The 57,671-nt window shown below is 59.7% G+C and carries 52 protein-coding genes (1 of these 52 running past the window's edge); 6 read left to right on the top strand and 46 right to left on the bottom strand.

Annotated elements, in window-relative coordinates:
* The 44 genes from fliM to KFS80_RS05650 form a co-directional block, all read right to left on the bottom strand.
* Positions 1-492, bottom strand: partial view of a flagellar motor switch protein FliM gene (fliM, locus tag KFS80_RS05865; protein WP_053118375.1) — the 5' portion only. Its footprint begins 477 nt before the window's first position; the window shows 492 of its 969 coding nt (coding positions 1-492); it begins with the start codon at positions 490-492; the stop codon falls past the left edge of the window.
* 9 nt (positions 493-501) lie between these two features.
* Complete coding sequence (gene fliL / locus KFS80_RS05860) at positions 502-1,005, bottom strand: flagellar basal body-associated protein FliL (RefSeq protein WP_053118371.1); 504 nt, start codon at positions 1,003-1,005, stop codon at positions 502-504.
* A 207-nt stretch (positions 1,006-1,212) separates the two neighbouring features.
* Positions 1,213-2,574: a flagellar hook-length control protein FliK gene (locus tag KFS80_RS05855; RefSeq protein WP_212544231.1), complete on the bottom strand. Its 1,362-nt coding sequence runs from the start codon at positions 2,572-2,574 to the stop codon at positions 1,213-1,215.
* A gap of 105 nt (positions 2,575-2,679) precedes the next feature.
* Positions 2,680-3,027, bottom strand: a complete 348-nt coding sequence (locus tag KFS80_RS05850) for an Hpt domain-containing protein (protein WP_053118368.1) — start codon at positions 3,025-3,027, stop codon at positions 2,680-2,682.
* Between the two features lie 31 nt (positions 3,028-3,058).
* Complete coding sequence (locus KFS80_RS05845) at positions 3,059-4,762, bottom strand: ATP-binding SpoIIE family protein phosphatase (protein WP_212544230.1); 1,704 nt, start codon at positions 4,760-4,762, stop codon at positions 3,059-3,061.
* 5 nt (positions 4,763-4,767) lie between these two features.
* The gene (locus KFS80_RS05840) at positions 4,768-5,073 is read right to left on the bottom strand and encodes an STAS domain-containing protein (protein WP_159812646.1); all 306 of its coding nucleotides are present in this window, start codon (positions 5,071-5,073) and stop codon (positions 4,768-4,770) included.
* Positions 5,074-5,262: 189 nt separating this feature from the next.
* Positions 5,263-5,715, bottom strand: coding sequence for a flagellar export protein FliJ (gene fliJ / locus KFS80_RS05835; RefSeq protein WP_053118362.1), 453 nt, complete (start codon positions 5,713-5,715; stop codon positions 5,263-5,265).
* Between the two features lie 6 nt (positions 5,716-5,721).
* On the bottom strand, positions 5,722-7,080 hold the full coding sequence (gene fliI, locus KFS80_RS05830; RefSeq protein ID WP_212544229.1) for a flagellar protein export ATPase FliI: 1,359 nt from the start codon (positions 7,078-7,080) through the stop codon (positions 5,722-5,724).
* Entirely contained in the window at positions 7,070-7,876 is an 807-nt protein-coding gene (fliH, locus tag KFS80_RS05825) for a flagellar assembly protein FliH (protein WP_212544228.1), read from the bottom strand. The genes fliI and fliH overlap by 11 nt, the downstream gene beginning before the upstream one ends.
* A gap of 4 nt (positions 7,877-7,880) precedes the next feature.
* Positions 7,881-8,900 carry a flagellar motor switch protein FliG gene (gene fliG / locus KFS80_RS05820; RefSeq protein WP_053118356.1) on the bottom strand — a complete coding sequence of 340 codons (1,020 nt, stop codon included), beginning with the start codon at positions 8,898-8,900 and terminating at the stop codon, positions 7,881-7,883.
* Positions 8,893-10,677, bottom strand: a complete 1,785-nt coding sequence (gene fliF, locus KFS80_RS05815; protein ID WP_053118354.1) for a flagellar basal-body MS-ring/collar protein FliF — start codon at positions 10,675-10,677, stop codon at positions 8,893-8,895. The genes fliG and fliF overlap by 8 nt, the downstream gene beginning before the upstream one ends.
* A 15-nt stretch (positions 10,678-10,692) precedes the next feature.
* Positions 10,693-11,022 (bottom strand): flagellar hook-basal body complex protein FliE, encoded by a 330-nt coding sequence (fliE, locus tag KFS80_RS05810; protein WP_053118352.1) that lies wholly within the window; start codon positions 11,020-11,022, stop codon positions 10,693-10,695.
* Between the two features lie 251 nt (positions 11,023-11,273).
* On the bottom strand, positions 11,274-12,665 hold the full coding sequence (locus tag KFS80_RS05805; RefSeq protein WP_212544433.1) for a sigma-54-dependent transcriptional regulator: 1,392 nt from the start codon (positions 12,663-12,665) through the stop codon (positions 11,274-11,276).
* A gap of 5 nt (positions 12,666-12,670) precedes the next feature.
* A complete protein-coding gene (locus tag KFS80_RS05800) occupies positions 12,671-13,882 on the bottom strand; it encodes a sensor histidine kinase (RefSeq protein ID WP_218959205.1) in 1,212 nt (403 codons plus the stop codon).
* Positions 13,883-13,992: 110 nt separating this feature from the next.
* Positions 13,993-15,468: a sigma-54 dependent transcriptional regulator gene (locus tag KFS80_RS05795; protein WP_053118349.1), complete on the bottom strand. Its 1,476-nt coding sequence runs from the start codon at positions 15,466-15,468 to the stop codon at positions 13,993-13,995.
* 172 nt (positions 15,469-15,640) lie between these two features.
* Complete coding sequence (gene fliT, locus KFS80_RS05790) at positions 15,641-15,937, bottom strand: flagellar protein FliT (protein ID WP_212544227.1); 297 nt, start codon at positions 15,935-15,937, stop codon at positions 15,641-15,643.
* An 11-nt stretch (positions 15,938-15,948) separates the two neighbouring features.
* The gene (fliS, locus tag KFS80_RS05785) at positions 15,949-16,347 is read right to left on the bottom strand and encodes a flagellar export chaperone FliS (RefSeq protein WP_159812638.1); all 399 of its coding nucleotides are present in this window, start codon (positions 16,345-16,347) and stop codon (positions 15,949-15,951) included.
* A 129-nt stretch (positions 16,348-16,476) separates the two neighbouring features.
* Positions 16,477-17,907, bottom strand: a complete 1,431-nt coding sequence (gene fliD, locus KFS80_RS05780; protein WP_159812636.1) for a flagellar filament capping protein FliD — start codon at positions 17,905-17,907, stop codon at positions 16,477-16,479.
* Between the two features lie 82 nt (positions 17,908-17,989).
* Entirely contained in the window at positions 17,990-18,346 is a 357-nt protein-coding gene (locus KFS80_RS05775; protein ID WP_159812634.1) for a flagellar protein FlaG, read from the bottom strand.
* A gap of 73 nt (positions 18,347-18,419) precedes the next feature.
* Entirely contained in the window at positions 18,420-19,280 is an 861-nt protein-coding gene (locus KFS80_RS05770) for a flagellin domain-containing protein (protein ID WP_212544226.1), read from the bottom strand.
* Positions 19,281-19,523: 243 nt separating this feature from the next.
* Positions 19,524-19,790, bottom strand: coding sequence for a hypothetical protein (locus KFS80_RS05765; protein ID WP_159812630.1), 267 nt, complete (start codon positions 19,788-19,790; stop codon positions 19,524-19,526).
* Positions 19,787-21,076 (bottom strand): motility associated factor glycosyltransferase family protein, encoded by a 1,290-nt coding sequence (locus KFS80_RS05760; protein ID WP_212544225.1) that lies wholly within the window; start codon positions 21,074-21,076, stop codon positions 19,787-19,789. Before KFS80_RS05760 ends, KFS80_RS05765 begins: the two co-directional genes overlap by 4 nt.
* A gap of 84 nt (positions 21,077-21,160) precedes the next feature.
* Positions 21,161-22,087, bottom strand: coding sequence for a ketoacyl-ACP synthase III (locus KFS80_RS05755; RefSeq protein WP_053118335.1), 927 nt, complete (start codon positions 22,085-22,087; stop codon positions 21,161-21,163).
* A 226-nt stretch (positions 22,088-22,313) separates the two neighbouring features.
* Positions 22,314-23,366, bottom strand: a complete 1,053-nt coding sequence (gene pseI, locus KFS80_RS05750) for a pseudaminic acid synthase (protein ID WP_212544224.1) — start codon at positions 23,364-23,366, stop codon at positions 22,314-22,316.
* A complete protein-coding gene (pseG, locus tag KFS80_RS05745; RefSeq protein ID WP_212544223.1) occupies positions 23,359-24,864 on the bottom strand; it encodes a UDP-2,4-diacetamido-2,4,6-trideoxy-beta-L-altropyranose hydrolase in 1,506 nt (501 codons plus the stop codon). Before pseG ends, pseI begins: the two co-directional genes overlap by 8 nt.
* Entirely contained in the window at positions 24,861-25,556 is a 696-nt protein-coding gene (gene pseF, locus KFS80_RS05740; RefSeq protein WP_159812622.1) for a pseudaminic acid cytidylyltransferase, read from the bottom strand. The genes pseG and pseF overlap by 4 nt, the downstream gene beginning before the upstream one ends.
* Positions 25,557-25,562: 6 nt before the next feature.
* Positions 25,563-26,726, bottom strand: a complete 1,164-nt coding sequence (pseC, locus tag KFS80_RS05735) for a UDP-4-amino-4,6-dideoxy-N-acetyl-beta-L-altrosamine transaminase (protein WP_212544222.1) — start codon at positions 26,724-26,726, stop codon at positions 25,563-25,565.
* Positions 26,723-27,724, bottom strand: coding sequence for a UDP-N-acetylglucosamine 4,6-dehydratase (inverting) (gene pseB, locus KFS80_RS05730; protein ID WP_053118323.1), 1,002 nt, complete (start codon positions 27,722-27,724; stop codon positions 26,723-26,725). The genes pseC and pseB overlap by 4 nt, the downstream gene beginning before the upstream one ends.
* 30 nt (positions 27,725-27,754) lie before the next feature.
* Positions 27,755-30,679 carry a glycosyltransferase family 2 protein gene (locus tag KFS80_RS05725; protein WP_212544221.1) on the bottom strand — a complete coding sequence of 975 codons (2,925 nt, stop codon included), beginning with the start codon at positions 30,677-30,679 and terminating at the stop codon, positions 27,755-27,757.
* 49 nt (positions 30,680-30,728) lie between these two features.
* Complete coding sequence (locus tag KFS80_RS05720) at positions 30,729-31,466, bottom strand: cephalosporin hydroxylase family protein (protein ID WP_212544220.1); 738 nt, start codon at positions 31,464-31,466, stop codon at positions 30,729-30,731.
* 17 nt (positions 31,467-31,483) lie between these two features.
* The gene (locus KFS80_RS05715) at positions 31,484-32,554 is read right to left on the bottom strand and encodes a class I SAM-dependent methyltransferase (RefSeq protein ID WP_212544219.1); all 1,071 of its coding nucleotides are present in this window, start codon (positions 32,552-32,554) and stop codon (positions 31,484-31,486) included.
* Positions 32,544-33,416 (bottom strand): NAD-dependent epimerase/dehydratase family protein, encoded by an 873-nt coding sequence (locus tag KFS80_RS05710; RefSeq protein WP_159812610.1) that lies wholly within the window; start codon positions 33,414-33,416, stop codon positions 32,544-32,546. The genes KFS80_RS05715 and KFS80_RS05710 overlap by 11 nt, the downstream gene beginning before the upstream one ends.
* Positions 33,413-33,973 carry a dTDP-4-dehydrorhamnose 3,5-epimerase gene (gene rfbC, locus KFS80_RS05705; RefSeq protein ID WP_212544218.1) on the bottom strand — a complete coding sequence of 187 codons (561 nt, stop codon included), beginning with the start codon at positions 33,971-33,973 and terminating at the stop codon, positions 33,413-33,415. Before rfbC ends, KFS80_RS05710 begins: the two co-directional genes overlap by 4 nt.
* The gene (gene rfbG / locus KFS80_RS05700; protein WP_212544217.1) at positions 33,970-35,052 is read right to left on the bottom strand and encodes a CDP-glucose 4,6-dehydratase; all 1,083 of its coding nucleotides are present in this window, start codon (positions 35,050-35,052) and stop codon (positions 33,970-33,972) included. The genes rfbC and rfbG overlap by 4 nt, the downstream gene beginning before the upstream one ends.
* Complete coding sequence (rfbF, locus tag KFS80_RS05695; protein ID WP_212544216.1) at positions 35,034-35,807, bottom strand: glucose-1-phosphate cytidylyltransferase; 774 nt, start codon at positions 35,805-35,807, stop codon at positions 35,034-35,036. The genes rfbG and rfbF overlap by 19 nt, the downstream gene beginning before the upstream one ends.
* Before the next feature lie 279 nt (positions 35,808-36,086).
* On the bottom strand, positions 36,087-39,677 hold the full coding sequence (locus tag KFS80_RS05690; protein ID WP_212544215.1) for a glycosyltransferase: 3,591 nt from the start codon (positions 39,675-39,677) through the stop codon (positions 36,087-36,089).
* Positions 39,678-39,782: 105 nt separating this feature from the next.
* Positions 39,783-41,351 carry a flagellar hook-associated protein 3 gene (locus KFS80_RS05685; protein WP_212544214.1) on the bottom strand — a complete coding sequence of 523 codons (1,569 nt, stop codon included), beginning with the start codon at positions 41,349-41,351 and terminating at the stop codon, positions 39,783-39,785.
* 13 nt (positions 41,352-41,364) lie between these two features.
* Positions 41,365-43,410: a flagellar hook-associated protein FlgK gene (flgK, locus tag KFS80_RS05680; RefSeq protein ID WP_212544213.1), complete on the bottom strand. Its 2,046-nt coding sequence runs from the start codon at positions 43,408-43,410 to the stop codon at positions 41,365-41,367.
* Positions 43,411-43,434: 24 nt separating this feature from the next.
* Positions 43,435-44,733: a flagellar assembly peptidoglycan hydrolase FlgJ gene (flgJ, locus tag KFS80_RS05675; RefSeq protein WP_212544212.1), complete on the bottom strand. Its 1,299-nt coding sequence runs from the start codon at positions 44,731-44,733 to the stop codon at positions 43,435-43,437.
* Positions 44,734-44,744: 11 nt separating this feature from the next.
* On the bottom strand, positions 44,745-45,833 hold the full coding sequence (locus tag KFS80_RS05670; RefSeq protein ID WP_053118300.1) for a flagellar basal body P-ring protein FlgI: 1,089 nt from the start codon (positions 45,831-45,833) through the stop codon (positions 44,745-44,747).
* A 27-nt stretch (positions 45,834-45,860) separates the two neighbouring features.
* Positions 45,861-46,556 (bottom strand): flagellar basal body L-ring protein FlgH, encoded by a 696-nt coding sequence (flgH, locus tag KFS80_RS05665; RefSeq protein WP_053118299.1) that lies wholly within the window; start codon positions 46,554-46,556, stop codon positions 45,861-45,863.
* A gap of 51 nt (positions 46,557-46,607) precedes the next feature.
* Entirely contained in the window at positions 46,608-47,393 is a 786-nt protein-coding gene (gene flgG, locus KFS80_RS05660; protein ID WP_053118298.1) for a flagellar basal-body rod protein FlgG, read from the bottom strand.
* Between the two features lie 45 nt (positions 47,394-47,438).
* On the bottom strand, positions 47,439-48,179 hold the full coding sequence (locus KFS80_RS05655; RefSeq protein WP_053118297.1) for a flagellar basal body rod protein FlgF: 741 nt from the start codon (positions 48,177-48,179) through the stop codon (positions 47,439-47,441).
* Positions 48,180-48,505: 326 nt separating this feature from the next.
* Entirely contained in the window at positions 48,506-50,071 is a 1,566-nt protein-coding gene (locus KFS80_RS05650; protein ID WP_212544211.1) for a sigma-54-dependent transcriptional regulator, read from the bottom strand.
* Between the two features lie 409 nt (positions 50,072-50,480).
* Between KFS80_RS05650 and phhA the strand changes: the two genes are divergently transcribed.
* The 6 genes from phhA (at position 50,481) to KFS80_RS05625 (ending at position 54,881) form a co-directional block, all read left to right on the top strand.
* Positions 50,481-51,272 carry a phenylalanine 4-monooxygenase gene (gene phhA / locus KFS80_RS05645; RefSeq protein WP_053118286.1) on the top strand — a complete coding sequence of 264 codons (792 nt, stop codon included), beginning with the start codon at positions 50,481-50,483 and terminating at the stop codon, positions 51,270-51,272.
* A 69-nt stretch (positions 51,273-51,341) separates the two neighbouring features.
* Positions 51,342-51,698, top strand: a complete 357-nt coding sequence (locus KFS80_RS05640) for a 4a-hydroxytetrahydrobiopterin dehydratase (RefSeq protein WP_016771115.1) — start codon at positions 51,342-51,344, stop codon at positions 51,696-51,698.
* Positions 51,698-52,891: an amino acid aminotransferase gene (locus KFS80_RS05635; RefSeq protein WP_212544210.1), complete on the top strand. Its 1,194-nt coding sequence runs from the start codon at positions 51,698-51,700 to the stop codon at positions 52,889-52,891. The genes KFS80_RS05640 and KFS80_RS05635 overlap by 1 nt, the downstream gene beginning before the upstream one ends.
* A gap of 302 nt (positions 52,892-53,193) precedes the next feature.
* A complete protein-coding gene (locus KFS80_RS27065) occupies positions 53,194-53,325 on the top strand; it encodes a hypothetical protein (protein WP_008088845.1) in 132 nt (43 codons plus the stop codon).
* A 70-nt stretch (positions 53,326-53,395) separates the two neighbouring features.
* Positions 53,396-53,578, top strand: coding sequence for a hypothetical protein (locus tag KFS80_RS05630; protein ID WP_053118279.1), 183 nt, complete (start codon positions 53,396-53,398; stop codon positions 53,576-53,578).
* 115 nt (positions 53,579-53,693) lie between these two features.
* A complete protein-coding gene (locus KFS80_RS05625; RefSeq protein ID WP_172680087.1) occupies positions 53,694-54,881 on the top strand; it encodes an MFS transporter in 1,188 nt (395 codons plus the stop codon).
* On the opposite strand, the gene arfB is transcribed toward KFS80_RS05625, so the two are convergent.
* Together arfB and KFS80_RS05615 are read right to left on the bottom strand one after the other, a co-directional pair.
* A complete protein-coding gene (arfB, locus tag KFS80_RS05620; protein WP_007920134.1) occupies positions 54,878-55,291 on the bottom strand; it encodes an alternative ribosome rescue aminoacyl-tRNA hydrolase ArfB in 414 nt (137 codons plus the stop codon). The genes KFS80_RS05625 and arfB overlap by 4 nt on opposite strands.
* A gap of 231 nt (positions 55,292-55,522) precedes the next feature.
* Positions 55,523-56,935, bottom strand: a complete 1,413-nt coding sequence (locus KFS80_RS05615) for an amino acid permease (RefSeq protein WP_159812591.1) — start codon at positions 56,933-56,935, stop codon at positions 55,523-55,525.
* Positions 56,936-57,671 lie beyond the last annotated feature (736 nt).

Here is a 57,671-nt window from a genome sequence, read left to right as displayed (position 1 = left end):
CAAATCGACGAAGGCCTGCTCCAGCACCATGCGCACCACGCGCAGTTCGGTCGGGGTGAATTCACGCCCTTCGATCTTGGCGTGACGGCCGTCGCCACCGAAGAAGTTGTCCACCAATTTGAACACCAGCTTGGCGTCAAGGATGAACAGCGCGGTGCCGCGCAACGGTTTGATCTTGACCAGGTTGAGGCTGGTCGGTACGTACAGCGAGTGCACGTATTCGCCGAACTTCATCACCTGCACGCCACCGACGGCAACGTCCGCCGAGCGGCGCAGCATGTTGAACATGCTGATGCGGGTGTAGCGGGCAAAACGCTCGTTGATCATTTCCAGAGTCGGCATACGTCCACGGACGATGCGATCCTGGCTGGTCAGGTCGTAGCTTTTGACACTGCCGGGTACGGCAGCGTCATCGGTCTGTACCAGACCATCGTCGACGCCGTGCAACAGCGCGTCGATTTCATCCTGGGACAGCAGATCCTGCACGGCCATGTCGTGTTCCTACTGCAGTACGAAATTAGTGAAAAGCAACTGTTCGATGACCACTTTGCCGAGTTCTTTCTGCGCCACTTCCTGGACGCTGGCGGTGGCCTTCTGGCGCAACATCTCTTGGCCGACCGGCGTCGCCAGTGTGGCGAAATCCTGACCGGAGAAGAGCATCACCAGGTTGTTGCGGATAACCGGCATGTGCACTTTCAGCGCTTCCAGATCGGCCTGATTGCGCCCGAGCATGGTGATGCTCACCTGCATGTAGCGCTGACGGCCGTTCTGGTTGTAGTTGGCAACGAAGGCCGGCGCCATCGGTTCGAAAATCGCCGGTTGTTTGCCGGTCGGGGCGGTTTCAGCCGCAGCCTCTGGTTTGCTCTGGGCACTGTGCATGAAGAACCAGGTCGCCCCCACGGATGCACCAATGGCCAACAGCAACGCGAGCACGATCATGATGATCAGCTTGAGTTTGCCTTTGGTTGCGGGGTCTTTTACTGCTGCAGCTTCGCTCTTCGCCATGCCAATAATCCGTCACTAATCAGGTTTTCACAGTCGCACGGCAAGGCAAGAGCAAGTGTTATGCCAGAAGTGTCGGCCGGGGATCGGCGCCTGGATCAACAGGACTGAAAAGCAAAAGATCGCAGCCTTCGGCAGCTCCTACAATTGGATGTGTACACCCTGTAGGAGCTGCCGAAGGCTGCGATCTTTTGGTGTCGCTACAACCCGTCAGGCGTAATAGTCGACGGCACTGCTGCCGATCACACTGGTGGTATTGGCAGCAATCTCGGCCGCGCTGACCGGGGCAATTTCATCATCCGCCGAATCCAGACGACCACCCGCCGCGCTGGTGCGCCCGCTCTGCCCCTGCTGCGCCTGTTCCTGACCTTGCTGGCCCTGCCAACCACGACTCTGGTCAGACACATTTACGTCAACCTGGCCCATGCCCTGCTGCGTGAACATCTCGCGCAGTCGGTGCATCTGGCTGTCGAGCGCCTCTCGCACGCTCGGATGCGCACTCATGAACGTCACTTGCGTCTGCTGATCCGGCACCAGATTCACGCGGATATCCAGCCGCCCCAGCTCGGCCGGTTGCAGCTGAATGTCCGCCGCCTTCAGATTGGCGCTGGACAGGTACATGACGCGGTTGACCACTTCTTCCGTCCAGCCGTTCTGATGCATGGCGATCGGTTGATTCACCGGCACGGCGTTCGCGGTTTTTGGTGTGGCAGCCTGCGTCAACGCAGCGAGACGGTTGGCGAAATCATCAACGCGGGTATCGCTGGTCGCAGTCTTGAGGTCTTTGAGGCCGTCATCGATCAGTCCGCTGAACGCTTTGTCACCGCCCTGACTGGTGCTGTCCTTGTCGGCTTGCACGTCGAGCATACTGGCCATGCCGGCGGCGAAGTTCTGCGCCGAGGTCAATTCGCCGTCAGCCTGAGCCTGTGCCGAGGTGGTTTTCGGTTGCGCCTGGCTGGCAGCGGAAATATGCCCGCCCTGCTCCATCGCCAAACGCACCGCCGGCATCGAATCGAGCGGATCGGCTGCCGGGTCGAAATCGCTATCGGTCGAGGCCGCCGGGTCTTTGACTGCTGGCAACACGGCGACTGCTGGTGTTTCGACTTCAGGTTGCGCCGGTGCAGCAGCAACCGGGGCTGGCACCACAGGCGCAGCCACCGGTTGCACGGCGACGGCCAATGCCGGATCAAGCGCAGGATCAGTCACGCTGGCGTCGGCGACCGGCGTTTGCGCAGGATCGGTAGTGTCATCGCTGGCAGCGGCGTCATCGGCCGCCGCGGATTTGTCGGCAGGCAAGGCATTGCCGCTATCGGCAACCGCCGGAGCCGGGGCGGCAGATTGATCCTTGGCGAGGTCTTTCTTGCCAGCGCTGTCAGCGGCTTTGTCGCGCGCGGTTTTCGCCGGGTTATCGGTGCTGACAACAGGCTTGTTCGCACCCTGATCGGCGAACACTTTGGCGAAGCTGGAGGCTTTATCTACAGGCTCTGCGGCCATCGCCGACGATTTGGCCGAGGCAGCTTGCGCCTTGGCCTGAGCGGCATTCTGAAGAAGGATATTGGGGGTCGCAGGCATGAAACGGTCTCCGCTGCACGGGGCTCGTAAGTACAGTTGAGAAAATTGATTGCAAGTGCCGGGCCAGTTTCGCCGAACGCTTGAGAAAAGCGTCCGGCGGCCGGTTCAATGAGTATGCGTGTGCTGCCGTTCGCTTTCGTAAACCGGGCGAACGCCATCAAATTCGAGGCTGATTTCAGCGACCAGTTTGACGATTTCAGCGGGACTTTTGTGTCTGGCGTCCGACTCCAGCGCCTGGCACAACTCGGCCAGGCGAACAGCGCCCATGTTGCTCGCGCTGCCCTTCAAGCTGTGAGCGACCTCCGACAGCTTTTCGGCATCGGCGGTCGCTTGCAGCTCCTGCAAGCGACTTTCGGAATCCGTCAGGAAGGTATCCAGCAAATCCGGATAGTTTTCCTCCATGACGTCACGCAAAGTATCGAGTACGTCGCGATCCACATGTGGGTCAGTCACTTGTTCACTCCTTGATCAAGAATTGCGCGGATTATGCCTGAACCTCCCAGAAAAACTCCACGCGGGCACTACGACCTTCGTCCGACCAACTGGCGTTACGCCCCAGTTGCCGCACCAGGCTGACCCCACGTCCCGACAAACGGACATTTTCCAGCGGCCGCTCCATCACCCGCGCCACATCAAAACCCTTGCCGCTGTCCTCAACGCGAATCACCAGACAACCGCCCTGCTCTTGCGGCGTGATCTGCAAATGCACGCGCACGTAGCCGTCCTGCAACGCTTCCAGCCGCGTATTGCGTTGTTCGTAATAGCGCGCGAACCCCGCCGCATCGCGCTTGAGACTGGAATCGAGACCGAGCACGCCATGTTCCAGCGCATTGGAATACAACTCGGCGAGCACGCTGTACAACGCGCCGCTCTGCCCGCGCAGGCCATGCACTTCCAGCAGCAACTGCAACAGGTACGGCAAAGGGTTGAAGCGCTTGAGCGTGGCACCGCGAAACTCGAAACTCACTGACCAATCGAGCGGGCATGACTGGCCGCTGTCGGAATACACCGGAGCCGTTGGTTTGAGCTGCGCCGGCGCAAGCAGGCTGACTTCAACCATGCTGACATCGTCGCGCGCCTCGCCACGAAAATCCCGCAGCGCCTGCTCGATGTCCTCGAACAACCGGTCAGGCTCACGATTGGCGGCAAACACTTGCTGCAAGCGCTCGACACCGAACAGCTGATCATTGGCATCGCTGGTATCGATGACGCCGTCGGACAGCAGAAACACCCGATCATCGACGGCCATCGCATGCACTTCGGTGCTGTCATCAAAGGCCTGCGCGCTCAACACGCCGAGCGGTAAATGCCGTGCTTTCAGCGGAACCCGCTCACCCGTCGCGAGCCTGTGCAGATAACCGTCAGGCATGCCGCCGTTCCACACTTCCACCGAGCGCCGCAGCGAACTCAGGCACAGCAACGTGGCGCAACAGAACATGTCGACCGGCAGGATACGTTTGAGCTTGGCGTTCATCTCGCGCAGGGTTTCCGCCAGGCCGTAGCCCTTGGCGGTCATCCCGTAAAACACTTCGGCAAGCGGCATAGCGCCCACCGCTGCCGGCAACCCATGGCCGGTGAAATCGCCGAGCAGCACATGCATGTCGCCCGCCGGCGTATACGCCGCCAGCAGCAGGTCGCCGTTGAACAGCGCGTAAGGCGATTGCAGGTAGCGAATGTTCGGCGCGCTGAGACAACCGGAGTGCGCGACCTTGTCGAACACCGCTTTGGCCACGCGCTGTTCGTTGAGCAGGTAATCGTGGTGTTTGGCGATCAGGTCGCGTTGCTGCAGCACGGTGTCTTGCAGGCGGCGCAAGCGATCCATCGCCTTGATTTTGGCGGCAAGGATGATCTGGTTGTAGGGCTTCGCCAGAAAGTCGTCGCCGCCCGCCTCCAGGCAACGCACCAGTGCTTCACTTTCGCTGAGCGAGGTCAGGAAGATGATCGGCACCAGCGTTTCGCCCGCCAGCAGTTTGATCTGCCGCGCCGCTTCGAAGCCGTCCATCACCGGCATCATCGCGTCCATCAGCACCAGTTGTGGCTGCTGCTGACGGAACAATTCGACGGCTTCGGCACCGTTTGCGGCCGCCAGCACTTCGTGGCCTTGACGGCGGACGATGGTCGACAACAACAGGCGATCGGCGGCGCTGTCTTCGGCGATCAGGATGGTCAGAGGCTCTTGCGCCTGCATGGCCGTCACGTGATGTCGAAGAGTTTGTCGAAATTGGAGATGGCGAGGATTTTGCGCACGTCGGAGTTGGGGTTGACCACCCGAATATCCGAATCATCACCTCCCGCGTGATCACGCAGGAGCAGCAGCATCCCGAGCGCGGAACTGTCCAGATAAGTGGTCTCTTTCAGATCCAGCTCGTAGGAGTTTGGCTCGGGGTCGACCCGTTCATAGGAATTGCGAAATTCCTGATGTTTGCCGAAATCGAATCGGCCTTTGACCGAGATTCTGAGCTTTTTCCCATCCGGTGAGACTTCTGCAACGACTGACATTGACTGGCTTCCTTGTCATTGACGAACGTGTACAAGGTTTAGCATCTGACTGACCTCGGGGCAAGGCGCGACGCAGGAACAAATGTGGGAGCGGGCTTGCTCGCGAAAGCGGAGTGTCAGTTAATGAAAATGTCACTGAAACACCGCTTTCGCGAGCAAGCCCGCTCCCACAGGGGATTGAGTACATCTTTAGAAGGGTTCATGCCGTGGCAGGCGCTGCGACAATTCGTCGAGCAATTTCTGCTCGCGCTTGTCTTCAAGCCGCTGGGCTTCTTCGCGGTAGCGCTGCACCAGTTTGCGCAAGCCTTCGACCTTGGCAAACGCCTGTTGCCAGGCCTCGCGCGCCTTATCCAGATTGTTCTGGTGCCAGTTCAGACTCTGCCGCTGCTGATCAACAGCCGTGTCGAGTTGCGCCAGAAACCCCTGAAAACCCAGCAACCACTGCCCGGTCACGCCAGTGCTGCCGCGCACGATCCACTGCTCGGAATAATCCAGACGAAAGGCATTAAGGTCGGCGAGTTTGCTTTCGGCCACCTTCACCTGGCCCTGAAAGTAACCGAGGCGCTGCACGGCGGTTTTCTCGGCTTTTTCAGCCATGTCCACCACCGGCGCCAGACGCGCGGCTCGACTGACGGCAGCCATGACCGGTTACCCGCCCGCCGCTGGGGCGAACAGGGTTTCCAGGTAGGCCTGGCTTTCACCCATGTTGATTTTGTCGTTGAGCCCCTGACGCTGGTAGCGCACCAACTGCGGGTGCAGGGAGATCGCCAGATCGGTTTCGCGATCGCCACCGGCAACGTAGGCACCCACGCTGATCAAGTCGCGGCTCTGCTGATAGCGCGACCACAACTGCTTGAAATACTGCGCACGCTGCATGTGCTCAACCGAGACCACGGCCGGCATCACCCGGCTGATCGACGCTTCGATATCGATGGCCGGGTAATGACCTTCCTCGGCCAGACGCCGCGACAACACGATGTGGCCGTCGAGCACGCCTCGCGCCGAGTCGGCAATCGGATCCTGCTGGTCATCGCCTTCCGACAACACAGTGTAGAACGCGGTAATCGAACCCCCGCCCTTCTCCGCATTACCGGCGCGCTCCACCAGTTTCGGCAGCTTGGCGAACACCGATGGCGGATAACCCTTGGTCGCTGGCGGCTCGCCGATGGCCAGAGCGATTTCCCGCTGGGCCTGAGCGAAACGGGTCAGCGAATCCATCAGCAGCAGGACGTTCTTGCCCTTGTCGCGAAAATACTCGGCGATGCGCGTGCAGTACATCGCCGCGCGCAGACGCATCAGCGGCGCATCGTCCGCCGGAGAGGCGACGACTACCGAGCGCTTGAGACCTTCTTCACCGAGGCTGTGCTCGATGAATTCCTTAACTTCTCGACCGCGCTCACCGATCAGCCCGACGACGATAATGTCGGCTTCGGTGAAGCGGGTCATCATGCCCAGCAGCACGGATTTACCAACACCAGTACCGGCGAACAGACCGAGACGCTGACCACGCCCCACCGTCAGCAAACCGTTGATGCAACGAATGCCGACGTCCAGCGGTTCGCTGATCGGGTCACGGTTGAGCGGGTTGATCGTCGGGCCGTCCATCGGCACCCAGTCTTCGGCTTTCATGCCGCCCTTGCCGTCCAGCGCACGACCGGCGCCATCCAGCACGCGACCGAGCATGCTCATGCCCATCGGCAAACGTCCGGTGTCGGCGAGCGGCACCACGCGGGCGCCCGGGGCGATGCCGGCGACACTGCCGACCGGCATCAGAAAAACTTTGCTACCGGAGAAACCCATGACTTCCGCTTCCACCTGCGAGGGGTGATAGCTGTCGTCGTTGATCACCAGGCAGCGCGTGCCCATGGCGGCGCGCAGGCCTTCGGCTTCGAGGGTGAGGCCGACCATGCGCAGCAGGCGACCTTCAAGAATCGGCGCCCCGGCAATTTCGACGGCCTCGGCATAGCTGCTCAGGCGCTTGGCGAAACTGGTGCGTTCAAGGCGCATCGGGGACGTCCGCGAGCGGCTCTTCAGCAGTGGCCGCCGGTTTTACGTCTTCGGGAATATCCAGGCTCAGATCCGCGTCTGCCGGGTGCAACGCCTGTTCGTGCAACTGATCGAACAGTTTGGCCATGACCTGACCGACGCGGGTTTCGATGCTCGCGTCGATGCGGCTGTGCGCGGTTTCGACCCGGCAACCGCCCGGCAGCAGCGCTTCGTCTTCAACGATGCGCCAGGTTTCTTCATGACGTTCGCGCAGGGCTTTGGCCTGCTCGAAGTCCTGCGGATTGACGTACAGACGCACGTTGTCGACGCCCAGCGGCAACAGCTTGAGGGCGTCGCGCATGACGTGTTCGATCTGAGTCGAATCGATGGCCAGTTCGCGCTGAATCACCTGTTTGGTGATGTGTTGCACGAGGTCGACCAGCGACTTTTCGATCTGCGTGTCCTGCTCGGCGATCGGCTCGAACAGGTTGGCCATCAACTGCTCAAGGCTGGCGAGTTTGGCGGCCAGAGCGACCTCGGCTTCCTGACGCACCTTGAGGGTGGCGCTGTGGAAACCTTCCTTTTCGCCAATGGCAAAGCCCTCGTTGTAAGCCTCCTGACGGATGCTTTCGAGTTCTTCCAGGGTCAGTGGCTGGACTTCGTCCAGCGGCACTTCTTCCATTTCCGGCGGTTCAGGCTCGGGCTCTGGCTCGGGTTCCGGTTTTGGCGGGTCGAAGCTCGGCAGCGCCCAGGATTCGAAACCACGAACATCGCGGGCGCGGATCAGATCCGTCACAGACTCGTCATGCTTGTCCATGGGCTTAGATCATTTCCTCGCCGCCCTTGCCACCGAGGACGATTTCTCCGGCTTCGGCCATACGGCGGGCGATGGTGAGGATTTCTTTCTGTGCGGTTTCGACGTCGCTGACGCGCACCGGGCCTTTGGCTTCGAGGTCGTCGCGCAGCAATTCGGCGGCACGCTTGGACATGTTCTTGAAGATCTTTTCTTTGACGCCTTCGTCCGAACCCTTGAGGGCCAGCACCAGCACGTCGGAAGACACTTCGCGTAGCAACGCCTGAATGCCACGGTCGTCGACATCGGCGAGGTTGTTGAACACGAACATGAGGTCTTCGATCTGACCGGACAAGTCTTCGTCGACTTCGCGGATCGAGTCCATGAGCTGGCCTTCGATCGAGCTGTCGAGGAAGTTCATGATGTCCGCCGCACGCTTGATGCCACCCAGGGTGGTGCGCGAGGCATTCGAGTTGCCGGAGAACTGCTTCTCGAGAATCTGGTTCAGCTCTTTCAATGCCGCTGGCTGCACGGTGTTCAACGACGACACGCGCAGGATGATGTCCAGACGCACTTTGTGGTCGAAGTTGCCAAGCACTTCACCGGCCTGATCGGGGTCGAGGTAGGCCACCACGATCGCTTGAATCTGCGGGTGTTCGTAGCGGATCACGTCAGCAACGGCGCGCGGCTCCATCCACTTCAGGCTGTCGAGGCCGCTGGTGTTGCCACCGAGCAGGATGCGGTCGATCAGGCCGTTGGCCTTGTCTTCGCCCAAGGCTTGCGTGAGCATTTTGCGCACGTAGTCGTCGGAGCCGACGCCGAGACTGGTCTGGTCGCCGACGATGTCGACGAACTCGCTCATCACTTGTTCGACCTGCTCGCGATGGACGTTGCCCATCTGCGCCATGGCCACGCCAACCCGCTGAACCTCTTTCGGACCCATGTGGCGCAACACTTGTGCGGCATCGGTCGAACCCAGGGACAGCAGCAGAATCGCGGCTTTGTCGACCTTGTTCAGTTTGACGCTGGCGGCTCGGTTATCACTCATCTGCGTTAATCCACTCTTTCACGACCTGGGCCACGCGACCCGGGTCTTCTGCCACCAGACTCTTGATTGCATTCAGCTGCGCGTCATAACCCTCGCTCGGGCTAGGCAGCAGAATGGATTGCGGACCACCGAGGCTGACGCGGTCGTTGGCCAGTTCGCCATCCAGACCGCCCATGCCACCGAGCTCGACATCGCTGCCCAGCGCCAGCTCTTTGCTGCGGCCGCCGTTGGTGATGTTGTTGAGCACTGGACGCAGCACGCCGAACACCAGCACGAGGATGAACAACACGCCCAGCACTTGTTTGACGATGTCCCAGAACCATGGCTGAGAGTAGAACGGAATGTCGGCAATCACTTCACCGCGTTCAGCGGAGAACGGCATGTTGATCACGCTGACGCTGTCGCCACGGCTGGCGTCGAAACCGACGGCGTCCTGCACCAGACGGGTGAAGCGCGCCAATTCGTCGGCGGTCCACGGCGCGCGGGTGGTTTCACCGTTGGCCGCGTTGACCTTGACCTGATCGTCGACCACCACTGACACCGACAGACGATTCAGGCGACCCTGCTGCTGTTTGGTGTGGCTGATCGAACGGTCGAGCTCGAAGTTCTTGGTGGATTGTTGACGCTTGTCTGCCGGGTATGGCGCGAGCATTGGCTGGCCGGTGGCCGGATCCATGATCTGCTGACCGTTGGCATCCACCAGTGGCTGACCCGGTTGCACCATGGCAGCCGGCGCGGCGGCATTGGCGGTGGTCTGCGGTGCCGAGGCTGGCGACGGCGGCTGGTTGCTCAAGGCACCCGGCACACCTTGCGGGCCATTGCTGGCGGTACGTTGTTCGTTGACCGACTGCTCGCTGCGCAACGCCGGTTGATCCGGGTTGAACTGCTCGGCGGTGGATTCGACGGCATTGAAATCGATATCGGCCGAGACTTCAGCCTTGTAGCGATCGTTGCCCAGCACCGGTTGCAGAATGTTGTGTACGCGCTGGGTGAGCATGCTTTCCATGCGGCGGCTGTAATCGAACTGCTTGCCGGCCATGGTCATTTCGGAGTTTTCCGCCTGATCCGAGAGCAAGGTGCCCTTCTGGTCAACGACGGTGATCTGCGATTTGCTCAACTCGGGAACGGAAGTCGCGACCAGGTTGATGATCGCAATCACCTGACCCGGCTCCAGCGAACGACCGGAGTACAGCTCGACCAGAACCGAAGCGCTTGGCTTGCGTTCATCACGGACGAACACCGAGCTTTTCGGAATCGCCAGGTGCACGCGGGCACCCTTGACGTTGTTCAGGCTGGAAATGGTGCGTGCCAGTTCGCCTTCGAGGCCGCGACGATAACGGGTCGCTTCCATGAACTGGCTGGTGCCCAGACCCTGTTCCTTGTCGAGGATTTCGAAACCGATATTGCCGTCGCTGGGAGTGACACCAGCGGCAGCGAGTTTCATCCGCGCACGGGACAGGTCTTCGGCCTTGACCAGCAAGGCGCCGGAGTTCGGTTCGACGTTGTAAGGAATGTCAGCGGCGGCCAGGGTGTCCATGACCTGCTTGGCGTCCATGCCGGCAAGGCTGCCGTACAACGGACGGTAATCCGGCTGCTGCGACCACAGCACCACGGCGAAGCCAATCGCCACGCTCGCTGCCAGGCCGACCAACAGGCCCACCTGACGCAGCATGGTCATCTCGGAGAGGTTTTCCAGGAAGGACAAGCCGAACAACGGCGGTTTGCCGTCTATCGGGGTGGCCTTGGCCGGAACGTTATCGGCGACTGCTTCTGCCATGACTCAATCTCGTCCTTAAACCGGCATCTGCATGATGTCTTGATACGCCTGAACCAGTTTGTTGCGCACCTGGGTCAGAGCCTGGAACGACACGCTGGCTTTTTGCGAAGCGATCATCACGTCAGTCAGGTCAACGCCGGTCTTGCCGACTTCGAAAGCATTGGCCAACTGAGTGGACGCCTGCTGGGTATCGCTGACTTTGTTGATGGCCTGACCGAGCATGTCGGAAAAGCTGCTGCCAGCCATTTCCGGCACGGCGGAAGTGGTCTTCGGCGAAGACATGGCGTCCATTTTCATGGCCTTCATGTCCATCATCAACCGATTAAATTCAATACCTTGGCTCATGGTCTACTCTCTTGGGCGGCCCGCAATTTTTTGACACTCACTCGGCGGGTACACAGGTATTAGCAACAAGGGTGCCAGCTCGGCGGACTTCTTCCACAAAAGCCAATCGGGGCACCGCGCGAACAGCGAAGCCACCGCAAATCACTGTGGGAGGGGGCTTGCTCCCGAAGACGGCGTGTCAGTCGATATTTATGCAACCGACACGCCGCCTTCGGGAGCAAGCCCCCTCCCACAATGGATCTGCGGTGGTTTCAGGTGGCGAATAAGTACGCTTCGACGTCCATCCCGGCATCACGCATTTGCGCCAGTTTGTAGCGCAGGGTGCGCGGGCTGATGCCGAGCTTTTCCGCCGCCTCTTTGCGCCGGCCACGTTCGCTGCGCAGGGTGTCGATGATCATCTGAAACTCCCGGCGGCGCAGGTCATCGCCCAAGGCACCGGCAGAATCCGCCTCGATCTCGACTTCACGAATCACCGGCGCAGCGGGCGCTGGCGTCGGCAATGTGGCAAACATCACCGGGCCGGACAGGCAGAAATCCTGCGGCTGAATCAACCCGCCCTGCTGCAGAATCAAGGCGCGCTGAATGGCGTTATCCAGCTCACGGACATTGCCCGGCCACGGGTAACCGGTCAGGCACGCCTGTGCCTCGGGCGAGAGTTTCGCCGCCGCGTGTTTCATTTTATTGACGTGTTTGGCCAGCAGACGCTCGGCCAGCGGCAGGATGTCGGCGGTGCGCTCGCGCAACGGCCGCCAGGCCAACGGAAAAACCGACAGCCGATAGAACAAGTCTTCACGGAAACGTCCCGCCGCCACTTCACCGGCCAGATCACGGTTAGTGGTGGCGACCACGCGAATATCCAGGGTGATCGGCTTGCGCGCGCCAACGCGCTCGACTTCGCGCTCTTGCAGGACGCGCAGCAGTTTGGCTTGCAGGCCCAGCGGCATTTCGGAGATTTCGTCGAGCAGAATCGTGCCGCCATCTGCCTGTTCAAACTTGCCGGCCTGAGCAGCAATGGCGCCGGTGAACGAGCCTTTCTCGTGCCCGAATAATGTCGCTTCGAGCATGTTGTCCGGAATCGCCGCGCAGTTGATCGCAATGAACGGTTGATTGGCGCGATGGGATTGCTGGTGAATGTAGCGCGCCAGCACTTCCTTGCCGGTGCCGGACTCGCCGGAGATCAGCACCGTGGAATCGCTGCGCGCGACGCGTGCCGCCAATTCAAGAAGCTGGGCGCTGGCCGGTTCGACCGCAATCGGTCCTTCGCTTTCGCACGCGCCGAGATTGCCCAGCGCATGACGCGCGACCAGATCGAGCAAGGCCTTGGGCTCAAACGGTTTGACCAGATAATCCGCCGCGCCCTGACGCATCGCATCGACTGCGCGCTCGACTGCGCCATGGGCAGTCATCAGCAACACCGGCAATTGCGGTTGGCGCGAGCGCAGCAGCGCGAGCAATTGATGACCATCCATGCCGGGCATATTGACGTCGCTGACCACCAGACTGAACGCTTCACGCGCCACCGCCGTCAACGCTTCTTCCGCGCTGCCGACCGCATGGTAATCATGCCCGGCCAGCAACAGCGTGTCGGCCAGCGCTTCGCGCAACGAACGATCGTCCTCGACCAGCAAAACCTTGATGCCCATGGCGATCACTCAGCTCCTTGTACAGCGGAAAACAGCGGCAGGATCACCTGCGCGCACGTGCCGCGCCCGACTCGCGAGCGCAGCTGCAATTCTCCCTGATGCGCACGGGCGACCGCCTTGACCACGGTCAGGCCGAGGCCAGTGCCGGTCACTTTGGTGGTGAAAAACGGTTCGCCGAGGCGCGCCAGAACGGCGGGTTCGATGCCGCTGCCGCTGTCACTGACGCTGATGCGCAACGTGTTGTCGCGGTTGTAGCAATGCACTTTCAGGCGCACGTCACCGGGACTGGCCTGAATGGCGTTTTCGATCAGATTCAGCAGCGCGCCGACCAGCGTGTCGCGGTTGCACAGCAACTCGCCAGCATGACTGTCGCACTGCCAACGGATCGGCAGATCCTGCACATGGGTCAGCGCGGCGGCTTGCAGCGATTGCATCAGGGCATTCGGCGTCAGGCGATCGGTCAGCGGCAGCTCGCCACGGGCGAACACCAGCATGTCGCGCACTTGGTGCTCCAGCTCGTGCAGGCGTTCTTTCAGGCGCCCGGCGAAACGTTGTTGAGTGGCGACCGGCAATTCCTGCTCAGTCAAATGACTGGCGTACAGCAAAGCCGCAGACAACGGCGTACGGATCTGATGGGCCAGCGAAGCGACCATGCGCCCCAACGACGACAAGCGCTCGTGGCGCGCCAGTTGATCTTGCAGATGACGGGTTTCGGTCAAATCGTTGAGCAGCACCAATTGCCCCGGCTCGGCATCCAGCGAGCGGGTGGCAATCGACAGGCGTCGACCGTTTTTCAGGGAAATTTCATGGCCATCGTCTTCACGCGGCGCGAAGCAGCGGGCGATGACGTGGCGCCACAATTCGCCTTCCAGCGGCAGGCCGAGCAACTCGATCGCGGCCGGATTGGCTTCGACGACAATGCCATGACCATCAATCACAATGACGCCACCGGGCAACAGATCGAGGAGGTTTTGCAGACGGTTGGCCAGGCGTTCTTTTTCCGCCAGTTCCTGCATGCGCTGGGCGCTGACCACGGCCAGTTCACCCTTGAGCTCGGTGACCCGCGCTTCAAGCATGCTGTAAGAGTCGGTCAGTTGGCTCGACATCTGATTGAACAGCGCGAACGACTGCTCAAGACCCTGCCGGCTGGCCTGCTCTACGGACGAGGATGATGCCTCGGATCGGGAGGCAGAAGAGATCGGGGCGGCGTGGGGCATTGTGGTCTCTCGCGTGGCTGACCGTCAGTTAAACGGAACGTTGCGAGGGATGTAGCAATACCCGTGCCTAAAAAAAACTGCTTATAAATGAAGCAGTTGAAAAACAGGCGTCAATCCTCCGCCTGTTCGTCTCCGTCGCGGCGGCTCATGCCGTACTTGCGCATCTTCTCCACCAGCGTGGTGCGGCGAATACGCAGACGCTCGGCTGCACGCGCCACGATGCCATTGGCGTCGTCCAGCGCTTGCTGAATAAGGCCTTGTTCGAGACCACCGAGGTAGTCCTTCAGATCCAGGCCTTCCGGCGGCAGCAAGGCGTTGGCGGTGAAGTCCGGCGTATGACCGTTGATGGCCACGCGCTCTTCGAGATCACTGCGCAAGCTGTCGACCAGTTGTTCGTCTTCGTCGTCGACGTAGCGGAATTTCTTCGGCAACTCGACCACGCCGATCACCCCGTACGGGTGCATGATCGCCATGCGCTCAACGAGGTTGGCGAGCTCGCGGACGTTGCCCGGCCAGCCGTGACGGCACAGCGACATGATCGCCGCCGAGTTGAAACGGATCGAGCCGCGCTTCTCGTGTTCCATGCGCGAGATCAGTTCGTTCATCAGCAGCGGGATGTCTTCGACGCGCTCACGCAGCGGCGCCATCTCGATCGGGAACACGTTGAGGCGATAGTAGAGATCTTCGCGGAAGGTGCCGATCTCGATCATGCTTTCGAGATTCTTGTGGGTCGCGGCGATGATGCGCACGTCGACGCTCTGGGTCTTGTTGCTGCCCACGCGTTCGAAGGTGCGTTCCTGCAGGACGCGCAGCAGTTTGACCTGCATCGGCAGCGGCATGTCGCCGATTTCGTCGAGGAACAGCGTACCGCCGTTGGCCAGTTCGAAACGGCCGGCACGGCTGGTGATCGCGCCGGTGAAGGCGCCCTTCTCGTGGCCGAACAATTCGCTTTCGAGCAGCTCGGCCGGGATCGCCCCGCAGTTAACCGGCACAAACGGCGCGTCGCGACGCTTGGAATGGTAATGCAGGTTACGCGCGACCACTTCCTTGCCAGTGCCGGACTCGCCAAGGATCAGCACGCTGGCGTCGGTATCGGCAACTTGCTGCATCATCTGACGCACGTGCTGAATCGCACGGCTGGTGCCGACGAGGCTGCGGAACAGGTTGGGTTCGCGATGGCGACCGCGCTCGCGGGCCTGGTCGTACATCTCGCGATAGACCTGGGCACGGTGCAGGGAGTCGAGCAATTTGCTGTAGCTCGGCGGCATTTCCAGGGTCGACAACACCCGGCGGCGCTGGTCTTCCGGCAAGTCGACGGAAGAATTATCGCCCATCAGCAAAACGGGAAGGAACTCATCCCAGCTTGAGAGTGTCTTTAACAAGCCCAAAAGCGCGCCAGGAGCATTAACCGTCCCGATCAGTACGCAAATGACTTCACGACTAGACGACAAAGAGCCGACTGCCTGCTGCCAGTCATGGCTGCCGCAGGGTAAATTTTCTTCGCCGAGAAAATTTAAAATCACCGCCAGGTCGCGGCGGCGGACGCTATCGTCATCGATCAGCAGAATTTTGGTTTCACGCCACATGCAATAGCAACTTCCCTGGTCAACTCAATGCCCGAAAATGGGGGCAAGCGAGACGCTTGCAGGACACTCTGTGCCTGTAGACGCCCGAAATCTGAAAACAGCCACTAGTTAAGTCAAAAAACCGTGCACAGTCAAATTTATGGCGCACATCTCTGGATTAACTGAAGGTTAATTAACCAAACAGATGGTAAACCTTTGCCGCGTTCCGCGCTTGGGTGATCTGCGACATCTCATCGACTATCGCCTGGCGTTCGCCCATGGCCACTTCAAGCAGCTGCCGGTAAACGTGCAGCAACTCTTCCAGATTATCGCGCAATGCATCTTCGTCCAGCGAAGCTTCCGCCATGACGTCTTCCATGCAGGCGCGACATGCCAGATCCAGCTCGCCAACGGCTTCCCAGTTACGATCAGCCAGCGCACTGACCAGTGCTTGACGAGTGTCGGCGATTCGCTGCAATACAAGACTCATGACGATCTCCTTCAGAACTGCGGAGCAGGCGTAGGTGCGATGGCATCCCAGCCTTCTTTTACCGTGCTCAGCAGGCCTGCAACCTCATCGAGAATGCGCGGATCACTGCTGATGTTCGCCTCGGCGAGGCGCTTCATCATGTAGATATACAGGCCGTCCAGATCCGCCAGCGTATCAGCGCTGTTTTCCAGATCCAGACCTTCGCGCAAGCCACTGACGATGCCGATGGCCTTGCCGATCGAAGTGCATTTGCCCGGAATGTCCTTGCGTTCGATGGCACCTTTCGCCTGCGCGATACGGGCCAGTCCGCCTTCCATCAACATTTGCACCAGACGGTGCGGGCTCGCTTCAGACGTTTGGGCGTGCGCGCCGACTTTTTGGTACTGCCGAAGGGCTAACATCGGATTCATGTTCTACCTCATTGCCACAATGACTCGTATAACCAATGTATCGCCAACGAGTCTGAAAACTTTAGATGAAAAGACAAAAACCCGGCGCACGCCGATAAAGCGTAGCCGGGTTTTTGTCGTTCTTACCTGTTACTTCGCGGATTGCTGAGCATTGAGCGAGCTGAAGAACGACGTGATGTTGCTCGCCGTTGCTTTCATCTGCCCGACCAACAGATCCATCGCGTTGTATTTTGCGGTCAGCGTTGCCGTCAGGCTGGTGACATGCAAATCCAGCGCCGTCTGCTGCTTTTGCAGGCTAGACGAGAGGTTGGTCAGGTTGGAGCTGCGCTGATCGAGCAGGCCGCCGGTCTTGACGTACGGGTCGACCGCACTGCTCATGCGCGCCAACAGACCGTTAGTGGCGTTGGTGCCGGAGAACATCTGCTGAACCTGACCAGCCATGCCCGGTGTGTCCATTCGTTTGTTGAACACAGCGGTGTCGAGTGCCAGCAGACCGGTTTTGCTGTCGGTCATTACGCCCAACTGCGACAACACCGTCAGTTGCGCACTCGGGCCAGATTCGGTCAACTGCTCACGAATGTCAGCCATCAGCGAGCGCGGCAGCGAGTCACCGGTGAACGCTGCGGAAACGGTCAGATTACCGTCCGCATCCGGTGTTGCCTTGGACAGCGTGTCGATGGCCTTTTTCAAGGTGTTGTAGGAATCGACGAACGTCTGAAGCGAAGTCTGGATTCCGGTGGTGTTGGTGGCAACCGTCACAACGGTCGGTGTGTCACCAGTGCTCATGGACGCAAGGTTCAGCGTCAGACCACTGATTGCACCCGTCACCGTGTTGCTTTTGCTGGTCACGGCCAAGCCATCGATGGTGATGGCGGCGTCTTTGGCGACACCGTTGACGGATCCGGCATCGCCCGCCGCCGGTGTTCCACCCATGACTTTAGTGCCGTCAATCTCAAGGCCGGCGATACCGCTGACGCTGAGGTCGGAACCTGCGCCGGTCTTGTTGGAGCTGATCACCAGACGCGAAGCGCCGGAGCTGTCGGTCACGATGTTGGCAGAAATACCGTTGCTCGCCTGCGCGGTGTTGATCGCGTCGCGAGTGCTTTGCAGCGTGGCATTGGCCGGAATCGTCACAGGATAATCAGTGCCATTCTGACTGATTTTCAGAGTACCACTCGGAATGGCACTGGTCGTACCGCCAGCGAAAGAGGCACTGGCTACTTTCGAACCGGTGGCCAGACTCTTCACGACAACGTTGTAGGTTCCCGGCACAGCGGTGCTGTCGGACGTAACGCCTAAAACGGTCGGGGTACCGGAGGTCGCAGTAAAACCGGCAAACGCAGGGCTCGACGCTTTGTTGAGGTCGGTCATCGATTTCTGAAACGCCGCCAGCGCGCTTTTCAGCGAACCGACACCGGAAATCTTCAGCGAGTTGGTTTTCGTCTGAGTGTCGATCTGCGTCTGCTTGGCAGACTTGTCGGCGTTAACCAGCGCGGTAACGATCGCGCCGATGTCCAGGCCGGAACCCAGTCCGGAACCCGGTAAAATTGGACTTGCCATGTGCATCTCCCTTCAGATTGTTGCCATTCTTTTGACCGCTACCGGCGTCCTGAGAACGAACAAACACGATTCATGCCAGCTATCAGACTTTGGCGTCGAACAACACGTGACTGGCGTTGGCCAGGCTGTCTGCCAGCTTTAGAGCTTCGGCGGAGGGAATCTGTCGAACGACTTCACCCGTCTCGCTTGCGATCACTTTGACGATAACCTTTCCAGAATGCTCATCGATCGAGAACTCCAGATTGCGCTTGATCGACTGGACGAACTTTTCGATCTCCTGCACCGCCAGCTTCAACTTGGCATCGTCCGTATCCTGGCTTTTGTCAGCGACCGGAGCGTCAGCCTTGGCAACCTTTGGCGTCTCTGACGGCTTGTCAGGCACCGGGGCCACGGGCTTCGGAGCCGGATAAGACACGCTAAGCTTTACGCTCATGTCCATGCCCATCACCTCTTAACGTAAAAAAGCGAGAGAGCACGACAAACGCACTCCCCCGCTTAAACTCGATCCGGAATTACTGAAGCAGCTTCAGTACGGCGGAAGGCAGTTGGTTGGCTTGAGCCAGTACGGAAGTCGAAGCTTGCTGCAGAGTTTGCTGCTTGGTCAGGTTAGCAGTTTCTGCGGCGAAGTCGGTGTCCTGTACACGACCCTGAGCAGCGGTGGTGTTTTCAGTGATGTTCTGCAGGTTGGAGATGGTGCTGGTCAGACGGTTTTGCGAAGCACCCAGGTTTGCACGGGTTGCACCGATCGAAGCGATAGCAGCGTCGATTGCGGTGATCGCGTTGTCGATGTTCACCGAAGCGGAACCAGTGCCAGTACCCGAAGTACCGGTCAGAGCCAGAGCACCGCTGTTTACGGACAGGCTGGTTGCGTCGAACTTGCCAGTCAGTACCAGGTCGATGTGGTTAGCCGAACCGGTGTTCGCGCCTACTTGCAGGGTCACAGTACCAGCCGTACCGTCCAGCAGGTTTTTGCCGTTCAGGTTGGTCGAAGCCGAGATACGGGTGATCTCGTCGGACATCTGAGCGAATTCGGAGTTGGTAGCGGTCTGGTCAGCAGTGCCGTTGGTACCGTTACGTGCTTTAACAGCCAGTTCACGCATACGCTGCAGGATGTCGGTAGTTGCTTGCAGAGCGCCTTCAGCGGTCTGAGCTACGGAGATACCGTCGTTGGCGTTCTGGATCGCCTGAGTGTTACCGCGGATCTGCGAGGACATACGGTTGGAGATCTGCAGGCCAGCGGCGTCATCTTTAGCGCTGTTGATTTTCAGGCCGGAAGACAGACGTTGCATCGAAGTCGACAGAGCGTCGGAAGCGCGGTTCAGGTTTTTCTGAACGTTCAACGATGTGGTGTTGGTGTTTACTGTTAAAGCCATGACGAATTCCTCGTTGGTTGGGTACTGCGGCTTCCGGCCCTGGCAACCGCCGGGTATGGCCTAGAGAACCTTCGTAATAGTTATCGTCGGGTTTGCAGGTTGCTTGAGGGCTTTTTGAAAAAAATTTGCCATCACCCTGCCACCCCCGAGAAAACAAGGGCTTAGCCGCGCCCCGCCCACGAAAAAATGACGTCATAAAATCGACTGCCGCGCAAAGCAGCGGGCCAGTGCCGTTGGTCGCCTTCAGCGCTGCGTGCTTTGTAGCAGTTCGATCAGTTCGTACTCCATGAAATCAGCGAGGCCCAACCAGTCCTGACGCTCCTGGCATTCGAGGATTTGCGTCAGCAAGGTCGCCCAGGCTTGCTGGACATCGGTCGATGCCGACATGAGCGCCTGCTGCGCGCCTCCGAACACGTCAACCATGACCAGCGCGGCCTCGACATCACGGCCCAGACGAAACAGTCCGGCGCACTGGCGGCATTCGTCCATGCATTTCTCGATCGCTGTCATTGCACGAACTCCGGATCGAACTGCGTGCCGGCAATCAATGCGCCCGCGCGGCTGCTGTTATAGAACTGCACGTGCGGATGGGCAGCGATGTAGCGCTCCAGCACACACAGATAACCGCGAAAGTTGAGCTGCGTGGCGACGCGCTGGCCATTTCCGTCCAGCACCCAGTGCCGTGCCTGACTCACGCCCGGCCCCAGATCGCCGTCATTCCAGCCCGCATGGGTTTTATTGTTGGGAAACGCGAAGTCAGCGCCGAACAGCGTGATGCGCTGCGCGCCCATCTTCACCGCCAGATCCACCGCCGGATGGATCACACTGCCGCCAACGTGCAGCAGCGCCCTTGGATGTTTTTCACGCAGACCGGCATACACCGGACTGGCGGAATAACCACCATAGCGCTTGCCCTTCCAGGCCTTCAGCAACTCGGGATCGCTCATTGGCAGATAAACAAGGGGAATGCCGTCGGACTCTTCAAACGGCAAATGTCGAAAGCCGATGCGCTGATCGATGCTCACCACCATGTCCGGGGCGATCCCGTGTTCACGCAGAGGCCGATAGGCAGTGTCGACGGCAATGAACAGCGGACGAACGGCCTGCTGACGGATCACCGCCAACCGTTCGAAATGGCTCTCCAGCGTCGGCCCGGTGCCGATCACGAACACCTCTCGACCGGCGCAGGTATTGAACAATTGCGCCACATCATCATCGCCGAGCAGCACCGGCAAGCAATCTTGCAAGCGCTGCTGAATGACAGGCGACTGAGGATCGAATTCGCGATTGTTAAAGCTCAGGTGCACCTCGCTGACCAGCCGATCACGGATCTTCGCGTTGAAGTCATCGGCCAGCAGCATCTCGGCTGGCAAGGCAAAAAACGGCGTGCAGATATCGGAAAGATCGCCTGCATAAAACAGCTCCACGCGCGGATCTTCCAGCCACTGGCGTTGATCAAGCAGTTGCAGCACCAGCGCAAACAACGCGCCATTAAGGATGTGCACGTACAAGCGATCAAGGTTTTTGCGCTCCAGTAACACGCCCGGCAGATCGCCGAGGCCGGTGCCGTAGACGTGCAGTTGGGCTTTGTCCGGAAGACTGGCGGCCTGAATCCGCGCCTCATGCGTGCGGTCATGACGGCTGGTGAGCTGGATGCCGTTGACGCTCAGTGTCGAACCCAGCCCTTGCGTCAGCTCAGCCTCAATGGCCGAACTGTCCTCAGCCATCAAGCGCTCGAACAGCGCCGGCCAGCGTCGTTGCAGGACTTCGGCATTGGCCTGGAAAAACTCGCTCATGACGCCTCGCACTCCGTTTCAGGCAAAAAAATAGCGCTCAAGGTTAACCCTTGAGCGCTATTTTTGTATCGGCCGTTGTGTGGCTCAAGGACGATAAATAATCGCCGAGCCCCACGACAGACCCACACCGAAACCGCTGAGCGCGATGCGCTGCCAGTCGGAATCGATCACGTGTTTTTCCAGCAGCAGCGGAATGCTCGACGACACGGTGTTGCCGGTCTCGACCATGTCCTTGATGAACTTCTCCGGCTCGCCTTCGAAGCGTCGCGCCACGGCATCAACGATCGCCGCACTGCCCTGGTGAATGCAGAACGCGTCGATGTCATCAGCCTTGAGGCCAGAATCGTCGAGCAGCTCGTGCAAGTGCGCCGGGACTTTCAGCAACGCAAAGTTGAATACCTGACGACCGTTCATGAAGAACACGCCATCGGTGACTTTCAGGTGCGGCGCGCCGGAACCGTCGGTGCCGAACTTGGCCTTGCCCAGCGCCCAGGTCGGATCTTCGCCCATCCACGTGGCGGTGGCGGCATCGCCAAACAGCATGGTGGTGTTGCGGTCTTCCGGGTCGACGATTTTCGAGTACGGATCAGCGGTGATCAGCAGACCGTTCTTCAGGCCGGCGGCTTCCATAAAGCCCTTGATCGCGTAGATGCCGTAGACGTAACCGGAGCAACCCAGGGAAATATCGAACGCAGCGACATTGGTCGGCAGGCCGAGTTTGTCCTGGACGATCGCGGCAGTGTGCGGCAGGCCTTCTTCGTCACCGTTCTGGGTGACGACAATCAGCGCGTCGATCGATTCACGCTTCAGTTCAGGGTTGCTGGCAAACAGCGCATTGGCTGCTTCCACACACAGATCCGAGGTTTCTTGATCAGCGTCTTTGCGCGGCAGAAACGCCGAACCGATTTTGCCAAGGATGAATTCTTCATCCTTTTCGAATTTTGCACCTTGTGCGTAATTGTCCACGCCGGCTACAGGAACGTAGCTCGCAATGCTTTTTATGCCAATCATTACGGCTTCCCAATAAAAAACAGCCCAAGACCACCGCTCGCAAGGATTTCGAGGGGCGCTGACAAACAGAAAACGGCCGCCACAACGGGCAGCCACGGGGAGCGCAAAGGGCTATCACTGCCACCGATAACGGGCCAGGCGCCATCTCACCGATTAATACAATACAGTGAAGATGCGCGTTATGACTCGCAAGTCACGATAAATGCCGAATCGATTGCAGATCGGTCTATTCGATCAGCGACCAGTCCAGCGGCGTACCGCGCTTGATCGGCGTGCGCGCGCAGCGGCCGAGAACGGCGTCGGTGTGCTTGGGCGGCAGACCGAGACCCGGACGAATGGCGCGCAGATTGGCGGCGGTGAAAGGCTCACCGGCGGCCATATCAGCGGTGACGTACAGCGAACGGCGATAAACCACCGACTTGCGCTCGGCTTCGGTCACGCCGTAATGCACCTGACCCAGCGCCTGCCAGGCGCGTTCGGTTTCCACCACCAGACTGGCCATCTCCGCCGGTTCCAGCGAGAAACTGGCGTCAACGCCACCGGACGCGCGGTCGAGGGTGAAGTGTTTTTCCACCACCGTCGCGCCCAGCGCCACCGCCGCCACCGATACACCAACGCCCATCGAATGATCAGACAGCCCCACTTCGCAGCCGAACAGTTCACGCAGATGTGGAATCGTGCGCACGTGGCTGTTTGCCGGTGTCGCCGGGTAGGTGCTGGTGCATTTGAGCAGCACCAGATCCTTGCACCCCGCCTCCCGCGCAGCGCGCACGGTTTCATCGAGTTCGGCAATGCTCGCCATGCCGGTGGAGATGATCAGCGGTTTGCCGGTGGCCGCAACGCGACGGATCAGCGGCAAATCAGTGTTCTCGAAACTGGCGATCTTGTAGGCCGGTACGTCGAGGCTTTCGAGAAAGTCCACGGCGCTGTCATCGAACGGCGTCGAGAACGCGAGCATGCCCAACTCTTTCGCCCGAGCGAAAATCGGCGCGTGCCATTCCCATGGTGTATGCGCCTTCTCATACAGGTCATACAAGGACGTGCCGGCCCAGAGGCTGCCCGGATCCTTGATGAAAAACTCACCCTCGGCGATATCCAGCGTCATGGTCTCGGCGGTGTAGGTTTGCAGCTTCAAGGCATGCGCGCCAGCCTTCGCCGCCGCTTCGACGATTTGCAGGGCCACGTCCAGCGACTGGTTATGGTTGCCGCTCATCTCGGCGATGATGAACGGCGGCGCGTCGGCACCGATCAGGCGATCGCCAATCTTGAAATCAGGCATGCGGGTGTTCCTTCAAGACACGGGTGAACGCACAGGCACTTTGCAGATACCCGGCGTCACGAAAGACATTCAATGACGGGCGATTGACAGGCGAAACCTGCGCGTTGATTGCGGTCAGTTGCGGCCAGTGCGCCGTGACGAATGCCTCACCGCGAGCGAGCAGCGCCCTGCCCCAACCGAGGCCCAGACGCTGTTCAAACAGATACAGCGAAACTTCGGCCTCAAAACCACGCAAGTCATAACGCAACACGCCGACCGGGCCGTCATCGCCTTCGGCAATCAACAGCAGTCGCTGCGGATTGCGCAGGCTCGCGCTCAACCAGTGTTGATGCTGCTCGCGGTCGATCACATCGGTTTTCTGCGACCAGCGTCGCACCGCCTCGGCATTGCGCCCGTCGAACAACAACTGCGCATCGTCCAGCGTTGCCGGGCGCAGTTTCAGCACCGCGCCAGCCAACGCTGCTGCTACGCGCAACGCACCACGACCGTCGACCAGTTGCCGCGAACGCTCGGCCAGACTTTGCCGCAGATAAAAGTTGCCAACGACAAAACCGATCGCATCGCGCAACTGCTCGACACTGACCTGCTCGCGGGCGCCCATAAACACATGCGCACCGGCTGCCGCCATGACTTCGCCGTTGACCTGCTGATTGTTCGACACCGCAATGCAAATCGTCGGCAAGCCGAGCGCCGCGCGCTCCCAACTGGTGCCGCCACCAGCGCCAATAAACAAATCGGCTGCAAGCATGCGCTGATGAAAATCGCTGACAAAACTGTGCAGGCGCCAGTGCGGCCGCGTCTCGGCCAGTGCCTGCATTTGCGTCCAGGCCGGGTTGTCGGCGCCGGCGACAAAATCCACTTCAAGTTCGGCAAAATCGGCCAGCGCCAACATCGCGTGATGGGTCTGGCGGGCAGCATCGAAACCGCCAAAATTCACCAGCAGTCGCTGCGCCTGCGGCTTGATCTCGATGGCCGGGGCATTGAATTCCTCGCGCAACATCGCATAGCGCGGGCCGAGCAACGTGCGGCAATTGGCAGGCAGCAGCGGCTGATAATTTTCGCTGAGGCCGGACAAATTCTGATTGAGCAACAGGTCGACGCTGTAGCGCCGCGTGGCCAGATCATCGACCGCCGCAATGCGTGGCGCCCAGCGCCGGGCAGCGGTTTGCCAGTGATGATCGAGCCCATAGTGATCGGCGATGATCCAGTCGAACGCGGTGTGACCGTCCAGCAGCTGCGCCAGCGCGTCGATGTCGGCCTGCCACGGCAACATCGCTTCGATGGCTTGCTGCGGGTCTTCATCGGGATAGCGTTCAGGCAGCGCGAAGGTCTCGAAACCCTCGGCGCTCAGCGCATCGAGCCGATGCCCCGGCAAGCGCCGACAGGCAAACGCGACGTGGCTGCCTTGCCCGCGCAGCACCCGCGCCAGCGTCAGGCAACGGGCGATGTGGCCGCTGCCGATGGTCGGCGAGGCGTCGGCACGGATCAGCACTCTCACGATAATTCTCCGCCAGCCTTCAGCGCGGCATACAGGTATTCGGCGCGTTTCCAGTCGTCCAGCGTGTCGATGTCCTGCACCAGATGTCGGGGCAAAATCACCGGCAGACTGGTGGGCGAATAGATCACTTCGCCGCGCAACCAGGCATCGCTGCGGCCCCAATAAAACTGCCCGGCATCCTGATAGGCCTCAGGCAGATCCTGCGAGCGAGTGTTGCGAAACTCCGGGTACAAAGCTTGTAAAGCGCCCTGCCCGTCCAGCGTCAATGCACGCTGCACCGGAAAGCCAAAACTGCACACGGAGAAGGCAAAGGATTTGTCCGGATTCTGCTCAAGCAACTCAAGCCCCTGACGCAAATAGCGCGTCTGCAGCAACGGCGCCGTGGCATAAACGCAGCAGGCGTATTCGAAATCCGACAGTTGCTGCAACGCATGCACGATCACTGGCGCAGTGCCGGCGTAATCATCAGCCAGCTCCGCCGGGCGCAGGAACGGCACCTCAGCACCGTGCGCCCGCGCGACTTCGGCAATCTCGCCATCATCGGTGCTGACCACAACCTGTTCGAACAACCCCGAATCCAGCGCCGTGCGGATCGAGCGAACGATCATCGGCACGCCGTCGAACGGTTTCAGGTTCTTGCGCGGGATGCGCTTGCTGCCACCACGGGCGGGGATGATCGCAACGCAGCTCACGTGGGTTTACTCCTCAAGAAGCAGCCGTCGCAGTTGCTCGACCACATAGTCCTGTTGTGCGTCAGTCAGCAGCGGATACAGCGGCAGACTGATTGCTTGCGCGTAATAACGTTCGGCCTCGGGGAAGTCACCCTCGGCAAAACCCAAGTCGCGATAGTAAGGCTGCAAGTGCAGCGGAATATAGTGCAGATTCACCCCGACCCCGGCCGCGCGCAACCCTTCAAAGATTTGCCGGTGGCTGAGATTGACGCGCTCAGTCTGCACGCGCACCACGTACAGGTGCCACGCCGATTCAGCCTCTGGCTGAGGGCTTGGCAAGGTCAGTGGCAGGTACGCCAGCAAGCGGTCATAACGTGCGGCCAATTCACGGCGACGGCTAATGAAGTCGTCCAGCTTCGCCAATTGCGACAGACCCAGCGCGGCTTGCAGATCGGTGATGCGGTAATTGAAACCGAGCTCGATCTGTTCGTAATACCAAGGGCCGTGACTGGCGTCAGTCATCTGCTGCGGATCGCGGGTCATGCCGTGGCTGCGCAGGCGCTGCAAACGCTCGGCCAGCGCCGGACGATTGGTCAACACCATGCCGCCCTCGGCGCTGGTGATGATTTTTACCGGATGGAAACTGAACACGGTCATCGCGGCGAACTCACCGCACCCGACCGGACGCCCGGCGTACGACGCGCCGACCGCGTGCGAGGCATCCTCGATCACGGTGACGTTGTAGCGTTCGGCCAGTTCGGCGATGCGGCGCATGTCGCAGCTCTGCCCGGAGAACGCCACTGCGACTAAAACCTTCGGCAACGTACCGTCGCGCTCGGCCTGATCGAGTTTCGCTTCGAGCGCGAAGGCATCGAGGTTCCAGGTCAGCGGATCGATGTCGACAAAATCGACGTCGGCGCCGCAATAACGTCCGCAGTTGGCTGAAGCGAGAAAGGTGTTCGGCGTCGTCCACAAACGATCGCCCGGCCCCAGTCCTGCGGCCAGACAGGCAATGTGCAGCGCCGCCGTGGCATTGCACACCGCCACGGCGAAATCGGCCTGACAGCGCTCGGCCAGCGCTTGCTCGAAACGCGCGATGGTCGGGCCCTGGGTCAGCCAGTCGGACTGCAACACCTCGACCACCGCATCAATGTCCGCTTGGTCGAGACTCTGCCGACCGTACGGAATCATGCCGACAGCTTCGCGTGCAGGTCGGCGATCTGCCCGACCGACAGGAAGTGCGGATTGGTGTCGGAACGGTATTCGAAGTCCTCACCGACCGCCCGGCCCTGCTCACCGAGTTTGTCGACAGCAAAATCGACGTCGACACTGGTGAAGCGAATCGACGGCTGAATCGTGTAGTGATCGGCAAATTCCAGGGTCATCCGCGCATCGTCCAGCGGCACCATCAGCTCATGGAGTTTTTCGCCCGGACGAATGCCGACGTTTTTATGCGGCAGATGCTCGGCCATGCCCAACGCCAGATCGACGATGCGGATCGACGGAATTTTCGGCACAAAGACTTCGCCGCCATGCATCCGCGCGAAGCTGTCGAGGACGAACTGCACGCCGTGGTCGAGGGTGATCCAGAAGCGCGTCATGCGCTCGTCGGTAATCGGCAACTCAGTCGCGCCGTCAGCAATCAACTTGCTGAAAAACGGCACCACGGAACCGCGCGAACCGGCGACGTTGCCGTAGCGCACCACGGCAAAACGGGTTTCCTGTTCACCGGCAATGTTGTTGGCGGCAACGAACAATTTGTCCGAGAGCAACTTGGTCGCGCCGTACAGATTGATCGGGCTCGCCGCTTTGTCGGTGGACAGCGCGACGACTTTCTTCACGCCGTTATCGATGGCGGCGGCGATGATGTTTTCCGCGCCATTGACGTTGGTGCGAATGCACTCGGTCGGGTTGTATTCCGCCGCCGGCACTTGCTTGAGCGCTGCCGCATGCACCACGTAATCGATGCCACGCATGGCCTGGCGCAGACGGTCAGCGTCGCGCACGTCACCAATGAAGTAACGCATGCACGGCGCGTTGAACGTCTGCTGCATCTCGTACTGCTTGAGTTCGTCGCGGGAGAACACCACCACGCGCTTGGGCTGGTATTGCTCAAGCAGGCGGGCGATGAATTTGCGCCCGAACGAACCGGTGCCGCCAGAGATGAAAATCGATTTACCGTTGAACATGTGCTGATTCCTGATCCTGGTTCGGCCGACTCAAGCGATTAACTGCGACCAGTTGATCGAAGCCTTTTCACCCAAGGTAAAACCCTTGCCGCTCAGGGCCAGGTTGGCGTTGTAAGCCGGATCCTGCGCGAAGGCGTTGCTCCATTTCTCACGCAGGGCTTGCAGTGCTTCTGGCGCTTGCGGCAGGTCGCCGTTATGCAGCACTTGCACCAGCGGCGTCCATACGACGAGGTAACCAGCCTGACCGGCCTTGAGGCACAGATCGACATCGCTGAAACCGTCCGCGAAAGACACTGCATCCAAGCCATCCAGCGCATCGAACAATTTTTTGCGCACCATCAGGCAAACCTTCGACACGGCCGAGTAGTTCTGATCGACCACCAGACGCTGCATGTAACCCTCCGCGGCATTTTTTTCGCCAATGAAGGGTGAGCCGACGCCCCCGTTCAGCCCCAAAATCAAACCAGCTTGGGAAATTTTTCCGCTGCGGTCGACCAGTTTGGCCCCAACGATACCGACCTCAGGACGCTGGGCGTGGTTGAGCAGCGATTCAATCCAGTTCGGGTTGACCACCTCCCCGTCCGCCGCCATCAGCACCAGGTATTCACCCTGCGCTTCTAGGCTGCATGCGTTGATCAACGCCGCGTCAGTGAGTGGCTGATCAGCACGCAACACCCGCACTTTGGCGTGATTCAGTGCACCCAGCCAATCGTTGACGGCGGCGGATTGATTCGGGTTGGCTGCAATCAGCACTTCGTAGCGGGTGTAACGGGTTCTGAGCAACACGCCGTCGAGGCATGCCTTCAGTGCCCGAAGATCGTCCCCGGCCGGCAGAATGATCGACACCAACGGTTGCCCGGCATGGCGATAATCAACCTGATAGGTTCCCGGCTGCGCGGAGTTGACCCGGGCCTTGTAGCCGCGATTGCTAAGATGACGCAGCAACGCCTGACGCTCGTGGGCGTTTTCCTCCAGCTCCACGGCCTGAGAAATCAGCAACGGTTCATCCAGGTGAGCCAAACCGTCGAGGCCGCCCTGTTCGATGATTCGCAGCAGCACATCAAACTCCAATGCCTTGCTGAAGTCGGCCTGATAACCCCCGATATCGATCAGCACTTCGCGACGAATCAACCAGTGCCGCGCCATCAGCGAAGGCACGCTTTGCAGCAAATCGAGGTTGAAGCCTGGCCGGAACAGATCCACCAGCGCACCGTCTTCCTTGCGCTGGATTTCATCTGTGGACACCGCACGCACACCTGGCGCAGCGATCAGTTCGAGGCTGGCACGCAGCAGGCCGGCCGCCGTGAACTCGTCACCCGCTTCAGCCAGCAGCAGCCACTCGCAGGAAGACTGGTTAACGCTCTGATTGAGCTTGTCGACAAAGTTGGTTTGCGTGACCCGGACAAAGTGCAGAGTGTTCTGCGCGGCGGTCGCCGCTGGCGGCTCTCCCGTGGTGAAAACCACGACTTTGAAGGCCTTGCTGTGACCTTCAAGCAAACTGTCGAGGGTGACTTGCAACTGATCGATGTCGTTGTTCAGATCCAGCAGAAAAATGCCGAACTGCGGGCCGCCATCATTGGCTGCCAGGTAACGGGTAGCCGCCTCGGCCTGCTCGCTGTCCGGCTGGCGCACGGCGAGCCAGTCGAGCAGTCGACCGGTGAGCATTTTTTTGAAGGTCGGCTGATGCCCTTCGAGCAGCATCGCTTCCAGTCGGGCAACCCAGTCACGCAGCTTTTGCGCCTCGTCGTCCTCACCCATTGTTTGCAACTGCACAATCAGGCGATTGATCACTTCGCGATTGAACACGTTACTGTCGTGAGCCTGCCACAAACGATCGACCACGCTTTCCGGACTGTCGTTGTTGCGGGCAAGCATCAGGTTTTGCTGACGGGCCCACACACCTTCGAGCATTTCCAGTTGTACGCGCCCCGCCGGCATGGTGTGCAAGAGAAACTCGTACTGCGTCAACAGATCGAAAAACACCTGATTGTAGAACGGCATTTCTACGTACTGATTCGGGCCAAAACGGCGTCGCGGCCCGCCTTCGATATTGCTCCATTTCGACTCGATAATCAGCTCGGCATCCAGTGCGCGGCTGGTTTTCAGGCTGTCTAAGAGCGCGGCAAAGGTTTTCAGTGCGAACTGTTTGCCCTGTTCTGGATTCTGATGCACGACTTGCGTCGGCACCCCTGCCAGGAACTCGGCAAACGCTTCACGCTCGGCCACGCTTTTGGCGTCGACAAACGCCAGCGAGTGATAGATCTCGGTGTTGTGATCGGAGTCGTTGTAGTTGATTTCACGCACGACATAAGGGATCGGCAGAACCCGCGCCTTGCCCCGGGCCAGCATGTAATAGGTGTGACCGATCTCCTGCCACTGGAAGATCGTGTCTTCCGGCATCGCGTTGTACCAGTCACGCAAAATCGCCGTGCGTTGCACCGCATAGAACGGTGGAAGGTACTGCGACATGTAGTCCAGCACACGATCCGGGGCGTGATCGGCCGAGTAGTCCTCGCAGACTTTTTTGTCGCGGCGGTAGTAATGGACGCTGTTGGCCAAGGCCAGATACATCATGCTGTAGCCGTGGCACAGGCTGTAATCGGGGTTGTCTTGCATGAAGGCCACGGCTTCAAGCAAGGCGTCATGCACGATGAAGTCATCGTCGGCGGCGAACACCATGTAGGGGGTCTGCAACTGCTCGACACCGTACGCCAGCTTGGAGCGTATGCCCCAGTAACCGAACTGCGGCAAGTGCCGATAATCCACGTTGGCGTATTCACGAGCAGTCTCTGCCAGCGCATTAGCCGAAGAATCCAGCACCAGAATCCGGCACGGCAGACTGCTGTAGAACTTCAGAGCCCTGCGTAAAAACGCCGGGCGTTCGTGAGATATCAGCACAACGGTCAACTGTTCGTTGAGTGCCAAACCCTGTTCAGAACTGTTCTTGCCTTGCATATATTCCCCACACGCGGCGAGTCGCCGAAAACTCATCGTTGTTTATTAATTAACGGACGCGGCGCAGATAGCCATCCGGCGCGACAGTGATCAGCAGCTTGTTGTGAATGGACTGGTCGATTTCGAAATCCTGGTTTTCTTCGAGGTATTTCCACACCGCGGTTTTCGGGTTGTCGCCCGGACCCCATGGACGATCCGGGAAGAAATCGGCCGGCATGTCTTCAACCACGGTGTCCATGACCACGCAGTAGCTGTCGACCGACACCAGCGGTGCGTACAGACGCAGCTCTTCCAGCACGTGATCGTGGGTGTGGTTGGAGTCGAGCACCAGAATGACTTTCTTGCCTTTGGCGGCGGCTTGCACTTGCGCGGCAATGCCGGCGTCGATGCTCGAGCCTTCAATCATCTTGATGCGCTTGGCCATCGGGTGGCTCTCGATCGCTTCGCGATTGTGCGGACGAATGTCGAGGTCGATGCCGAGCACTTCGCCGTGGCCTTGCAGCTCCAGCAACGAGGCGTAGTAAATGATCGAACCGCCGTGGGCGATGCCGCACTCGATGACCAGATCCGGTTTGACCTGCCAGATGATCTCCTGCATCGCCATCATGTCTTGTGGCAACTGGATGATCGGACGGCCCATCCACGAGAAGTGGTAGCTGTACTTGTGTTTGGCCGATTCGTTGAAGAAATCACGGGCCAGGCCGGTGAGTTTCTGGTCGTCACCCTGCTGGGCAATCTGTTCCCGGCACTCGGCTTCGAAGGCTTGATTAATGCTGTTGTCGGTCATTGTAAAAATCTCAAGGGTCACTGGAACGAAGCGCTGTCGACGGCGTGATAGACGTAGCGTCCACCGGTCATCCGCTTGATCTCTTCGAGGTAATTGGAGTTCATCACAAACAGATTGGCGCCTTCGGGCAGCGCATCCATGGCTTCTTGCGGCGACGACACGCGCGCGCCGCTCAAAGGCAGATAACGTCCCTGTTTCGCCGGGTTGATGTCCACCACGCGATCCACCGCCACACCCGCGCGTTGCAGGAACAGCGCATATATCACGCCTTTGGATGAGGCGCCCCAGATCGCCGAACCCTGCTCAGGTGCCGACCGAATGATCTGCAATGCACGGTCGAGGCTGGCGGTAAAACCTTCGGGCAGCGTAAGGCGCGGCACCGGTTGTTCCGGAGTAAGACGCAACGTGGAGAGGTCAGCAACGATGTACAGGTACTGGCCACCGAACAGATGGCCGGCCTCGAGCACCGTGCCGAACATCCGGCGCAAGTCATCGAGGCGAAAATAATTAACGTGTTCGTAGAACAGGTCGAACCAGGCCTTGTGTTCGAGGATCCAGTCGAAGCACGGCACTTCGATGTAGATGTGCCCGCCCTGATTTGCCGCAGCCATTTCAGCTAGAAACGCTACCGGATCCTGAATGTGCTCGAGTACGTGTCGTAACACGATCGCATCAGCCGAAAGGCCCAGCTCGCGGGTGAACGGCGCCCTGATCACATCGGCATTGTCACCTTCGTAGGAAGGATCAATGCCGGTAATGGCATAACCCAGGTCGCGTAGCATTTCGAGAAAGTAGCCTTTTCCGCAACCGATTTCTAACAGAGCCCGATGGGAGAAATGGCGGGCCAAAATCAATTCGACAGCCTTAAGATGCTCCTGAAAGTGCACCGAATGCGCTTGCTCGTTTTGATAGTCAACATCATAGCTGAGCTTGCTGGCGTCGAAGGTCTGGTTGAAGATCAGCCCGCTCTGACTGTCCTGTACCAGAACAATGTCTGCGACACCCGAAGCCTGCGCCTGCTCGGCGGTGGCAAAGGTAAGGTTCTGCAACACCGGCAGCCCGTTCGCCCGGTAGAGTTCATGCTGCATGTTCTTCATCCTTCAGTTGCGAGATCCGCTGAGCATCGCCCCAAAAAGCCATGGGTTCATGCACTGAGTAGCCGTAATGCCCCAGATTGAGGGCGATAGAGGATTGCCGTTGACGAACCCGTTGCTCAACCAAAGTCCGAACGGAAACTGGCTTGCCACTGCAGCAGTTGAAGATCCCGAAAACATCGCGACGCATGATCAACTGAACCAACAGGGAAGCGGCTTGGGTGATTTCCAGGTAATCACGCAATTGGTCACCGGCCGACATATTGAAGTGCGTGTCGCCGGCATCGATGGCTCGGTCAAGGCTGGCCAAAAGACTATTGGGGTTTTGCCCTTCGCCATGCAGATAAAACAATCGCGCCCACTGCAAAGAGAACGCATGCTTGCGCTGCAATGCCATCAGAAACTGACGCAGAGTATTTTTGGCCAGGCCATAGGGCGTGCAGGGCCTGGCGTCGACAGCCTCGCTCAATGAACCACTTTGCAGGCCATATTCGAAGCAGGTTCCCGTTACCATCACCTGGCCAATACCCGCGACGATCAAGCGCTTGAGAAAGGCATAATCGCGCGGCAGATTCTGCTCGAAATGGAACAGCGCCTGATAATCAGGCAGCCCGCTCCATGCCAGATGTGCGACGGCGTCCATCCCGAGAGCCAAAGCTTCGACGTCGAGATCCGCTGAGTGAATATCCGCTGCGACGAATTCAACGTCAGTAAACCACGGCAAAACTCTCGCCGCTTCAACGTTACGAGAGACTGCACGAACGTTGATTCCTTTGGCGAGCAAAGCGCTGATAAGGTGTCGGCCCACAAAACCGGTGGCGCCGGTTACAAGCACATTCTTGACCGGGTTCGTCACAACACGACTCCGGGAAAGCCTTGGTCGAGTAACGGATGACAGGAATCCTTGGTCGACAAGTTTTTGACAGGCAACGGCCAACGAATCGAAAGCGCTGGATCGTTCACTGACAGACCTGCCTCGTGCTCCGGTGAATAATCGGCGTCGGTGAGGTAAAGCACTTCCGACTCATCAGTCAACGATTGGAAACCGTGGGCAAAACCCGCCGGGATCAAAAGGCTGCGTCCGTCGTCAGCCCGCAACTCTTCGGCGTGCCACTGCAAATAGGTTGCCGACTGCGGTCGCAGATCGACCACCACGTCCCAAATTGCGCCTCGTATACAGGTGATCAGCTTCGACTCCGCATACCCGGCTTTCTGATAATGCAGTCCTCGCACACTACCTTTTTCGACGGTCCGCGAATGGTTGACCTGGCGAACCGCAAACGGCCGATGTTGTGCAGTCAGACGGCCCTGACAAAACAATCGGGCAAAGCGTCCCCGATCATCGCAAAAGACCTTTTGCTGGATAAGGTACAAACCTTCCAGTTCGGTTGCCTGTAGTGTGAAATCAGTCATCGGCGCTCCCCGTAGAGGTTCAATTGCTTCAAGGTCACGGCGCGCATGTCATCGCCGTTCTGCCACGCCAGATGCCAGTCGAGGGTTTGCGTCAGACACTGTTGCAACGTCCAGCGCGGCTGCCAGCCGAGCAGTTGTCGCGCGCGGCTACTGTCGAGGCGCAACAGGCCGGCCTCGTGCAATTCACTCGGTTCGATGCGCAAACCCCGCGCTTGCGGCCAGCGACTGGCGAGCAGTTCGACCACTTCGCCGACGCTGCACATGTCCGCCTCGCCGGGGCCGAAATTCCATGCGCCGGCGTATTCCGGGCCTTGCTCGTAGAGGCCAGCGGCCAATTGCAGATAACCGGCCAGCGGCTCCAGCGCGTGTTGCCATGGGCGCACGGCTTGCGGGTAACGCAGGGTCACTGGCTCATCCGCCGACCAGGCTTTCAGTACATCGGGAATCAGTCGCTCAGGGGCGAAATCACCGCCGCCCAACACATTGCCGGCGCGCGCCGTGGCGAGGGCCAGACCATGCTCGGCGTACTTGTCAGCCGGGAAAAACGACGCGGCGTAAGACTGCGCCAACAACTCGCAACAGGCTTTGCTGCTGCTGTAAGGATCGTGGCCACCAAGGGCTTCGTCTTCGCGGTACGGCCACAGCCATTCCTTGTTGGCATAGACCTTGTCGGTGGTCACCAGCACACAGGCGCGCACGCAACCGACCTGCCGAATCGCTTCGAGCAGGTTGAGCGTGCCCATCACGTTGCTGGAATAAGTTCCGAGTGGATCGCGATAGCCTTCACGCACCAACGGTTGCGCGGCGAGGTGCAAAACGATCTCCGGCTCGGTGTCGGCGATGATCTCCAGCAGTGCGCCGAGGTCACGCAAATCACCGCGCTGATCGTTGATGCCTTCGTGTACGCGCGCCAGTTCGAACAGGCTCGGTTCGGTCGACGGATCGAGGGCAAAACCGCTGACCTCGGCGCCAAGGCTTTGCAGCCACAGGGTCAGCCAGCTGCCTTTGAAACCGGTATGCCCGGTGACCAGAACGCGTTTGCCACGCCAGAATTCGGCACTCAGTCCCATTGCTTCCATGGGGCCTCCCCGCTTTGCCACAAGGCTTCGAGATGGTTCTTGTCGCGCAGGGTGTCCATCGGCTGCCAGAAACCGTCGTGCTGGTACGCCATCAGTTCACCGCGCTCGGCGAGACCGTCCAGCGGGCCGGATTCCCACGACGTGTCGTCACCGCTGATCAGCGGCAGAACCTTGGGCGACAGAACGAAAAAGCCGCCGTTGATCCAGCCACCGTCGCCGCGTGGCTTTTCGGTGAAACCGAGCACGCGATCGCCGTCACGATCCAGCGCACCATAGCGTCCCGGCGGTTGCACGGCGGTCACCGTGGCTTGTTTGCCGTGGGTCAGGTGGAAGTCGACCAGAGCGCTGATGTTCAAGTCGGAAACGCCGTCGCCGTAGGTAAAGCAAAAAGCTTCTTCGTTTTCCACGTAGCGTGCAGCGCGGCGCAGACGGCCACCGGTCATGGTTTCTTCACCGGTGTCGATCAGCGTCACGCGCCATGGCTCGCTGTAATTCTGGTGCACGTCCATGCGGTTTTCGCGCATGTCGAACGTCACGTCGGAGGTGTGCAGGAAGTAGTTGGCGAAGAAGTCTTTGATCGCGTAGCCCTTGTAGCCAAGGCAGATCACAAAGTCATGAATCCCGTGGGCGGAATACTGCTTCATGATGTGCCAGAGAATTGGCTTGCCACCGATCTCGATCATCGGTTTTGGCTTGAGGTGCGACTCTTCACTGATGCGCGTGCCCAGGCCACCCGCCAAAATTACTGCCTTCATCGTCTCCCCTCTTGTTCGTCACAGGGCTGCGCGTCGCTTGGTTGAGCGGCGGGCCTTCTGGCTAAACCTTTCTGCCGTTATGGGCGCAGCGGATGTGACCGCAAGCGCTCGTTTTATGGCGATTTGAGGGGGACTTGCAGGAAACGCGCCAGCTCCAGTGGCGACTACTAACTCGAACAAGATCTGCAGAGCACGTGGCCTCGCAAGCAAAAAGGGGAGCCTGATCATCAGCAATCGGGCTCCCCTTTTTCAGTTTTACATTGATCACTTACAGCGCGATCAATCCGCCAGCCAGCCATACTCCCAATAACGCAGGTTATCGCCACGCAGTATGAAATCTCGCCGCACCACCTCACGCAATTCATCGCCCATACGGTAGCTGGCGTCCGGGTCGGCCAGGTGCATGCGGATCGCTTGCAGCCATTCATCCGTGGTGTTGGTCTTGACCCGCGTGCACGGCAGATAGCCGCGATAGGCCTCGGTGTCAGTGCAGATCACCGGGTAACCGCAGGCGCCGTATTCCAGCAAACGCAGGTTGCTCTTGCAGTCGTTGAAGATGTGGAATTCCAGCGGTGCCAGCGCCAGATCGAGGTTGAGGCTGGCCAGTTTGGCCGGGTAATCCTCCAACGGAATCACGCCGTGGAACTCATGCATGTATGGACGCAAATCATCCGGGCACATGCCAAAGAATACCCAGTCGACTTCATTGGCCAACTCGCGCACGACCTCGGCGATCACTGCCAGGTCACCATGGTGGCTGGTGCCGCCGCCCCAGCCAACACGCGGTTTTTTCGAGGTGCTGCGCTGGCTGCGCAAATTGGCCCACAGCTCTTTGGCCAGCATGTTGGGCACCACGCGAATGTCGTGATGCATGCCCGACAAGGCATTGGCCAGTGGCTGCGTTGACACCACCACGCGATCGCACAAGCCAATCGCACGGCGCACCAGTCGCTCCATTTCATACTTGTCCGGCATGTTGCGGATGTGCGCGTTGCGATGTGGAATGTCGATGACGTAGTCATCCAGCTCGAAAATCCGTCGGGCGTTGAAAAACGACTGCAACGGCGGAATTTCGTTGATCGCTTTCTCCGAATATCGTCCCTGCAGCACGATGACGTCAGGCGACTGGCGTTCAATGTCGATGATCGACGGCAAGCCATAGCAGAAGCGGCCCTCGACGCGGCCAGCGGCGACCAGTTCGATCATCGGCTGAGTCATGCGATAGTGCCCGATGGCCGAGTCATTGATCGGCACCGCCAGCACGTTGGGCAACAGCGCTTTGGAAAACGCGCTCCAGCCACTGCGCTGTCCAGGCTCGAGGTTAAAACTGCTGCCGCCGGCACCTTGTAACGACAGGTTTTTGTTGTACGCCGGATCGCGCGCAATCAACGGCAGCCAGCGCTTGTAGAACACTTCCTGTTCCTGGTCGCAGGTTTGCCGTTCCTGCGCCGACGCGACAACGTTCGCTCGTGCGCCTAATGCCAGCGCGGCGTACGGCGTCCAGACCACCAGATAACCGTGCTGCGCAACGCGCAGGCACAGATCAGCATCGTTGAGCGTCAGCGTCAGGTTCTGCTCATCGAGGCCGCCCACTTCGTCGAAGACTGCCTTGCGTACCATCAGGCAGTCACCGCCAACGGCGCTCAGGTTGTGCGCCACCTGCAATCGAAACAGGTAGCCCGCCGCATGCATCGACTGGCCATAAAACGGCAGGCCGACCGGCGCATGCAGACCCAGGATCAACCCGGCGTGCAGCACCCAACCATCGGGGTTGAACAGCTTGGCGCCAACCACACCGACCTCGGGACGCTGCGCATGATTGAGCAACTCGTCGAGCCAGTCACCCTGAGTGATCACCGCGTAAGGGTTGAGCATCAACACGTATTCACCGCGCGCCTGAGCCACAGCCAGGTTGTGCACGGCAGCCAGATTGCCTTGCGCACAACCGAGTACGCGAATGCGTTCGCTGCCCAACTGCGCCATGCCGTCCAGCCACAAACGCGCTTCAGCGCTTTCGCTGCCATTGTCGACCAGCAGCAATTCGTACTCGCTGTAGACGGTTTTTTCCAACAGGCTTTCGACGCAGCGTTGCAGCGCGGCGGTGTGATCCTTGGTGACGATGATGATCGACACCAACGGCCGCGCGGCATGCTGATAATCGACGCGATTGAGCAATTCGGTGCTGCCGCGACGGATCGTGTGAGCAACGCCCAAGCGCTGCAAATGCGCTTCGAGCAAACGCGGATTGTTGTCGATGACGCCACGCTCGGCGAGCCACGTGGCCAGGTCTCGCGCGGACTCCAGCAACACCTCTGCGACGTGACCAACCACTTGCGTGCCGTCGCTCTCGACCATGCGCAGCAGCACATCGTGCGGCGCCAGATCAGCCAGCGCAGTATCGAAACCACCGAGGGCGACGAAGCGTTCGCGCTCGAACGCCAACGCGCGCCCGACATAGGGGAAGCTGCGCATCAGGTCGAGGTTGAAATCCGGTTTGAAGGCAGGCTCGGCCGATTCGCCACCGCGCAGACTGCCCTCGTCGCTGTACAGGCATTTGAACGCGAGAGAATGGGCGATGCGCTCGGCCATGATCAACAGCGCCGGGGCAATAAGACGATCGCCGGCGTGCAGCAGGTAGAACCAGTCGGCGCCATCGAGTTGCGGCAACAACTCATTGATCTGCGCCAATCCGTCCTCAAGCAACGGCAAGTGGAACACCCGACCATTGAGCTCGGGTTCAGTGCACGCGGCGGACAGCACCAGAATCAGGTTCGCCGGGTAGTCCTGTTCAGCGAGCGATTGCAGGGTTCGTTCCAGCGCTGCATTGCTGCCCTTCTCGTCGATGACGATCGGCACGATGCCTGGGTTGCGCGACCAGTCGGCGAGTGTCACTGCAAGCAACTTGCGCTGCTCGCTGGTGAGTACACGACACGCCAGCCACTGTGAATAGAGTTCGGCAAAGCTCTGGCTGTCAGCACCGACAAGCCATTGCTGACCGCTTTGCTTGGTGCCCAGTGTGCGGCTCAGTGGCAGCTCTTCCCAGACGCGTGGCGCGGTATCGGCGTCAACCAACGGCACATAGCGCACCCAGCCTGGCGCGGGCGCCGCCTCGGTGTTGCGCGCCTTGAGCATTTGCGACACCCACTCACGCTCTACTTCGACGGTGTCCCTCATCGATTGCTGCGCGCTTAAGCGTTCCGGATAGAGGCGCTCGGCACAGAGTACGGTGTTCAACACCACCAGATTGCCCCGGCGCAGCAGGCACACGAATAAAGCGAAATCCAGTGTTGCAACGAAGCAGTGACCTTCCTGCGTCAAGGCCGGCAGCAGCTCGACGAGGTCGGCACGGCGGAACAAGGCGTTGCTGAAACCGCCGAGGATATTCACCGGGAAATTGTCAAAGACGCTCAGCAGGTCGTCGCCTTTGAACAGGCCATCGACCGGCGACAGCGAGGTGTTTTCCAGGCGCGACGGCAGGATAATGTCATCGGCATCCCACAGCAGACGCGAGGCCAGCACCAGACTCACTTCATCGCGGGAAAATTCCGCAGCCTGTTGTTCGATACACGCCGAATACAGGTGATCGTCGTCGCAAAGAAACTTGAGGTACTCGCCTTGCGCCTGCTCGAGACACGTCTTTAGATTGCCGACCAGGCCCAATGTGCGCGGGTTGCGTACGTAGCGAACGGTGACACCTGATTGCTCGACCACCGAGGCGACAACGCCTTCGATCTCGGTGCCACGGCTGTCGTCGCAGACAATGATTTCGAGGTTGCCGTAACTCTGACTCACGGCACTGTTCAATGCCCGTTCAAAAAAAAGCGGATTGAAGGCAGGAATGACCAGGCTGACAAGGGGAAGTGAATTCACGGCGGACTCGCAAGCGGCGGGAACCCGCCCGGAACAGCGAGCCCTCTGACACCGCAAAAGAAGACATTAAAACCAGGTAACCGGGCGCTTGCGCGCCCGCCACCATCAGATCTTGTTGAACAGGCCCAGCTGAGAGATTTTGCTGAACGCCAGTTGCGCGGCCTGCAGCATGGTCTGCTGCAAGGTCAGGCGGGTCATGACTTCGGCCGGATCGGAATCGCGGATCGAGCCTTGAGTCGTCGAGTTGGCGGTGCTCAGGCTCTGGTTGGTGATGGTCTGCATATCCAGCGCCTGACCTCGGGCACCGATCGACGTCACGGAAGCGCCAATCTGGTTGGTGGCGGCGTCGATGTTGCCGAGGCCGGACTCCATCGCGCCCTGGAATTTTTGCTTGGCCACTGGATCACCATCGATCGGCGTGTTCAGCGCGGTGACCATCTGACCCAACGTGTCGAGGATGTTCTGGGTCTGGTGGTTGTTCGGCTGGATCGAAAACTGATCGCCCGCCGCGGGCGTGTTGCCCAGTGCAAACGTCACGCCCGCCGCCGTCGCATTGCTGCCCGACACGGTACCCGAGGACACCGGTTTGCTGTCAGCCGTGACCGGCGCTGCGTACAAGTCGAACGCCGTGGCGCTGGTGAACTTGAGAACGGCACCACCCTGCGGGAAGGCAGCGGTGTACGCAGCCTGATCGGTGATGGTCGAACCGGTGATGACCGCTGTCGACGGATTGCCTGGGCTGCGCGTTGTGGTGAACGAGTCCGGCGTCGAGGACAGCTGGAACGTGTGTCCGGCGATCACGGCGTCCGGGTCGGTGTCACCGGTCTTCAAGTTGATGTTCAACTTCAGATCGACGCCACGGAAGCTGACCGTCTGGTTGGCCCCGGAGGTGTTGCTGACCACGCCGTTCTGGCTGGCTTCAGCGGTCACGTCGTTGCCCAGGGCATCGGTAATTTTCAGCTGCGTGCTACTCAGGAAGCTCACGGTGTAGGGCTGACCACCGGTGAACTTGCTGTTGTAAGTGGCGGCAGTGCCGACCGTACCGTTGGACAACACCACACGGCCGTCATCCACTGCCGGAGCCGTCATGTTGGTGCTGGTGCGACCGGTGTTGATGGTCTGCTGGAACGCTTCCCAACCGGTGGTGTTAGTGCTCACGGTCATGCCGTCGCCAATGCCCAGATTGATGGTGGTCTGGTCACCGTTGTAGGTGAAGGTGCCATCGGCATTTTGCGAGTACGGCGCGGTGTCGGTTTTCGAACCGGAGAACAGGTAGTTGCCGTTGGCATCCTTGGAGTTCATCAGGCCCAGCACTTGTTGCTGGATCTGGCCCATTTCTGCCGCGTAGGCCTGGCGATCCTTGTCGGTGGCCGTGCCGTTGTTGGCGGCCAGCGCAAGGTCCTTGGCGCGTTGCAATGCAGTAGTGATGGAATCCAGGGTGGTTTCCTGCACGTTCAACGCACTTTTAGTGCTGTTGATGTTGCCGTTGTACTGATCAAGCAACGCAGCCTGCTGGCCCAGTTGCAGCAAACGACCGGCACCGACCGGATCATCCGACGCGGTGTTGATCCGCTGCAGGCTGCTCGCCTCGCTCGCGGTGGCCACAGCCTTGTTGAAGTTACGCTGATAGTCCGACGCTTGCGTGCCGTAATACTGGGCGGTGGAAATGCGCATGAATTACGACTCCTTAAAGGCTGTTGATCAGCGTGGCGAAAGTTTCCTGCGCAGCTTTGATGATCTGCGAAGACGCTGTGTAGTACTGCTGATATTTGACCAGGTTGCCGGTTTCTTCATCGAGGTTGACCCCGGACAGCGAATCGCGCGCACCTTGCGCGTTATCCAGAATCGCCGTGGTCGCGGCGCTGTCAGACTTGCCTTGGGCAGTCTTGGTGCCGACGTTGGTCACCAGTTTGTTGTAGGCGTCGGTCAGGCTGATGCCCTTGCTCGCCGAACCGGTGTCGACCGTTTGTTTGGTTTGCAGACCGACCAGCGCCTGCGCGTTGCGGTTGTCCGAAGACGCCGCACCGGTGAGGTTCATGGTGAAGGTTTCACCGGACTTCGGCGTGCCGCCGACCGTGGTTTGCACGGTGAAGGTCTTCTGCACGTTCGGCGTGACGGAGGTGTCCATCACCGGATTGCCGTTGGCATCGAGGACGCCGACTTTCAGATTCAGTGTGTTTGACTGGCCAGGCACGATGGTGCCGGTGCCGATGTTCTGACCTTTGGCGTCGACCAGCGTATACGACTGACTGCCGCCGCTGGCGTCACCGAACACCAGTTTCACTGGCGTCGAATTCTTCAGCGCCGCCTGCATGTCAGCCTGGGCAGTCGGGTTGTAAATGTTGATCGTGTCGCTCAGCGTCGGCTGGGTGTAAGTGCCCAGACCGTTGGCGCTGGCGGAACCGGTCAGCGCACCTGCGGCGGCAATTTTCTTCGGATCGCTGAGGACCGTCTGAATGCTCGCGGCGGCATTACGCGTCGGCGTGATCTTGAAGCTGTCACCGGCGTTCAACGCACCACCGTTGAGGGCGAGGCTGAAACCGTCAATCACTGGCGGCGGATTGGTCGTGGTGCTGAACGTACCGAGGTCGGTGCCGTCGGAGCGCTTGACGCTGTAGTCGGTCGCGCTGGTGAACGTCACCTGATAATCACTGGTGGTCAGCTTGCCGGTGTCCTTGATGGTTACGTCAAGGTTGCCCGAACCGCTGCTGTTGCCGGCCTGCGCGATGCTGCGCTGACTGATCAGCGCGGCACTGTTGATGTTGTTGAAAATCGCCGCGCCAAAGTCACCGTTCTTGTCGATGCCTTGCGCTTGCTGGCTGTTGATCTGATCGGCGACTACCAAGGCCACACGGCCCAGTTCGTTGAGCGACGGGTCGAGAACGTCTTTGCGATACGTCAGCAGACCACCGATTTCACCACCGCTGATCACCGAGGTGATGTCGATGGTGCTCGAGCCGCGATCCATCTGAATCGACATGCGCGACGGATCGTCTTTGCTGGCAACCATGCTCAGCGAGTTCGTGGTGTTGCCGATCACCAGCGGCTGGCCGCTGCCGACGTACACGTCAAAACTGGTGCCGCGTTCAACGACCTGAGCGCCGGTCAATTCGGACAGCTGACGCACGGCTTCGTTACGGCTGTCGAGCAGGTCGTTAGGCGCGCCGCCGCTGGTGGAAATCTCACCGATCTTCTGGTTCAGGTTGGCAATCGACGTGGCCAGTTTATTCACCTGAGCAGTCATGTCGCTGAGGCTGCCATTGATGGTGGTGTTCTGGTCATTCAGTTGCTTGGCGAGTGCGTTGAAGCGGCTGCTCAGCGCTTGCGCACCGGTCAATACCGACTGACGCGAGGTGTCGTCGGTGGCCGAGGTCGACACGCCTTGCATCGAGGTAAAAAACTTCTGCAGCACACCGGTCAGACCGGTGTTGGTGTCAGACAGAATCGAGTCCAGCGGCGTGGCCTGGGCCAGGTACGAAGCTGCTTCGCTGTTCAGCGAGGTCGCGGTGTGCAACTGCGATTCGAGGTACGAGTTGTAGACCCGACGCACGTCGGCGAGGGTCGTGCCCGTGCCGATAAAAACAGTGCCGTACTGCTGCGAGGCTTTGGTGCCTTGCACGGTTTGCTGACGTGAGTAACCGGCGGTGTCGACGTTGGCAATGTTGTTGCCTGTCGTAGCCAAAGAGGACTGGCTCGACGCCAGACCCGACATCCCGATATTGAGCAAACTCATGGTTCAGACCTTATACCTTGTGCCTTATAAAGGCGTGGTGGATACACCCGCCGCAGCGTAGTTTTGAAGATTGTTCATCTGCTTGGCAATTTGCGAAATCTTTGTCGCGTAGTTCGGGTCGGTGGCGTAACCGGCCTTCTGCAACTCGCGTACAAACTGTTCTGGGTTATCGGCCGACTTCAGCACATCTTGATAGCGATTATTGCTCTGCAGCAAAGTCACCAGATCGTGGAAGCTGTCCTTGTACGAGGCGTAGGAACGGAACTCGGCCGTCTCCTTGACCATCGCGCCATTGCGGAACTCGCTGGTGATGGCGCGGGCCGAATCGCCCTGCCAGTTGCTGCTCGCCTTGATGCCAAACAGGTTGTGGCTGCTGCTGCCGTCCTGCGCACGCATGACCGATTTGCCCCAACCGGTTTCCAGTGCCGCTTGCGCCACCAGATAACGCGGATCGACGCCGATACGGTCGGCAGCTTCCTTGGCCATCGGCAGCATGGTGTTGACGAATTCATCAGCGGAGCTGAAGGCTTTTTTCGCCGGTGCCAACGGAATCTGCGCCATGGCGCGGCCGTAGACCTGCATCTGCCCGCCGGAGGCTTTTTCGTTCTCGGCGCGGGCCAGCCAGTCGCCGTTGTACAGCGGGCCGGAACCGGTAATGGCGGCAGGCGCGGTCGCTTGCGGCAACGCATTGGATGCGGTGGTCGCGGTCGTGGCCGACGGCACCAAACCGGCGAGCAAACGATCGGTGAGTTTCGGCGGCAACGACAGACGACGCTTGTTGATCATCGCCATGTCATTGCTGTGCGACGTATCGGTGCTCGACACACGCCCGGAACGCGACGCCCACAACGGACGCTCGCCATTGACCCGCGACAACGGGCCGTTGATCGCCGTGGTGCCCGCCGCAATCGGCGTGACCACGCCAGCGGCTTTCGCCCGGGCTTCTTCCTGCTTGGCGGCGGACGCGGCCGCAGCCTCACCCGGCGCCATCGGTTTGTTCTTCTGCATCTGACGCAACAGCACGTCCGCCAGGCCGATACCTCCGCCCTCGCGGGACATGGACACCGCCAGTTGCTGGTCGGACATTTCTTGATATTGCTTGGCCGCCGGGGTGTTCAGCGGATTGTCCTGACCGAGGGTGTCGGTGGCCGAACGCATCGACTTGAGCATTTCGCCGATGAACAACGACTCGAATTCCTGAGCAACTTTGCGCATGTTGCCGTCGCTGTCCTTGTCGCCAACCTTGAGCTGATTCAGACGATTGAGGTCGGAGTACGAACCCGAATCGGCGTTGCTGACCAGACTGCCTTTGCGCATATCCATGATGGTCGGCCTCAGATCACGATCAGGTCGGCTTGCAACGCGCCGGCCTGCTTCAGTGCTTCGAGGATCGCCATCAAGTCACCCGGCGCCGCGCCGACCTGGTTCACCGCACGCACGATCTCGTCGAGGGTGGTGCCCGGGCCGAATTTGAACATCGGTTTGGCCTCTTGCTCAGCGTTCACCCGCGAGCGTGGCACCACAGCGGTCTGGCCGTTGGACAACGGGCCTGGCTGGCTGACGATCGGGTCTTCGGTGATGGTCACGGTCAGGCTGCCGTGGGTCACGGCGGCTGGCGAGACTTTGACGTTCTGGCCGATGACAATGGTGCCGGTGCGCGAATTGATGATGACTTTCGCCACCGCCTGACCCGGATCGACTTCAAGGTTTTCGAGGATCGACAGGTAGTCGACGCGCTGGCTCGGATCAAGCGGTGCAGTGACGCGTACCGAGCCGCCGTCGATGGCTTGCGCCACGCCAGGGCCGAGCATGTCGTTGATCTTGTCGACGATACGTTTGGCGGTGGTGAAGTCGGAACGGTTGAGGTTCAAGGTCAGGCTGTTGCCTTGGTTGAAACCACTCGGTACCGAACGCTCAACCGATGCACCGCCGGGGATGCGACCGGCCGACGGAACGTTGACGGTGATCTTCGAACCGTCACGGCCTTCGGCATCAAAACCGCCAACGACCAGGTTGCCCTGAGCGATGGCGTAAACGTTGCCGTCGATACCCTTGAGCGGGGTCAGCAACAGTGTGCCGCCGCGCAGGCTCTTGGAGTTACCGATCGAGGACACGGTGATGTCGACCTGCTGACCCGGTTTGGCGAACGCCGGCAGATCGGCACTCACCGACACCGCCGCGACGTTCTTCAACTGCACGTTGCCCGAACCCGGCGGCACTTTGATGCCGAACTGCGAGAGCATGTTGTTGAAGGTCTGCAGGGTGAACGGGGTCTGCGTCGTCTGGTCACCGGTGCCGTTAAGCCCGACCACCAGGCCGTAGCCGATCAACTGGTTGGAACGCACGCCAGAAATGCTGGCGATGTCTTTCAACCGTTCGGCGTGTGCAGTGAAAGCCGCAGACATCAACAGCGCGGCCACCATAAGGCTTTTCAGATTCAACGTAGCCACCTAGAAAGGGAACAGCGGGCTGAGGAAGAAACGGTCGAACCAGCCTGGCTGACTCGCATCGGCAAATGAGCCTGTGCCCGAGTAGGTGATGCGTGCATCGGCGACGCGGGTCGACGACACGGTGTTGTCGGTGGCGATGTCATCAGCACGCACCAGACCTGCAATGCGCACCAGCTCATCGCCGGTGTTCAGCGTCATCCACTTCTCGCCGCGCACGGCGATGATGCCGTTGGGCAGCACGTCCGCCACGGTCACGGTGACGGAGCCGGTCAGGGTGTTGCCCTGCGCAGCCTTGCTGTCGCCCTTGGTCGCGCGGTCGCCGCTGTAGCCAACGTCCAGACTCAAATCGTTACCGCCCAACGGGTTGTTGGTCACGCCGCTACCGCCGAACAGCGAGGTCAGGCCGATGCCGGTCTTGCTGTTCTTGGCCACTTGCGAGTTGGCGTTTTTGCTCGCCTGGGTTTTCTCGTTGAGGGTGATGGTGATGATGTCACCGACCCGAAACGCCTTGCGGTCGCTGTACAGGTTCTGTTCGAAACCGGCCTGATAGATCGAGCCATTGTTGGCCGCCGCCGGCAACGGCGTACGCGGCAACACCGGAGCGTAATAAGGGTCATTGGGCTTGGGCGTCGGTGCGACACAGCCCGCGAGCGAGACGACCCCACCCAATGCCAAAACAGATACGAAGCGTTTCATGACCCTACCTCACGGTGTTGCAGGCAGCCTCATGGCCGCCTCATAGACTGATTACAGATTCTGCGTTACGAACGAGAGCATCTGGTCGGCGGTGGAGATCACCTTGGAGTTCATCTCGTAAGCGCGCTGAGTGGTGATCATGTTGACCATCTCTTCAACGGTGCTGACGTTGGAACCTTCCAGGGTGTTCTGCAGCGTGGTGCCGAAACCGTTGAGGCCCGGGGTGCCGATTTGCGGCGCGCCGGAAGCAGCGGTTTCCAGGAACAGGTTGTTGCCCACCGCTTGCAGACCGGCCGGGTTGATGAAGTCGGCGGTTTGCAGGTTGCCGATCACCTGAGCGGCCGGGTTACCCGGAACGGTGATCGACACGGTGCCGTCAACGCCGACGGTGAAGCTCTGCGCGTTGTTCGGGATAACGATGGCTGGCTCCAGAGCGAAACCGCTGGCGTTGACGATCTGGCCATTGGAGTCGAGGTGGAAGGTACCGTCACGGGTGTAAGACGTGGTGCCGTCCGGCTGCAGAATCTGGAAGAAACCGCGGCCGTCGATGGCCATGTCCAGCGGCTGCTCGGTGGTTTGCAGGCTGCCGGCAGTGAAGTTTTTCTGCGTGCCGACGATGCGCACACCGGTACCCAATTGCAGACCCGACGGCAGTTCGCTGTCCTGAGTCGACTGGGCGCCTGGCTGACGCTTGATCTGATAGAGCAAGTCCTGGAACTCGGCGCGGTCACGTTTGAAACCCGTGGTCGACACGTTCGCCAGGTTGTTGGAGATGGTGGTCAGGTTGGTGTCCTGGGCGGACAGACCGGTTTTGGCAACCCATAGAGCCGGAAGCATTCAATTCTCCTCGTGCGCCTGTTTTACGGCGCGACGTTCTGATAATTAGCTGATCTGCAAGACCCGAGCCATGGCCTGGTCGTCGTCTTTGGCGGTGTTCATCATCTTGACGTGCAACTCGAACTGCTTGGCCAGGGCCAGCACCGAGGTCATCTCTTCGACGGCGTTGACGTTGCTCGACTCCAGGAAACCCGAGACCAGTTTGACGTTGGCATCGGCCGGCGCAGGCTGACCGTCCTTGGTGTAAATCGAACCGTCGAGGCCCTTGTTCATGTTCTTGATGTCCGGATTGACCAGTTTGATCCGGTCGACTTCCGCCATGACGCGCGGGCCTTCGCCCATCGCACGAATACTGATGGTGCCGTCTTCACCGACCTCGACTTGCTGCTCGGGCGGCACGGCAATCGGCCCGCCATTGCCCATCACCGCCATGCCGTTGCCGGCACGCAATACGCCGAGGGCATCGATGTTGAGGCTGCCGGTGCGCACGTAGCTTTCGCCACCGTTCGGGTTCTGCACGGCGATGAAACCGTTGCCGGTCACGGCGACGTCGAGGTCGCGACCGGTCTCGACCAGCGAGCCCGGCGAGAAGTCAGTGGCCGGACGTTCGCTCATGGCAAACGCACGCGCCGGAAAGCTGTCACCAAACACCGGCATCGAACGGGCCTGTTCCAGGTCCTTCTGAAAACCGTTGGTGGAGATGTTCGCCAGGTTGTTGGCATGCGCCTTTTGCGCCAGCGCGTTCTGGCTGGCACCGGTCATTGCCACATAAAGGTACTTGTCCACACTCTTTCCTCTGCATGCCGGACGTTTGCCGCCCACTGCTGTACTGCTGAGCCATAAGCAATTTGCAGACCAACTTTTTTCTGGCGGCACGCGGCCCGGTAAACAAAGGACTTGGGGGAGATTTAGAGGATTGGGGAAATGTATCGAAGTCGAAAAACCGGCGGTGTTATGCCGCTTGGCGGCAACAGATCAAAAGATCGCAGCGTGCCGCAGCTCCTACATGATCGTTCCCTCGCTCCGCGTGGGAATGCCTCAATGGACGCTCTGCGTCCGCTTTGGGACGCGGAGCGTCCCGGGTTGCATTCCCACGCAGAGCGTGGGAACGATCATGCGCTGCCCGAGTCTTTGCCGACTTCGTATTCGCGCAATTTGTTGGCAATCGTCGTGTGCGAAACCCCAAGTCGCTTACCCAACTGCCGACTGCTCGGGTGCTCTGAATACAGCCGCTCCAGCACCGCTTTTTCAAAGCGCCCAACAATCTCGTCCAGCCCGCCCTCCAGCGAGAAATCGCCAAGCGGCTGACGCACGCCGTAATCCGGCAGGCGAATATGCTCAGCCTTCACCGTCCCGCCATCACACAACGAAACCGCCTGAAACAACACGTTCTCCAGTTGCCGCACATTGCCCGGCCAATGGTAATGACTGAGCCGATCCATCGCCGCCGGCGCCAGTTTCGGCAACGGGCAACCGATCTGCCGACTGGCCTGATCGAGGAAGTGTTCAACCAGCGGCGTCAACCCATCAAGGCATTCGCGCAACGGCGGAATGTGCAGCGAGAGCACGTTCAAGCGGTGATACAAATCCTGACGAAATTCGCCGCGCGCGCACAATTCAGACAGGTCGACCTGCGTCGCGCAGATCACCCGCACATCCAGATAAACCTCTTCATCACTGCCGACCCGGCGGAAGCAACCATCCTGGAGAAAGCGCAGCAGCTTCACTTGAAGGCGCGGGCTCATTTCGCCAACGCCGTCGAGAAACAGCGTGCCGCCGGCGGTCAATTCCAGCAGGCCAAGTTTGCCTTCCGCACGCGCACCTTCGAACGCACCGGGGCCGTAACCGAACAACTCGGTCTCGGCCATCGACTCCGGCAGCCCCGCACAGTTGAGCGCCATCAGCGGCGATTGCCCGCGCGGACTGGCGAGGTGACAGGCGCGCGCCAGCAATTCCTTGCCGGTGCCGGTTTCGCCTTCAATCAATAGCGGTGCGTCGAGCGGTGCCATTCGCCGCGCTTCACGCACCACGGCGGCCATGACTTTCGAGCTCTGGAAGATACTGTCGAAGCCACGCAGTTCTTGTTTGCGCACGTTGTAAATGCGTTCGCCGACACGGTCGGCGCGGTGCAACGTGAGTACCGCGCCAGCCATGGCTTCGCTGTCGTCGTGTTCGGATTGCAGCGGCGCGATGTCGGCGAGAAACACGTCGCCCTTGACCTTCACGCGCATGCCGTTGATCCGCGATTTGTTGGCGCGCACCAGTTCCGGCAAATCGAAATCTTCGGCGTAGCGCGACAGCGGAATCCCCGGTACTTCATCGACGCGCACACCGAGCAACTGCGCCGCCGCGCGGTTGGCCGCGACAATCGAACCGCCCATGTCGATCGACAGCACTGGAAACTCCAGCGCGCCGAGCAACGCGTTCAATTCCATGTGCCGCCGTTCGCTTGGCATCAGCCCGACGCGCTTGACGCCGAACACCCCGGCAATCGCCTCGAATTTCGGGCGCAGGGCCTGGAACTGGATGTTGATCAGGTTCGGGCAGTGCAAGTAGATCGCGTTGCCATGCTCACCACCGACCTCGCCCCGCGCGACGTTGATCCCGTAGGCCACAAGCAGGTTGAGGATGTCGCGCAGAATGCCGATGCGGTTCTGGCAGTGGACTTTGATACGCATATAAAAGACCCGACGATAAAAGAGTAAGTGCCGGGCACGACCCCTGTGGGAGCGGGCTTGCTCGCGAAAGCGGAGTGTCAGTCGACAAATAGCCTGCCTGATCCACCGCCTTCGCGAGCAAGCCCGCTCCCACAGGGGAAAGTGCCGGGCCCAGTTGCGGCGCACGGCAGAATTTTCTGCCGAGGTGCGCAAACAGTTGTCAAGATTATGTGACAGTCGCCGACCTTTTCAAACCGGCGAATCGCCGTAAATGCGCGATAACGCCTAAACCGTAACGATAACTTTACGAAATCCACGGAAATTTCCTACGCGATCGCGATCCAACCTACTGCACACAGCCTCTCTCTCAGGTATTTCTGAGTCCATCGCTGGACATAACAAGAACGAATTCCCCTAGCAGGAGAGCAGTATGAAGCAGACGCAATACGTGGCCCGCGAGCCCGATGCGCAAGGTTTTATCGACTACCCCGCCGAAGAACACGCGGTGTGGAACACGCTGATCACTCGCCAGTTGAAAGTGATCGAAGGGCGTGCCTGCCAGGAGTACCTGGACGGTATCGAGAAACTCGGTCTGCCCCACGACCGCATTCCGCAACTCGGCGAGATCAACAAGGTACTCGGCGAGACCACCGGCTGGCAGGTCGCGCGCGTGCCGGCGCTGATCCCCTTCCAGACCTTCTTTGAATTGCTCGCCAGCAAGCAGTTTCCCGTCGCGACTTTTATCCGCACCCGCGAAGAACTCGACTACCTGCAAGAGCCGGACATTTTCCACGAGATTTTTGGCCACTGCCCGCTGCTGACCAACCCGTATTTCGCCGAATTCACCCACACCTACGGCAAACTCGGCCTGCAAGCGACCAAGGAAGAGCGCGTGTATCTGGCGCGTCTGTACTGGATGACCATCGAGTTCGGCTTGGTCGATACCCCGCAAGGCAAACGCATCTACGGCGGCGGCATTCTGTCTTCGCCAAAAGAAACCGTTTATTCGCTGTCGGACGAGCCTGAGCATCAAGTCTTCGACCCGCTCGAAGCGATGCGCACGCCGTACCGCATCGACATCCTGCAACCGCTGTACTTCGTCCTGCCGAACCTCAAGCGCCTGTTCGACGTGGCCCATGAAGACATCATGGCCATGGTCAAACAAGGCATGCAGCTGGGTCTGCACGCGCCAAAATTTCCGCCAAAGCCGAAAGCGGCCTGAGCAGAACCCGCTCGCGACTTGCGTGCAAAGATAGTAATTTCCAACAAGAATCGAATTCAGGAACCGACCATGTCCACATTGAACCAAGCCCACTGCGAAGCCTGCCGCGCCGATGCGCCACAAGTCAGCGACGAAGAACTGCCGATCCTGATCAAGCAGATCCCTGACTGGAACATCGAAGTTCGCGACGGCATCATGCAGCTGGAAAAAGTTTTCCTGTTCAAGAACTTCAAGCACGCGCTGGCGTTCACCAACGCTGTTGGCGAGATCTCCGAGGCCGAAGGTCACCACCCGGGTCTGCTGACCGAGTGGGGCAAAGTCACCGTGACCTGGTGGAGCCACTCGATCAAAGGCCTGCACCGCAACGACTTCATCATGGCCGCGCGCACTGACGAAGTGGCCAAGACTGCAGAAGGACGCAAGTAATGCACTTTGACGCCATCGGCCGGGTACCCGGCGACCCGATCCTCGGCTTGATGGAGGCGTATGCGCAGGACACCAACCCGCGCAAATTCGATTTGGGCGTTGGCGTCTACAAGGATGCCCAGGGCCTGACGCCGATCCCGGAAGCGGTGAAAATCGCCGAAGCGCGACTGGTCGAAAGCCAGGACACCAAGACCTACATCGGTGGCCACGGCAACCCGCTGTTCGGCAAAGTCATCAACGAGTTGGTGCTTGGCGCTGACTCGAAACTGATCGCCGAACAACGTGCCGGCGCCACCCAGACGCCGGGCGGTACTGGTGCGCTGCGTCTGGCCGCTGACTTCATCGCCCAGTGCCTGCCAGGCAAAGGCGTGTGGTTGAGCAACCCGACCTGGCCGATTCACGAAACCATTTTCGCGGCGGCCGGGGTCAAGGTCAGTCACTACCCATACGTGGGCAGCGACAACCGCCTCGACGTCGAAGCCATGCTCGCCGTGCTCAATGAAGTGCCGAAAGGTGATGTGGTGCTGCTGCACGCGTGCTGCCACAACCCGACCGGTTTCGACTTGAACCACGACGACTGGCAGCGCGTGCTTGATGTGGTGCGCAGCCGCAATCTGCTGCCGCTGATCGACTTTGCCTACCAGGGTTTTGGCGACGGTCTGGAACAGGATGCGTGGTCGACACGGTTGTTCGCCGCTGAACTGCCGGAGTTGCTGATCACCAGTTCCTGCTCGAAGAACTTCGGCTTGTATCGCGATCGCACCGGCGCGCTGATTGTCTGCGCGAAAAGCGCTGACAAGCTCATCGACATCCGCAGCCAATTGGCCAATATCGCCCGTAACTTGTGGTCGACGCCGCCGGATCACGGTGCTGCTGTTGTTGCGACGATCCTCGCTGATCCAGAGCTGAAAGCGCGCTGGGCTGATGAAGTGGAAGCCATGCGTTTGCGTATTGCGCAGCTGCGTAGCGGATTGGTTGAAGCGCTGGAACCGCACGGTCTGCGCGAACGTTTTGCGCACATTGGCGTGCAGCGCGGCATGTTTTCTTACACCGGGCTGTCGCCGGAGCAAGTGAAACAACTGCGCGAGCATCACAGCGTGTACATGGTCAGCTCAGGCCGCGCGAACGTCGCCGGCATCGACGCCACGCGCCTCGCGCTACTGGCCGAAGCGATCGCCAGCGTCTGCAAATAATACCGCAATCCCCTGTAGGAGCTGCCGCAGGCTGCGATCTTTTGATCGTTCCCACGCTCCGCGTGGGAATGCAGCCCGGGACGCTCTGCGTCCCAACAGCGAACGCAGAGCGTCCATTGAGGCGTTCCCACGCAGAGCTTGGGGACGATCTATCACCACAGTTTGTGCCCTCCCCTGCGGCCATCTGTCGCATTATTTTCAATTAAAAGTCTGATTGTCATTTTTCCTGCTGTATCCTGCGCAGGCTTTGTAAAAGCGCGGATCTACCAGATCTATCAACAGACTTAGCGAGGAGCGCAACCATGCACGAGATTCCTAATCTCCCCTTCCCAAGCCTGCACGTACCTGAGCAGACGACCACGCAACAAGCCGGCGCCCAACAGCCCGAGCCGAAAGAAGCCGTTGAGAGCCGTCCGGCCGACAACGAAGAGTAAGACCCGTCGTACAGACCGTGTGGAAAGCGCTAACATGCGCTTTCCACACTGCCTGAACCCCGAGCCCGCCATGACTGACGAATTCTCTGAAAGCCAAGCTGCCGTACTGATCGGCGCCACCGAGAAGATGATCGATATCTGGAACCGACTCTCGCCCGAGAAACAGGCCGCCCTGCTCGCCCGTTTCGGCACTGAAGAAAACGCCCTCGCCGCACTCGTCACCACGCAACTGGTTGCGCCGGCCAAGCCGTGAATCTGCCATCCGGCAAATAGTTTTACTTTTCCCCGCCCCAGATTCCTCCACGCCGGTATCATAAGCAGCCTATCTAATCTGCCGCTCCCGTGGATCTTTACCCATGTCGTCCTCTATGTCCGAGCCCCAGCGCCCCCTGGCGGTTACGCTGCAAGTCGTTTCCATCGTCCTGTTCACCTTTATCGGTTACCTCAACATCGGCATCCCGCTGGCCGTGCTGCCGGGTTACGTCCACAGCGATCTCGGTTTCGGCGCAGTAATCGCCGGGCTGGTGATCAGCGTGCAATACCTCGCCACCCTGCTCAGCCGTCCGTACGCGGGCAAGATCATCGACAACAAGGGCAGCAAACGAGCGGTGATGATTGGCCTGGCCGGTTGTGGCTTGAGCGGCGTGTTCATGCTGATTTCGGCGTGGACACCGAACATGCCGATGCTCAGTTTGATCAGCTTGTTGATCGGTCGACTGGTGCTGGGCAGCGCTGAAAGCCTGGTTGGCTCGGGTTCAATTGGCTGGGGCATCGGCCGCGTGGGTGCGGCCAACACCGCCAAGGTTATTTCCTGGAACGGCATCGCCAGTTATGGCGCACTGGCGATCGGCGCACCGTTCGGCGTGTGGCTGGTTGGGGAGCTAGGGCTGTGGAGCATGGGCGTCAGCATCATCTTGCTGGCCATTCTCGGCTTGGCGCTGGCATGGCCGAAAACCGCCGCACCGATAGTCGCCGGCGAACGCCTGCCGTTCATGCATGTGCTCGGTAAAGTATTTCCCCACGGCTGCGGCCTGGCGCTGGGCTCGATCGGATTCGGCACCATCGCCACCTTCATCACCTTGTACTACGCGACTCAGCACTGGGAAAACGCCGTGCTGTGCCTGAGCCTGTTCGGCGCCAGCTTCATCGGTGCGCGATTGCTGTTCGGCAACCTGATCAACCGCCTCGGCGGCTTCCGCGTGGCGATTGCCTGCCTCTCGGTGGAAACACTGGGCTTGCTGTTGTTGTGGCTGGCGCCGGACGCACACTGGGCACTGGCCGGTGCGGCGTTGAGCGGTTTCGGCTTCTCGCTGGTATTCCCGGCGCTGGGCGTGGAAGCGGTGAATCTGGTGCCAGCGTCCAGCCGTGGCGCGGCGGTCGGGGCTTATTCGCTGTTCATTGACTTGTCGCTGGGGATCACCGGGCCACTGGCCGGGGCGATTGCGGCGGGATTCGGGTTTGCCTCGATCTTCCTGTTCGCTGCTCTCGCCGCGTTGAGCGGTTTGGCGCTAAGCGTCTATCTGTACAAGCACACGGCCAAGTACCGCGAAGACTAGAAGTCGACCTTGCCACGCCCGGCCTTGATGCTGCCGCGTTTGGTTTTCGATTCGAGCCGACGCTTCTTCGAACCGAGGGTCGGCTTGGTCGGGCGGCGTTTCTTTTCGACTTTGGTGGCGCTGAGGATCAGTTCGACCAGCCGTTCCAGTGCATCGGCGCGGTTGGCTTCCTGCGTGCGGTATTGCTGCGCTTTGATGATCAACACGCCATCGCTGGTGATGCGACTGTCGCGCAGCGCTAGCAGCCGTTCCTTGTAGAACTCGGGCAAGGACGAGGCCGGGATGTCGAAGCGCAGGTGCATGGCGCTGGAGACCTTGTTGACGTTCTGCCCACCCGCGCCTTGCGCGCGGATGGCGGTCAATTCGATCTCGGCATCCGGCAGATGCACATTGTTGGAAATCACCAGCATGGAAAAGCGTCCGTATTCAGAGCGTGCAGGATACCTTGATTCAGACCTCCAGCCTGTTGGAGATCAAAACTGTGGGAGCGGGCTTGCTCGCGAATGCGGTTTGTCAGCCAACAATTCTTTATCTGACACACCGCATTCGCGAGCAAGCCCGCTCCCACAAGGGGGTTTGTGTGAATCCTGAAAATGACAAACCCGGCACTGTGGCCGGGTTTGTTGTTTCTGCTCGCGCGCTTACTTCGCGGTCGCAGGCACCGCAGCTTGAGCACTGCGCTTGTTTTTGATCACGTAGCAAACCCACATGAACACGACCCACACCGGAATCGCGTACACCGAGATCTGAATCCCCGGGATCAGCAGCATCACGCCAAGGATGAACACCACGAACGCCAGGCAGACATAGTTGCCGTACGGGTACCACAGCGCTTTGAACAGCGGCGTCTGCTTCGTCTTGTTCATGTGCTGACGGAACTTGAAGTGCGAGAAGCTGATCATCGCCCAGTTGATCACCAACGTCGCAACCACCAGCGACATCAGCAGTTCCAGCGCGCTGTGCGGGATCAGGTAGTTCAGCAACACGGCAATCACGGTCACCGCAGCCGAGGCCAGAATCGAACGCACCGGCACACCACGCTTGTCGATCTTCGCCAGGCCTTTCGGCGCATCGCCCTGCTCGGCCATGCCCAGCAACATGCGGCTGTTGCAGTAAGTGCCGCTGTTGTACACCGACAACGCCGCGGTCAGTACCACGAAGTTGAGGATGTGCGCAGCGGTGCTGCTGCCGAGCATCGAGAACACTTGCACGAACGGGCTGCCGCTGTAGGAATCGCCGGACGCGTTAAGGGTTTCCAGCAGGCTGTCCCACGGGGTCAGCGACAGCAGGATGACCAGCGCGCCGATGTAGAAAATCAGGATGCGGTAGATGACCTGATTGATCGCTTTCGGGATCACGGTTTTCGGCTTGTCGGCTTCCGCTGCGGTGAAACCGAGCATTTCCAGACCGCCGAAGGAGAACATGATGATCGCCATGGCCATCACCAGACCGCTGACGCCGTTCGGGAAGAACCCGCCGTGCGACCACAGGTTGGTGACCGACGCTTGCGGGCCGCCGTTGCCGCTGACCAGCAGGTAGCTGCCGAGCGCAATCATGCCGACGATCGCCACAACCTTGATGATCGCGAACCAGAATTCGGCTTCACCGAAGACTTTGACGTTGGCCAGGTTGATCGCGTTGATCAGCACGAAGAAGGCTGCCGCAGAGGCCCAGGTCGGAATGTCCGGCGCCCAGTAGTGGATGTACTTGCCGACCGCCGTCAGCTCCGACATGCCCACCAGAATGTACAAAATCCAGCAGTTCCAGCCCGACAGGAAACCGGCAAAGCCGCCCCAGTACTTGTGCGCAAAGTGGCTGAAGGAACCGGCCACCGGCTCTTCAACAATCATCTCGCCCAACTGGCGCATGATCATGAAGGCGATGAAGCCGCAGATGGCGTAGCCGAGGATCATCGACGGGCCGGCGGATTTCAGTACCCCGGCCGAGCCGAGGAACAATCCGGTACCGATCGCGCCACCGAGGGCGATCAGTTGAATGTGGCGATTTTTCAGGCCGCGTTTCAGCTCGCCTGATTGCGAGGGTTGTCCACTCATGAAAAAGGTCTCACGCAAGGTTTGATGATGTTCAGTAGACGTTGCTGCAAGGTTGCGATTTCAAGCAGCCCCGATCAAACCCCAGCGCAGGCACCAGGAGTTCAGCTCAATTACAACGGTCATGCGTCACCTGTTTGTTTTTATCTGTGACGAAATCGAACCCGAAACGCTTGTGGCGCGACGGAGTGAACAAGGCGGGTAGCCTTGAGTTTTGCGCGATTACGCAGAGGGTCACAGTTAAAACGCGGCGCATTGTACACCGCTAACCCCCTGCTGCCAGACCCCGCTGGATCAGCGTGTCGGTTGCCGGGATTGCGTGTGTCCGTTTCGAGAGGCTCGAACGGCTGCAAAATTTGAGTCAGGCCTTTGCAGGCCATCGACGTGGACGAGGAAAAAACCGTCCCACGGAGAGAAGTGGAAATCAGTCACGGCGTTCATTGCGCCTCCTTGTTGTTATGCACCTGCACGGCAGGCATGGGGCGCATCTCACCCTGCAAACGTCGCTGAAACAAGCGGCCCAGAGCCTTACGTCGGGCTCGGCCCATTGGGCTTCGGAAGCTTTTCCTTACACCCAGACGGGAACCTGCCATTCACGGGGATTTAGCGGATTTTTCGTAAATATTTCTTTACGAGTCGTAACGCAGAGTTTCCATTTCAGAATTTTCTGTAGGACGTCTGCTGGTTAACGGTCATCGGTGTTTTAGCCAGGAATTAATTTGTTGAGACCACTGGCCCA

This window comes from Pseudomonas rustica, from assembly GCF_018336155.1.
GTDB classification, from domain to species: domain Bacteria; phylum Pseudomonadota; class Gammaproteobacteria; order Pseudomonadales; family Pseudomonadaceae; genus Aquipseudomonas; species Aquipseudomonas rustica.
Note: the sequence above shows the minus strand (reverse complement) of the source record. Positions and strands in the feature narration are given on the sequence as shown.

Coding starts and splice junctions, on each gene's coding strand:
- KFS80_RS05840 (WP_159812646.1), bottom strand. CDS start 5,073: ATGTCAGTCGTTGCAGAAGTCTCACCGGATGGGAAAAAGCTCAGAATC.
- KFS80_RS05795 (WP_053118349.1), bottom strand. CDS start 15,468: ATGTGGCGTGAAACCAAAATTCTGCTGATCGATGACGATAGCGTCCGC.
- fliS (WP_159812638.1), bottom strand. CDS start 16,347: ATGAATCCGATGTTAGCCCTTCGGCAGTACCAAAAAGTCGGCGCGCAC.
- KFS80_RS05855 (WP_212544231.1), bottom strand. CDS start 2,574: ATGCCTGCGACCCCCAATATCCTTCTTCAGAATGCCGCTCAGGCCAAG.
- pseI (WP_212544224.1), bottom strand. CDS start 23,366: ATGCCTGATTTCAAGATTGGCGATCGCCTGATCGGTGCCGACGCGCCG.
- rfbF (WP_212544216.1), bottom strand. CDS start 35,807: ATGAAGGCAGTAATTTTGGCGGGTGGCCTGGGCACGCGCATCAGTGAA.
- KFS80_RS05670 (WP_053118300.1), bottom strand. CDS start 45,833: ATGGTGGCCGCGCTGTTGATGTCTGCGGCTTTCACTGCACACGCCGAA.
- flgK (WP_212544213.1), bottom strand. CDS start 43,410: ATGAGTTTGCTCAATATCGGGATGTCGGGTCTGGCGTCGAGCCAGTCC.
- KFS80_RS05715 (WP_212544219.1), bottom strand. CDS start 32,554: ATGCAGCATGAACTCTACCGGGCGAACGGGCTGCCGGTGTTGCAGAAC.
- flgG (WP_053118298.1), bottom strand. CDS start 47,393: ATGCTTCCGGCTCTATGGGTTGCCAAAACCGGTCTGTCCGCCCAGGAC.
- KFS80_RS05800 (WP_218959205.1), bottom strand. CDS start 13,882: ATGCCCCACGCCGCCCCGATCTCTTCTGCCTCCCGATCCGAGGCATCA.
- fliI (WP_212544229.1), bottom strand. CDS start 7,080: ATGCGCCTTGAACGCACCAGTTTCGCCAAGCGCCTGAGCAGCTATGCC.
- fliD (WP_159812636.1), bottom strand. CDS start 17,907: ATGGCAAGTCCAATTTTACCGGGTTCCGGACTGGGTTCCGGCCTGGAC.
- KFS80_RS05805 (WP_212544433.1), bottom strand. CDS start 12,665: ATGGGCATCAAGGTTTTGCTGGTCGAGGACGATCGTTCGTTGCGCGAA.
- fliE (WP_053118352.1), bottom strand. CDS start 11,022: ATGAGCCAAGGTATTGAATTTAATCGGTTGATGATGGACATGAAGGCC.
- KFS80_RS05615 (WP_159812591.1), bottom strand. CDS start 56,935: ATGAGTGGACAACCCTCGCAATCAGGCGAGCTGAAACGCGGCCTGAAA.
- KFS80_RS05720 (WP_212544220.1), bottom strand. CDS start 31,466: ATGACCGACAACAGCATTAATCAAGCCTTCGAAGCCGAGTGCCGGGAA.
- flgJ (WP_212544212.1), bottom strand. CDS start 44,733: ATGGATATGCGCAAAGGCAGTCTGGTCAGCAACGCCGATTCGGGTTCG.
- KFS80_RS05845 (WP_212544230.1), bottom strand. CDS start 4,762: ATGCAGGCGCAAGAGCCTCTGACCATCCTGATCGCCGAAGACAGCGCC.
- KFS80_RS05640 (WP_016771115.1), top strand. CDS start 51,342: ATGTCCACATTGAACCAAGCCCACTGCGAAGCCTGCCGCGCCGATGCG.
- KFS80_RS05755 (WP_053118335.1), bottom strand. CDS start 22,087: ATGATTGGCATAAAAAGCATTGCGAGCTACGTTCCTGTAGCCGGCGTG.
- KFS80_RS05635 (WP_212544210.1), top strand. CDS start 51,698: ATGCACTTTGACGCCATCGGCCGGGTACCCGGCGACCCGATCCTCGGC.
- arfB (WP_007920134.1), bottom strand. CDS start 55,291: ATGCTGGTGATTTCCAACAATGTGCATCTGCCGGATGCCGAGATCGAA.
- flgH (WP_053118299.1), bottom strand. CDS start 46,556: ATGAAACGCTTCGTATCTGTTTTGGCATTGGGTGGGGTCGTCTCGCTC.
- pseB (WP_053118323.1), bottom strand. CDS start 27,724: ATGTTCAACGGTAAATCGATTTTCATCTCTGGCGGCACCGGTTCGTTC.
- fliG (WP_053118356.1), bottom strand. CDS start 8,900: ATGAGTGATAACCGAGCCGCCAGCGTCAAACTGAACAAGGTCGACAAA.
- phhA (WP_053118286.1), top strand. CDS start 50,481: ATGAAGCAGACGCAATACGTGGCCCGCGAGCCCGATGCGCAAGGTTTT.
- KFS80_RS05630 (WP_053118279.1), top strand. CDS start 53,396: ATGACTGACGAATTCTCTGAAAGCCAAGCTGCCGTACTGATCGGCGCC.
- KFS80_RS05625 (WP_172680087.1), top strand. CDS start 53,694: ATGTCCGAGCCCCAGCGCCCCCTGGCGGTTACGCTGCAAGTCGTTTCC.
- KFS80_RS05765 (WP_159812630.1), bottom strand. CDS start 19,790: ATGACAGCGATCGAGAAATGCATGGACGAATGCCGCCAGTGCGCCGGA.
- pseC (WP_212544222.1), bottom strand. CDS start 26,726: ATGATTCCGTACGGTCGGCAGAGTCTCGACCAAGCGGACATTGATGCG.
- fliH (WP_212544228.1), bottom strand. CDS start 7,876: ATGGACAAGCATGACGAGTCTGTGACGGATCTGATCCGCGCCCGCGAT.
- fliL (WP_053118371.1), bottom strand. CDS start 1,005: ATGGCGAAGAGCGAAGCTGCAGCAGTAAAAGACCCCGCAACCAAAGGC.
- fliJ (WP_053118362.1), bottom strand. CDS start 5,715: ATGGCTGCCGTCAGTCGAGCCGCGCGTCTGGCGCCGGTGGTGGACATG.
- rfbC (WP_212544218.1), bottom strand. CDS start 33,973: ATGACTGATTTCACACTACAGGCAACCGAACTGGAAGGTTTGTACCTT.
- rfbG (WP_212544217.1), bottom strand. CDS start 35,052: ATGGAAGCAATGGGACTGAGTGCCGAATTCTGGCGTGGCAAACGCGTT.
- KFS80_RS27065 (WP_008088845.1), top strand. CDS start 53,194: ATGCACGAGATTCCTAATCTCCCCTTCCCAAGCCTGCACGTACCTGAG.
- KFS80_RS05775 (WP_159812634.1), bottom strand. CDS start 18,346: ATGGACATGAGCGTAAAGCTTAGCGTGTCTTATCCGGCTCCGAAGCCC.
- fliT (WP_212544227.1), bottom strand. CDS start 15,937: ATGAGTCTTGTATTGCAGCGAATCGCCGACACTCGTCAAGCACTGGTC.
- fliF (WP_053118354.1), bottom strand. CDS start 10,677: ATGGCAGAAGCAGTCGCCGATAACGTTCCGGCCAAGGCCACCCCGATA.
- KFS80_RS05685 (WP_212544214.1), bottom strand. CDS start 41,351: ATGCGCATTTCCACCGCCCAGTATTACGGCACGCAAGCGTCGGACTAT.
- KFS80_RS05760 (WP_212544225.1), bottom strand. CDS start 21,076: ATGAGCGAGTTTTTCCAGGCCAATGCCGAAGTCCTGCAACGACGCTGG.
- KFS80_RS05650 (WP_212544211.1), bottom strand. CDS start 50,071: ATGCGTATCAAAGTCCACTGCCAGAACCGCATCGGCATTCTGCGCGAC.
- KFS80_RS05725 (WP_212544221.1), bottom strand. CDS start 30,679: ATGCAAGGCAAGAACAGTTCTGAACAGGGTTTGGCACTCAACGAACAG.
- KFS80_RS05770 (WP_212544226.1), bottom strand. CDS start 19,280: ATGGCTTTAACAGTAAACACCAACACCACATCGTTGAACGTTCAGAAA.